The 57671-nt window shown below is 47.5% G+C and carries 58 protein-coding genes, 1 rRNA gene, 1 pseudogene and 1 riboswitch (1 of these 61 running past the window's edge); of the genes and pseudogenes, 3 read left to right on the top strand and 57 right to left on the bottom strand.

Annotation, left to right across the window (positions count from 1 at the left end):
- From AC58QC_RS28925 to AC58QC_RS29165, 49 genes and pseudogenes are all read right to left on the bottom strand, one after another.
- Positions 1–63 (bottom strand): 16S ribosomal RNA (locus AC58QC_RS28925); the annotation flags it as partial.
- A gap of 330 nt (positions 64–393) precedes the next feature.
- On the bottom strand, positions 394–1890 hold the full coding sequence (gene lysS / locus AC58QC_RS28930; protein ID WP_497418486.1) for a lysine--tRNA ligase: 1497 nt from the start codon (positions 1888–1890) through the stop codon (positions 394–396).
- Positions 1891–1976: 86 nt separating this feature from the next.
- Entirely contained in the window at positions 1977–2453 is a 477-nt protein-coding gene (gene greA / locus AC58QC_RS28935; RefSeq protein ID WP_310502557.1) for a transcription elongation factor GreA, read from the bottom strand.
- Positions 2454–2674: 221 nt separating this feature from the next.
- Positions 2675–3691, bottom strand: a complete 1017-nt coding sequence (dusB, locus tag AC58QC_RS28940) for a tRNA dihydrouridine synthase DusB (protein WP_497418487.1) — start codon at positions 3689–3691, stop codon at positions 2675–2677.
- Between the two features lie 17 nt (positions 3692–3708).
- A complete protein-coding gene (locus tag AC58QC_RS28945) occupies positions 3709–3921 on the bottom strand; it encodes a helix-turn-helix domain-containing protein (RefSeq protein ID WP_497418488.1) in 213 nt (70 codons plus the stop codon).
- Entirely contained in the window at positions 3903–4418 is a 516-nt protein-coding gene (folK, locus tag AC58QC_RS28950) for a 2-amino-4-hydroxy-6-hydroxymethyldihydropteridine diphosphokinase (RefSeq protein ID WP_497418489.1), read from the bottom strand. The genes AC58QC_RS28945 and folK overlap by 19 nt, the downstream gene beginning before the upstream one ends.
- Positions 4415–4783, bottom strand: a complete 369-nt coding sequence (gene folB, locus AC58QC_RS28955) for a dihydroneopterin aldolase (protein WP_497247025.1) — start codon at positions 4781–4783, stop codon at positions 4415–4417. The genes folK and folB overlap by 4 nt, the downstream gene beginning before the upstream one ends.
- Before the next feature lie 114 nt (positions 4784–4897).
- The gene (gene folP, locus AC58QC_RS28960; protein ID WP_497418490.1) at positions 4898–5719 is read right to left on the bottom strand and encodes a dihydropteroate synthase; all 822 of its coding nucleotides are present in this window, start codon (positions 5717–5719) and stop codon (positions 4898–4900) included.
- A 56-nt stretch (positions 5720–5775) separates the two neighbouring features.
- Positions 5776–6633, bottom strand: a complete 858-nt coding sequence (gene pabC, locus AC58QC_RS28965) for an aminodeoxychorismate lyase (protein ID WP_497418491.1) — start codon at positions 6631–6633, stop codon at positions 5776–5778.
- 3 nt (positions 6634–6636) lie between these two features.
- Positions 6637–7218, bottom strand: a complete 582-nt coding sequence (gene pabA / locus AC58QC_RS28970; RefSeq protein ID WP_497418492.1) for an aminodeoxychorismate/anthranilate synthase component II — start codon at positions 7216–7218, stop codon at positions 6637–6639.
- Between the two features lie 33 nt (positions 7219–7251).
- Complete coding sequence (locus AC58QC_RS28975; protein ID WP_497418531.1) at positions 7252–8784, bottom strand: anthranilate synthase component I family protein; 1533 nt, start codon at positions 8782–8784, stop codon at positions 7252–7254.
- 122 nt (positions 8785–8906) lie between these two features.
- Complete coding sequence (gene cysK / locus AC58QC_RS28980; protein ID WP_497272828.1) at positions 8907–9848, bottom strand: cysteine synthase A; 942 nt, start codon at positions 9846–9848, stop codon at positions 8907–8909.
- Between the two features lie 114 nt (positions 9849–9962).
- A complete protein-coding gene (locus AC58QC_RS28985) occupies positions 9963–10913 on the bottom strand; it encodes a peptidylprolyl isomerase (RefSeq protein WP_497418493.1) in 951 nt (316 codons plus the stop codon).
- 75 nt (positions 10914–10988) lie between these two features.
- A complete protein-coding gene (gene hslO / locus AC58QC_RS28990) occupies positions 10989–11855 on the bottom strand; it encodes an Hsp33 family molecular chaperone HslO (protein WP_497418494.1) in 867 nt (288 codons plus the stop codon).
- Between the two features lie 23 nt (positions 11856–11878).
- Positions 11879–12643 carry a type III pantothenate kinase gene (locus AC58QC_RS28995; protein WP_497418495.1) on the bottom strand — a complete coding sequence of 255 codons (765 nt, stop codon included), beginning with the start codon at positions 12641–12643 and terminating at the stop codon, positions 11879–11881.
- The gene (gene nadC, locus AC58QC_RS29000) at positions 12640–13509 is read right to left on the bottom strand and encodes a carboxylating nicotinate-nucleotide diphosphorylase (protein ID WP_497418496.1); all 870 of its coding nucleotides are present in this window, start codon (positions 13507–13509) and stop codon (positions 12640–12642) included. Before nadC ends, AC58QC_RS28995 begins: the two co-directional genes overlap by 4 nt.
- Before the next feature lies 1 nt (position 13510).
- Positions 13511–15121 carry an L-aspartate oxidase gene (gene nadB / locus AC58QC_RS29005; protein ID WP_497418497.1) on the bottom strand — a complete coding sequence of 537 codons (1611 nt, stop codon included), beginning with the start codon at positions 15119–15121 and terminating at the stop codon, positions 13511–13513.
- A 145-nt stretch (positions 15122–15266) separates the two neighbouring features.
- Positions 15267–16205, bottom strand: a complete 939-nt coding sequence (gene nadA / locus AC58QC_RS29010; protein ID WP_056617922.1) for a quinolinate synthase NadA — start codon at positions 16203–16205, stop codon at positions 15267–15269.
- Positions 16206–16405: 200 nt separating this feature from the next.
- Entirely contained in the window at positions 16406–18367 is a 1962-nt protein-coding gene (gene ftsH, locus AC58QC_RS29015; protein ID WP_497418498.1) for an ATP-dependent zinc metalloprotease FtsH, read from the bottom strand.
- A gap of 97 nt (positions 18368–18464) precedes the next feature.
- The gene (gene hpt / locus AC58QC_RS29020; protein WP_497418499.1) at positions 18465–19004 is read right to left on the bottom strand and encodes a hypoxanthine phosphoribosyltransferase; all 540 of its coding nucleotides are present in this window, start codon (positions 19002–19004) and stop codon (positions 18465–18467) included.
- A 61-nt stretch (positions 19005–19065) separates the two neighbouring features.
- Complete coding sequence (gene tilS / locus AC58QC_RS29025; protein ID WP_497418500.1) at positions 19066–20493, bottom strand: tRNA lysidine(34) synthetase TilS; 1428 nt, start codon at positions 20491–20493, stop codon at positions 19066–19068.
- A gap of 33 nt (positions 20494–20526) precedes the next feature.
- The gene (locus AC58QC_RS29030; RefSeq protein WP_497418501.1) at positions 20527–21432 is read right to left on the bottom strand and encodes a protein kinase domain-containing protein; all 906 of its coding nucleotides are present in this window, start codon (positions 21430–21432) and stop codon (positions 20527–20529) included.
- Entirely contained in the window at positions 21416–22138 is a 723-nt protein-coding gene (locus tag AC58QC_RS29035) for a vWA domain-containing protein (protein ID WP_497418532.1), read from the bottom strand. The genes AC58QC_RS29030 and AC58QC_RS29035 overlap by 17 nt, the downstream gene beginning before the upstream one ends.
- Before the next feature lie 173 nt (positions 22139–22311).
- Entirely contained in the window at positions 22312–24804 is a 2493-nt protein-coding gene (gene spoIIE, locus AC58QC_RS29040) for a stage II sporulation protein E (protein ID WP_497418502.1), read from the bottom strand.
- Between the two features lie 330 nt (positions 24805–25134).
- Positions 25135–25734 carry a S1 domain-containing RNA-binding protein gene (locus AC58QC_RS29045; protein WP_497348957.1) on the bottom strand — a complete coding sequence of 200 codons (600 nt, stop codon included), beginning with the start codon at positions 25732–25734 and terminating at the stop codon, positions 25135–25137.
- A 108-nt stretch (positions 25735–25842) separates the two neighbouring features.
- Positions 25843–26166, bottom strand: coding sequence for an FtsB family cell division protein (locus AC58QC_RS29050; RefSeq protein ID WP_497418503.1), 324 nt, complete (start codon positions 26164–26166; stop codon positions 25843–25845).
- Between the two features lie 15 nt (positions 26167–26181).
- Entirely contained in the window at positions 26182–26757 is a 576-nt protein-coding gene (gene yabQ / locus AC58QC_RS29055; protein ID WP_497418504.1) for a spore cortex biosynthesis protein YabQ, read from the bottom strand.
- Positions 26754–27041 carry a sporulation protein YabP gene (gene yabP, locus AC58QC_RS29060; protein WP_028557380.1) on the bottom strand — a complete coding sequence of 96 codons (288 nt, stop codon included), beginning with the start codon at positions 27039–27041 and terminating at the stop codon, positions 26754–26756. Before yabP ends, yabQ begins: the two co-directional genes overlap by 4 nt.
- A 140-nt stretch (positions 27042–27181) precedes the next feature.
- Positions 27182–27445: an RNA-binding S4 domain-containing protein gene (locus tag AC58QC_RS29065; protein ID WP_057313307.1), complete on the bottom strand. Its 264-nt coding sequence runs from the start codon at positions 27443–27445 to the stop codon at positions 27182–27184.
- A complete protein-coding gene (locus AC58QC_RS29070) occupies positions 27445–27717 on the bottom strand; it encodes an HU family DNA-binding protein (protein WP_028557378.1) in 273 nt (90 codons plus the stop codon). Before AC58QC_RS29070 ends, AC58QC_RS29065 begins: the two co-directional genes overlap by 1 nt.
- Positions 27718–27854: 137 nt before the next feature.
- The gene (yabN, locus tag AC58QC_RS29075; RefSeq protein WP_497418505.1) at positions 27855–29363 is read right to left on the bottom strand and encodes a bifunctional methyltransferase/pyrophosphohydrolase YabN; all 1509 of its coding nucleotides are present in this window, start codon (positions 29361–29363) and stop codon (positions 27855–27857) included.
- A 293-nt stretch (positions 29364–29656) separates the two neighbouring features.
- The gene (locus tag AC58QC_RS29080) at positions 29657–31432 is read right to left on the bottom strand and encodes a putative polysaccharide biosynthesis protein (protein ID WP_497418506.1); all 1776 of its coding nucleotides are present in this window, start codon (positions 31430–31432) and stop codon (positions 29657–29659) included.
- Between the two features lie 137 nt (positions 31433–31569).
- The gene (gene spoVT, locus AC58QC_RS29085) at positions 31570–32112 is read right to left on the bottom strand and encodes a stage V sporulation protein T (protein WP_056617966.1); all 543 of its coding nucleotides are present in this window, start codon (positions 32110–32112) and stop codon (positions 31570–31572) included.
- Positions 32113–32356: 244 nt separating this feature from the next.
- Positions 32357–33451, bottom strand: a complete 1095-nt coding sequence (locus AC58QC_RS29090) for a peptidylprolyl isomerase (protein WP_497418507.1) — start codon at positions 33449–33451, stop codon at positions 32357–32359.
- The gene (gene mfd / locus AC58QC_RS29095; RefSeq protein WP_497418508.1) at positions 33438–36959 is read right to left on the bottom strand and encodes a transcription-repair coupling factor; all 3522 of its coding nucleotides are present in this window, start codon (positions 36957–36959) and stop codon (positions 33438–33440) included. Before mfd ends, AC58QC_RS29090 begins: the two co-directional genes overlap by 14 nt.
- Positions 36960–37033: 74 nt before the next feature.
- On the bottom strand, positions 37034–37261 hold the full coding sequence (gene fin, locus AC58QC_RS29100; RefSeq protein WP_310502535.1) for an anti-sigma-F factor Fin: 228 nt from the start codon (positions 37259–37261) through the stop codon (positions 37034–37036).
- 134 nt (positions 37262–37395) lie between these two features.
- A complete protein-coding gene (gene pth, locus AC58QC_RS29105; RefSeq protein WP_497418509.1) occupies positions 37396–37956 on the bottom strand; it encodes an aminoacyl-tRNA hydrolase in 561 nt (186 codons plus the stop codon).
- A gap of 81 nt (positions 37957–38037) precedes the next feature.
- Positions 38038–38259: a hypothetical protein gene (locus AC58QC_RS29110; protein ID WP_497418510.1), complete on the bottom strand. Its 222-nt coding sequence runs from the start codon at positions 38257–38259 to the stop codon at positions 38038–38040.
- A gap of 264 nt (positions 38260–38523) precedes the next feature.
- Positions 38524–39921, bottom strand: coding sequence for a bifunctional UDP-N-acetylglucosamine diphosphorylase/glucosamine-1-phosphate N-acetyltransferase GlmU (gene glmU, locus AC58QC_RS29115; RefSeq protein ID WP_497418511.1), 1398 nt, complete (start codon positions 39919–39921; stop codon positions 38524–38526).
- 133 nt (positions 39922–40054) lie between these two features.
- The gene (gene spoVG / locus AC58QC_RS29120) at positions 40055–40339 is read right to left on the bottom strand and encodes a septation regulator SpoVG (protein ID WP_028557369.1); all 285 of its coding nucleotides are present in this window, start codon (positions 40337–40339) and stop codon (positions 40055–40057) included.
- 118 nt (positions 40340–40457) lie between these two features.
- On the bottom strand, positions 40458–40841 hold the full coding sequence (locus AC58QC_RS29125) for a RidA family protein (RefSeq protein ID WP_497418512.1): 384 nt from the start codon (positions 40839–40841) through the stop codon (positions 40458–40460).
- 3 nt (positions 40842–40844) lie between these two features.
- Positions 40845–41681, bottom strand: a complete 837-nt coding sequence (gene purR / locus AC58QC_RS29130; protein WP_497418513.1) for a pur operon repressor — start codon at positions 41679–41681, stop codon at positions 40845–40847.
- Positions 41682–41876: 195 nt separating this feature from the next.
- On the bottom strand, positions 41877–42731 hold the full coding sequence (gene ispE / locus AC58QC_RS29135) for a 4-(cytidine 5'-diphospho)-2-C-methyl-D-erythritol kinase (protein WP_497418514.1): 855 nt from the start codon (positions 42729–42731) through the stop codon (positions 41877–41879).
- Positions 42732–43001: 270 nt separating this feature from the next.
- Positions 43002–43172: pseudogene (locus AC58QC_RS29140) on the bottom strand (small, acid-soluble spore protein, alpha/beta type); the annotation flags it as partial.
- Between the two features lie 202 nt (positions 43173–43374).
- The gene (gene veg, locus AC58QC_RS29145; RefSeq protein WP_028557365.1) at positions 43375–43650 is read right to left on the bottom strand and encodes a biofilm formation stimulator Veg; all 276 of its coding nucleotides are present in this window, start codon (positions 43648–43650) and stop codon (positions 43375–43377) included.
- 417 nt (positions 43651–44067) lie between these two features.
- Positions 44068–44952 (bottom strand): sporulation peptidase YabG, encoded by an 885-nt coding sequence (gene yabG / locus AC58QC_RS29150; RefSeq protein WP_497418515.1) that lies wholly within the window; start codon positions 44950–44952, stop codon positions 44068–44070.
- A 55-nt stretch (positions 44953–45007) separates the two neighbouring features.
- Complete coding sequence (rsmA, locus tag AC58QC_RS29155; RefSeq protein WP_497418516.1) at positions 45008–45916, bottom strand: 16S rRNA (adenine(1518)-N(6)/adenine(1519)-N(6))-dimethyltransferase RsmA; 909 nt, start codon at positions 45914–45916, stop codon at positions 45008–45010.
- 53 nt (positions 45917–45969) lie between these two features.
- Positions 45970–46503, bottom strand: coding sequence for a ribonuclease M5 (rnmV, locus tag AC58QC_RS29160; protein WP_497418517.1), 534 nt, complete (start codon positions 46501–46503; stop codon positions 45970–45972).
- A gap of 117 nt (positions 46504–46620) precedes the next feature.
- Complete coding sequence (locus AC58QC_RS29165) at positions 46621–47760, bottom strand: resuscitation-promoting factor (RefSeq protein ID WP_497418518.1); 1140 nt, start codon at positions 47758–47760, stop codon at positions 46621–46623.
- 284 nt (positions 47761–48044) lie between these two features.
- Positions 48045–48238: riboswitch (cyclic di-AMP (ydaO/yuaA leader) on the bottom strand.
- A 283-nt stretch (positions 48239–48521) separates the two neighbouring features.
- Between AC58QC_RS29165 and AC58QC_RS29170 the strand changes: the two genes are divergently transcribed.
- Both AC58QC_RS29170 and AC58QC_RS29175 read left to right on the top strand, forming a co-directional pair.
- Complete coding sequence (locus AC58QC_RS29170; protein WP_497418519.1) at positions 48522–49265, top strand: ABC transporter ATP-binding protein; 744 nt, start codon at positions 48522–48524, stop codon at positions 49263–49265.
- Positions 49262–50512, top strand: a complete 1251-nt coding sequence (locus AC58QC_RS29175; protein WP_497418520.1) for an ABC transporter permease — start codon at positions 49262–49264, stop codon at positions 50510–50512. The genes AC58QC_RS29170 and AC58QC_RS29175 overlap by 4 nt, the downstream gene beginning before the upstream one ends.
- On the opposite strand, the gene AC58QC_RS29180 is transcribed toward AC58QC_RS29175, so the two are convergent.
- Together AC58QC_RS29180 and AC58QC_RS29185 are read right to left on the bottom strand one after the other, a co-directional pair.
- Positions 50495–51262, bottom strand: coding sequence for a TatD family hydrolase (locus AC58QC_RS29180; RefSeq protein ID WP_497418521.1), 768 nt, complete (start codon positions 51260–51262; stop codon positions 50495–50497). The two genes, AC58QC_RS29175 and AC58QC_RS29180, sit on opposite strands and share 18 nt — an antisense overlap.
- Positions 51263–51321: 59 nt before the next feature.
- Positions 51322–52599, bottom strand: coding sequence for an HD domain-containing protein (locus tag AC58QC_RS29185; protein ID WP_497418522.1), 1278 nt, complete (start codon positions 52597–52599; stop codon positions 51322–51324).
- Between the two features lie 368 nt (positions 52600–52967).
- Between AC58QC_RS29185 and AC58QC_RS29190 the strand changes: the two genes are divergently transcribed.
- On the top strand, positions 52968–53222 hold the full coding sequence (locus tag AC58QC_RS29190; protein WP_028557356.1) for an AbrB/MazE/SpoVT family DNA-binding domain-containing protein: 255 nt from the start codon (positions 52968–52970) through the stop codon (positions 53220–53222).
- Between the two features lie 201 nt (positions 53223–53423).
- Here the strand turns inward: AC58QC_RS29190 and rsmI are convergent, their stop codons facing one another.
- The 6 genes from rsmI to AC58QC_RS29220 all read right to left on the bottom strand — a co-directional run.
- Positions 53424–54311, bottom strand: coding sequence for a 16S rRNA (cytidine(1402)-2'-O)-methyltransferase (gene rsmI / locus AC58QC_RS29195; protein WP_497418523.1), 888 nt, complete (start codon positions 54309–54311; stop codon positions 53424–53426).
- A 45-nt stretch (positions 54312–54356) separates the two neighbouring features.
- A complete protein-coding gene (locus tag AC58QC_RS29200) occupies positions 54357–55118 on the bottom strand; it encodes a tRNA1(Val) (adenine(37)-N6)-methyltransferase (protein ID WP_497418524.1) in 762 nt (253 codons plus the stop codon).
- Between the two features lie 72 nt (positions 55119–55190).
- Complete coding sequence (gene yabA, locus AC58QC_RS29205) at positions 55191–55535, bottom strand: DNA replication initiation control protein YabA (RefSeq protein ID WP_497349003.1); 345 nt, start codon at positions 55533–55535, stop codon at positions 55191–55193.
- A gap of 60 nt (positions 55536–55595) precedes the next feature.
- Positions 55596–56399 carry a PSP1 domain-containing protein gene (locus AC58QC_RS29210; protein WP_497272761.1) on the bottom strand — a complete coding sequence of 268 codons (804 nt, stop codon included), beginning with the start codon at positions 56397–56399 and terminating at the stop codon, positions 55596–55598.
- A gap of 1 nt (position 56400) precedes the next feature.
- Complete coding sequence (holB, locus tag AC58QC_RS29215) at positions 56401–57378, bottom strand: DNA polymerase III subunit delta' (protein ID WP_497418525.1); 978 nt, start codon at positions 57376–57378, stop codon at positions 56401–56403.
- 28 nt (positions 57379–57406) lie between these two features.
- Positions 57407–57671, bottom strand: partial view of a YaaR family protein gene (locus AC58QC_RS29220; protein WP_497418526.1) — the 3' portion only. 182 nt of this gene lie beyond the right edge of the window; the window shows 265 of its 447 coding nt (coding positions 183–447); the start codon falls outside the window, past its right edge; the stop codon is at positions 57407–57409.

Raw genomic sequence — 57671 nt, forward strand, 5'->3', positions numbered from 1 at the left:
GACTTGCATGTATTAGGCACGCCGCCAGCGTTCGTCCTGAGCCAGGATCAAACTCTCCATAATAGAAAAGATGACTTGCTCATTTGAAGCTAGCGAGATTTTGCAATCTCATTTATAGTCGATTACTCGACTGTGCTTACTCACTCGTTGTTCAGTTTTCAAAGATCAATGACTCTTGTCCAACCCGCTCTCTTTCGAAAGCCGGAAGACCAATATACCACACTGAGTTTTTATTTGCAACTCTTAATTTCGAGTTGTTTTTTGTTGTGCTTCTTGTATTTCTCGTGTTGTCCTCAGCGGCAACTTTTATAAGATACCACAGACGATACACACTTTGCAAGTCCTAATTTCAAAAAAATTAGAGGCACCGAATGGCGCCTCTAAACGAAGAAATTACTCGCCTTGGCGTTCACGCATCAACGGGAATAATAAGACATCACGGATCGATGGTGCATTCGTCAATAGCATGACCAATCGGTCAATTCCTATACCTAAGCCACCAGTAGGCGGCATACCATACTCAAGGGCACGGATGAAATCTTCATCCATTTCATGCGCTTCATCGTTGCCTTGTTCTTTCTCACGCAACTGCGCTTCAAAGCGTTCCCTTTGATCAATTGGATCATTAAGTTCGGTAAAGGCATTAGCATGCTCACGCGCTACAATAAAGAGCTCGAAGCGATCCGTGAAGCGCGGATCCTCAGGGTTCTTTTTGGCAAGTGGAGAAATCTCTAATGGATGTCCATAGATGAACGTAGGCTGAATCAACGTCTCTTCAACAAACGTCTCGAAGAACTGGTTCACAATGTGACCAAATGTCATATGCGGCTCAACAGAAACCTTGTGCTCCTTGGCCAAGCCATGAGCTTGCTCATTGGTCATATGGACGCTAAAGTCTACACCCGTGACTTCTTTAATCGCATCCACCATGGATACACGTCTCCAACCTACAGCTAAATCAACTTCATGGTCTCCATAAGGAATAGTCGTCTGTCCAAGCACCTCTTGCGCGATATGAGCAACAAGCTCTTCTGTCAGCTTCATGATATCTTTGTAGTCGGCATACGCCTCGTACAGCTCTATCATCGTGAACTCTGGGTTATGACGCGTAGAGATCCCCTCATTGCGGTATACGCGACCGATCTCGTACACTTTCTCCAGTCCGCCAACAATGAGTCGTTTCAAGTGAAGCTCGATAGCAATACGCATATGAAGCTGCATGTCCAGCGCATTGTGATGCGTGTTAAAAGGACGTGCAGAAGCGCCGCCTGCGATAGAATGCAGCGTTGGTGTCTCGACTTCCAAATAACCTAGGGAATCCAAATAACGGCGCATCGATTGAATGATTTTGGAACGAAGAATAAACGTCTTTTGGACATCTTGGTTCATAATCAGATCGACATACCGTTGACGATAGCGCAGTTCAACATCGCTAAGTCCATGGAATTTATCCGGCAGCGGAAGCAAAGACTTCGTCAATACCTCAAGTGATTTCACTTTAATAGAGGTTTCGCCTGTTTTGGTTTTAAAAACGACACCTTCTACCCCTACCATATCGCCTAGATCAAGAATATCAAAAGCTTTATATATATTCGCATCCAGCGCATCTTCACGCACGTAGATTTGAATTTTACCTGTAATGTCTTGCAGATGCGCGAAGCTAGCTTTACCCATACTTCTTTTCTGCATAATACGCCCAGCAATACGAACCACTACGTTCGCTTCGTCTAAATCCTCTTTGCTAATCTCTTGATAAGCAGCAAGAATATCCCCCGCTGAATGCGTTCTTACATATTTGCCGCCGAATGGATCGACACCGAGACCGCGAAGCTCGTCCAATTTGTTGCGCCTGATAACGAGCAATTCATTTAATTCTAGTTCCTGGCTCATGCTTTCATCTCCTACGAATTAGTTTAGGGCTGTGAACGGAAAAAAGCTTCCTGAGGGAAGCTTTCCAAAAGGCTTGCGGCTGCACGCTACTTTTTAATATCAACAATTTGATACTGAATGACGCCAGCAGGAACGACAACGTCGACGTTGGTGCCCTTTTGCTTGCCAAGAATAGCTTTACCCACAGGGCTTTCATTGGAAATCTTATTCTGCAATGGATCAGACTCAGCTGAACCAACAATGTTGTACTCTACCAAGTCACCATATTCCAAGTCTTTCAGCGTAACAATCGAACCAACACTAACTGTGTTAATATCGACATCATCGTTATTAATAATCCGCGCATTGCGCAGCATTTTTTCTAAAGTAATGATTCTTCCTTCAATAAAAGCTTGCTCGTTCTTCGCATCTTCGTACTCGGAATTCTCACTAATATCGCCATAACCGATGGCAACCTTAATTCTTTCCGCGACTTCCCGGCGTTTCACGGATTTCAGATGTTCAAGCTCATCCTCTAATTTCCGTAGCCCTACTGGTGTAAGAATGACCTCTTTTTCAGCCATTGCCAACTGATCTCCCGTCATGTGAAAGATTTTCATATCGTTGAATCGATGCTTCCTGCTAGGAGTTGGGTCTTTATAGAGCTGATTCAAGTAGTATGAATTCACGTTTCATAATAAGTTGCTTACTCGTTAGTCTTTCAATATATGCAGGAACACATTAATATTGACTGATTATATTGCAACCGTTTCAAAATGTCAATGTCAACCATTGCAGCATGTTATTAATGCAGCACAGCCGATTCTTCCGTTGTCCCAGACGCGGAACTCGTCGCAAGATGCTCGACATATTCGTCTAACGTACGAACCATTTCATCCCGCTTCAAGGTTTCCATAATGACATCCTTCACGCGAGCCGCACCGGTCATGCCTTTGAGGTACCACGCCATGTGTTTGCGCATTTCCTTCACCGCTACATGCTCACCCTTGAGGGCAATGAGACGATCCATATGCAAAATCGCGATACGGATTTTCTCTTCCGCTGATGGTTCCGGTGGAAGCTCGCCATTGGCCAGATATTGTACAGTACGATACAGCATCCAAGGATTGCCTAACGCTCCGCGCCCGATCATAACACCATCTACACCCGTCTCATCCAGCATGCGTTTTGCATCCTCAGGCGTCACAACATCACCGTTGCCGATAACTGGAATAGAAAGAGCTTGTTTGACATCGCGAATGATGTTCCAATCCGCTTTCCCTGTATATAGCTGCTCACGAGTACGTCCGTGTACACTGACCGCGCTTCCGCCGCCTCTTTCGACAGCTTTCGCATTTTCGACGGCATAAATGTGATCGGAATCCCAGCCAATACGCATCTTCACCGTAACGGGTTTACTAACAGCTGCAACAACAGTAGCGATCATTGCTTCGATCTTATCCGGTTGGAGCAACCATCTCGCACCCGCATCACACTTCGTGATTTTGGGAACAGGACACCCCATGTTGATATCAATAATGTCTGCATTCGTTTGTTGGTCAACAATCCTAGCCGCCTGTACCAACGTCTCCGTGTCGCCTCCAAAAATCTGTAGACTGAGCGGCTTCTCACGATCATCCACATACAGCATCTCCATGGAACGTGAGTTGCCGTGAACAATCGCTTTATCACTAACCATTTCCGCACAGACTAAGCCCGTACCAAACTCTTTGGCAATTAATCGAAACGCTGGATTACATACGCCCGCCATTGGGGCTAACACTACTTTATTGGGAGCTTCGACATTTCCTATTTTCAGCACCGAAGATTCCACTCCTCTCATTTCACAACTACTGCAACTAATTCATCCGGTTCTATGTCAAGAACTTGCGAAATATTATGAATCATTTTGTTATCCGGCTTGCGTGTTCCTCGTTCAATCGCCCCTAAGATGGCAATGGATACGCCTAATAAGTCCGCCAGTTCACTCTGGGTATAACCTTTTAGTTTACGAAAAGCGCGAATGCGCTGTGCTATTGAGCTTTTTTCCATAGGATGACGCCTTCCTTTCCTTCCAGTTTCTCCAAGTGTGCAGAGATAGATTCAAATAGAGCGTCCTGCCGCGCGTAGAGAACCTCAGAGAGGGGGACTAATACAAAAGCCCGCTCATGCATCCGCGGATGCGGAATGATCAAGTCGGGGGTCGTTAGCCGATGGTCACCATATAGGAGCAGATCCAAATCAATCGTTCGAGGTCCCCAACGCAAGTCACGCGTCCGACCCAGACGGTTCTCGATGGCTAGCAAGGTAACTAATAACGCTTCAGGCGATAAGTCAGTATGAATTTGAACAACCATATTTAGAAAAGCAGATTGATCCACATAGCCTACAGGCTCGGTTTCGTAGATGGAGGAATGCCCCGTCACCGTGATGCCCGATTCCTCATTCAGCGCTGCAATTGCACCCTGCAAATAATGTTCACGATTATCAATATTGGAGCCTAATGCGACGTAAGCAATGATCGTGCGTTCTCGTTCTTCGGCTGTCATTCCAGTGCCCGCTTTCGATTGATCTCTATAGTAACGCCGTCAAAAATAACGGCAAAGGGCGGATGCGGCTTGATAACGCGAACCGTCACTTCATTGATACTAGTATAAGTATGCAGGAGCTCGGATGCAATATTTTCTGCTAATGCTTCGATTAATTTGTACGTACGCCCTTCCACAATCCCTTTAATTAGGAAAAATGCCTCCCCGTAATGGACGGTTTGGGTCAAATCATCGGTCTTTCCAGCTTTATCTAAAGGGAGCATTAGCTCTACATCAACATAGAAACGTTGCCCCAGCGTGTTTTCTTCAGGGAATACACCATGATTACCAAAGAACTGCATTCGTGATAGCGTGATTTTATCCATATTAGAAGCCTCCAGGGTTAAAACAAACGTCTGCCACGTCTATGAATGACGCGTGCGTTTATTATCGAGTGACACATTGAGTGAAACATTGAGTGAAACATATAAACCTTTTTGTTAAAGGTTGCTGCGGATAATAGCATCGGTCATAACGGCTAACCGTTTGATCGGTTGGATATCGTGAACTCTAACGATCCCGCACCCTTGCGCGATTCCAAGTGCGACGGTTGATGCCGTTCCTTCAAGGCGCTCCTCGGGAGGTAATCCTAGGGTGAGTCCGATGACACTTTTACGCGATGTGCCCAAGAGGACCGGATATCCGAGATCTACGAGCGATCGCAGGTTGTTCATGAGGTAGAGATTTTGTTGATAGGACTTGGCGAAGCCAATGCCCGGATCGAGAATGATGCGTTCTGGCTTAACACCCGCTTGCAGAGCCTGACTCGTATAGTGACAAAGATCTGAGATCACGTCTGGGAGAAATTCGACATATTCTGAGCTTGTCCGATTATGAGTGATGATAAATGGACAATCATATTGTGCTGCCACTGCTGCCATGTCGACATCTGCTTGGCCGCCCCATACATCATTGATGATATGCGCTCCTGCCTCTAAGGCTTGCTTAGCTACTTCCGCTTTGTAGGTATCAATTGATATAGGGACGTTGATTTCACGGCGGATTGCTTCGATTACTGGGATAACACGTTGCAGCTCTTCTTCTTCGGTAACTGTCGCAGCACCCGGTCGCGTTGATTCACCGCCAATGTCGATGATATCTGCTCCTTCCGCCACCATTTGATGAGCTTTGCGAAGCGCATCCTCGACATGCTTATAGCTGCCGCCATCCGAAAAGGAGTCTGGCGTTACGTTTAATATGCCCATAATGATCGTCCGATCACCGATGGGCAGCTCGTGTCCTCTGCAGGATAACACTTTCATCTTAGATTCACTTCCTGTTCGTTGCTGTTCGTTCATTAGCTGCACCTAAAGCAGGTCTACACGTAGCGTTGAATTAGTTTACGGGTTATAGGACCCGGAGATCCAGTGCCTACGGTGTGGGCTTGTCCACTCGGTGTATACAAAGTGGTGACGGGTACGATTTCTTGGATGGAATTTACGAGAAACACTTCATCCGCATCGACGAGATCTTCCCAACGGTATAACCCGTCTTGGGTAGGAAGCTGTAGCTGCTGCGCGAGATCCATGACATGCGCTCTCGTGATGCCCGGCAAGATGCCCGTATCGAGTGATGGTGTGTACAAGGCGTCATTTTTGACGAAGAAAAGGTTGCTGACGATCCCTTCCGCCACATAGCCATCTTCAGATAACATAAGGCCCTCCGCCCCAGTCGCCCATGTATATTGCTGAAGCTCTCTTTTGGCCAAAATGTTATTCATATAATGAAAGGACTTAAATCGATATAAGCCTTCTGGCGTATTGCGTGGCAGCTTGAGCAGTTGTAAGGCTTTGCCTTGCAGGTAGGTTCGTTCATCCCTTGAAGGCAGCGGCTTGATGTAGATGATTTCTGTCGGCTGCGCGTAGTTTTCGGATGGCAACCCAAGTGCTTCCACGCCTGCGGAAAGGGAATACCGAAAATAAGCATCCTCCAGATTGTTGGCTTGGAGTAATTGTTCGATTTGGGATGTTAGCTTGTCCAGATTTGGCTCAAACGTGATGCCAAGCTCACGACAACCATCGGTTAGCCGAAGCAGATGCTCGGCGAGCAGGAAAGGTTTGCGGTTATACGTGCGAAAGGTCTCAAATAAGCCGATCCCGTAAAGAAAACCGTGATCGTATACAGAGACCACGGCTTGTGTTTCTGAGGTTAAGGTTCCATTGATGGAGATGATCATACGTTAGACTCCTGTTTTCGCTGTGCGACGAAGAAAGTTGCGCAGCATTTGATGCCCATGCTGGGTGATGATTGATTCCGGGTGAAATTGCACCCCTTCGATCGGATACTCTTTATGACGCAAAGCCATGATTTCGCCTTCAGCCGTTTGTGCGCTGATTTCCAGGCAATCTGGTAAGGTTTCTGTTTTGACAATCAAAGAATGATAACGTGTCGCGATGAAAGGTGACGGAAGTCCTTCGAATAAGGTTTTCCCATCGTGGAAAATCTCCGAGGTTTTGCCATGCATCAAGCGCTCTGCGCGAATCACATCGCCGCCGAAGGCTTGGCCAATGGACTGATGTCCAAGGCAAACGCCGAAAATCGGAATAACCCCTTTAAAATGGTCAATCAGTGATAAGCTAATTCCCGCTTCATTCGGCGTGCAAGGACCGGGGGATACTAAGATGTGGTCCGGCGCTAACGCCTCGACACCTGCCAGGTCAATCTCGTCATTGCGACGAACGATGACTTCCTCGCCAATCTCTCCTAAATACTGAACAAGGTTGTACGTAAACGAATCATAATTATCAATCACTAAAATCATTCTAAGCTCCCCTTTCGTCAGCCCCACTCGGGCTTAAGCTCGGCTCATGCTCCGCTCGCTATACTCAATTGCTTTCCACATCGCTTTGGCTTTGTTCAAGGATTCGATGTACTCACGCTCTGGAATGGAATCAATGACGATGCCAGCCCCCGCTTGAATGTGACCCATACCCTCCACCGCTACTAGCGTGCGTATAATAATATTAAATTCCATATTGCCATTATAGTCAATCCATCCCATCGATCCTGTGTAAGGACCGCGACGTACGGGCTCTAGTTCTTCAATGATTTCCATACAGCGAATCTTCGGCGCACCTGTAATCGTACCACCAGGAAAAGTCGCCGCAATGACATCATAGGCGTCCTTCCCTTCCGCCAACTCACCGACGACTTCGGAGACGATGTGCATCACATGGGAATAGTACTCGATGACCATGAAGTCCTTCACATGGACGGAGCCATATCGCGAGATGCGGCCTAGGTCGTTCCGCTCGAGGTCGACCAGCATGACGTGCTCGGCGCGCTCTTTGTCATTGTGGATGAGCTCGCCGGCTAGGCGCAGATCATCCTGCTCGTCCTTGCCGCGCGGGCGCGTGCCAGCAATAGGACGCGTCCGCAGGATGCCGTCCTCGAGCTGAACGAGCAGCTCCGGCGAGCCGGAGACAAGGGCGAAGCCTGCGAAGCGCAGCAAGCCCATGTAGGGCGAGGGATTGACGACGCGCAGCGCCTCGTAGATCTCCTCCGGCGTCGTGCGCAGCTGCCGGCTCTGTCTGACCGACAAGTTGACTTGGAACACGTCACCTTGGGAGATGTAGGCCTGGATGCGCTCCACCGCAGCCATGTACGCGGCCTTGTCAAACGCAGGCTGGATGCCTGCGATGCTCTCGACGTCGATGTGCAGCTGCTCGCGCGCCATCACTGGTTGGTCGGCACCGCTCAGCGGTGTGCCGGACCAGTTGCCGGCGCGGATCGCGTGCCAGCGGACGAGCATTGCTTCAGCTCGAGCGTGCGCCTGCGCGTAGAGCTCGCTGAGGTCTGCGCCTGGCGTGAATGGCATATGCACCGCGATGTACAGTGTCTTCTCTATATGATCGAGCGTCCACACCTGATCATACATCGCAAAGCTGTAATCAGGGATCGGCAGATCATCTTGCGATTGCTCTGGCAGCTTCTCGATGGTGCGAATCACATCGTAGCTCCAATAGCCTACGCAGCCTCCGACAAACTTAGGAGCTCCTTGGACTTTCGGACTATGGTAAGCTGACATCCACTGCTTGACGACGTCTAGCGGCTTGCCTTGAACGCGAGACATTGTCGAGTTCGTGTGAGTTGTGATGTCTGCTTCCAAGCCTGTACCACGAACAGTCGAGAAGGGATGCAACCCAAAGTGCGTATACCGACCGCCCTTTCCGCTCTCGAGTACGAAGGAATCTGGCGAAGCATCTTTCCACGCGTCTTCCCATGAGGCAATCCGATCATCCGCGAGTCCTAATTTAATCACATACGGCAGCATGGTGTAAACTGATGACGACCACGCCTGCCATTGTTCTACTTTTGTTAAAATCATACTTGCGCTCCTTAATGAAAAATCCGTTAATTCGTTGTCCATTAGTATACTCCAACCCTATACAGAAAAAAAGCCCCAGCTGTAATAGCTGAAGCTTAATCTCTTTTGTATGCGATTCGACCTTATTGCTCTTCGAATTGGTACAAAGGCGTGGAAAGGTAACGCTCACCGTTACTTGGAACAACCGCAACAACACGTTTGCCAGCGCCTAGCTCTTTTGCAACCTTCAATGCCGCGAAAATAGCTGCACCGGAGGAAATACCGCCAAGAATACCTTCTTCTTTGGCAACACGGCGTGAAGTTTCGAACGCATCTTCGTTCTCAACTGTAATAATTTCATCGTACACATTCGTGTTCAAAATATCCGGAACAAAGCCTGCGCCGATACCTTGAATTTTATGAGGACCTGGCTTACCACCAGAAAGAACTGGAGATGCCGCAGGTTCAATTGCGTATATTTTGATGTTCGGGAAATTTTCTTTCAGAACGCCACCCGCACCAGTGATTGTACCACCTGTACCGATACCGGAGATGAAAGCATCCAGTTTACCATCATGAGCGTTGATCGCTTCCACGATTTCCGGTCCTGTTGTTTCGCGGTGAACTTTCACGTTCGCTTGGTTCTTAAATTGTTGTGGAATGAAGTAGGAAGGATTCTCTGCTTGAAGCTCTTCCGCACGTTTGATCGCACCCTTCATACCTTCTGCCCCTGGTGTCAGAACAAGCTGTGCACCATAAGCCCGAAGCAGGTTACGTCTTTCTAAAGACATCGTTTCAGGCATAACAAGAATAGCTTTGTATCCTTTAGCAGCTGCGACTAGAGCAATCCCGATTCCTGTGTTACCGCTCGTCGGTTCTACAATCGTGTCGCCCGGCTTCAATTTACCTTCTTGCTCAGCTACTTCGATCATGGAGATGGCAATACGATCTTTAACACTAGCACCTGGATTTTGGTACTCTAATTTCACATAAACCTCTGCACTGCCCTCTGGAACAACACGGTTCAGACGAACAAGCGGTGTATCGCCAATCAAATCCGTAATGCTCTGTACTAATCTTGCCATAATATTTCCCCTCCAGATTGAGTATTATAATGATTTCCGAGTTAAATAGTAGGTATTAATAAATCTAATCTTATCAACGCACTTAAAGGTTGTCAACCAAATTTTCACATTCTCTTACCGGAGCGTCGGATCCACCACACTTACCTTCCATTTACCGCGCAGCTGCGCGACAAAGTCTTTCAATGGAGGCGCTTGTTGCAAAGCAAGCTCCCTGCGCACATTCTCCCTTATGAACACGAGATCCGGGTTCATTTTGTCCCGTCGATTCTTAAGTAGAACGACCGCAAATCCATGTGAAACAGGAAAAGGCTTACTCACTTCCCCAATCTTCAACAATTTCGCATTTTCTAAGATGGGCGTTTCTACAAAAGGATCGTCGCCTTCTATCCAACCCAAATCACCACCGGTGTTATTGGTTGCATCATCAATCGATCGATCTCTGGCAAGGGTCGCAAAGCTCTCTCCTTTGGCCAGCTCCGCAATAACTTTCGTCGCTTGCTCCTTCGTGGATACTATGATCTGTTGAATGTTGTATTCTGTTTCTTGTTTAAACTCATCCGCATGTGTCTGTATGTAGGTATCAACCTGAGCATCTGTGATGTGAATAGCGGCCGTTGCCAGCTTCTCAAGTAACAACTTATTCGATACATCTTCTTTGATTTCCAGCTCTGACATGCCAAGCTGACTTTGCATGGAATCATAAAATTGTTGTTCACTTTCGTACCCTTGCTGCATCCTTTTCAACTCACGGTTGATTTCCGCACTCTCTACCTTTGTTCCCGACTCATTTCCCTCTAGGCGAATAACTTCACGATCCAGCATTTGACCTAGCTGCTCTGCTCCATAATGGCGCGCGAGCGCTGATTCAAGCTCATCCATGGTAATTTCCCGATTCCCAATTTTGGCGACAACTCGTGTATGCTTATTCTCACCCTGCTGTTCTGGCTCTGGTGATTGTCTTGGTTCTGATTGGTTGATGGCATGACTGATCAGCAAGGATGCGAGCACGAGAATACATATCGCCATCGCGATGATGACTCCCCACAATCGCTTTACATTGCGCATCCTATTTCCCTCTTTTACTTCCATATTGCTGCTTGCACCCGAATTCACTAGCTATTTCAAGCAGATCCCCTACGCTTACAGATCAATCATCCGTTGTAAATCTTCTCCTTCATACCGATAAGCTTCATTGCAGAAATGACAGACGACTTCCGCAACTCCTTCTTCCTCCAGTATTTCTTGAAGTTCGTGTTTGCCCAACGAAATCAAAGTAGACTCGACTTTCTTCCGACTGCATTTGCATCGGAACATGACGTCCATCTCATCGAGCTTACGGAAGGATGGGAGTACCGTTTGTAAAATTTCTTCTAAATTCAATCCATCACCTAACATGTTCGTGAAGGTTGGGATTTGACCTAGCATGGTTTCGATTTCATCAATCTCACTATTCGTCAACCCTGGGAGCAGTTGAATTACAAATCCACCTGAAGCAAGAATTGTATGGTCTGTATTCACCAATACGCCTAACGCGACAGCCGAAGGTGTTTGTTCCGACTTAGCAAAATAATAAGTGAAATCTTCTGCCAATTCGCCCGAAATTAAAGGTACACTTCCTTTATAAGGCTCTTTCATGCCTAAATCTTTCGTTATGTATAAAAAACCGTCTGTCCCCACCGCAGCAGCAACATCTAATTTGCCATTCTCTTTGAGCGGCGGATCTACCAAGGGATTATCTACGTATCCACGCACTTCACCCTTCGCATTCGCATCAACAACGATTTGCCCGATAGGGCCATCCCCTTTAATTTGTACAATGAGATGTTCTTCTCCCTTGAGCATAGCAGCTATGAGAAGAGCCGCGGCAGCTGTTCTCCCTAACGCGGCTGTCGCTGTCGGTGTCGTTAGATGTCGTTGACTAAGCTCTTCGGTTAGGAGAGTCGTCTGAACAGCGAACGCACGTACACGTCCATCTAATGCTGTTCCTCGAATTAAATAATCACTCATGTCAATTTCCTTCCTTATACTGCTTAGACATTTTTCTCATAAATCATTTGTAAACCTTGTAAGGTAAGTAATGGGTTGACGACTTGAATCGTTCGTGACTCACTGGAGATGAGCTCTGCTAATCCACCCGTTGCAATGACCGTTGGATTCACATTAAACTCCTGAATGACCCGCCCGACGATCCCGTCAACCTGGCCAACATAACCATAAATAATTCCCGCTTGCATCGCAGCAACGGTATTTCGGCCGACAACACTTTTCGGCTTAACGAGCTCGATACGAGGCAGCTTCGCCGCCTTCTGATACAACGCCTCGGTTGAGATCCCAATGCCAGGCGCAATGGCGCATCCCACTAGTTGACCAGAAGAATCAATGTAATCGTAGGTTGTAGCTGTACCGAAATCTACAATGATACAAGGAGCTCCATAAAGCTCCAGCGCCGCCACCGCGTTTACGATGCGATCCGCGCCAACTTCCTTCGGATTGTCCACACGGATATTCAGGCCCGTTTTGATCCCTGGTCCTACGATGAATGGTGCTCTTTTCAAGTAGTGTAAGCAAAGGTTTTCCATGGCATTCATCAACGGAGGCACGACAGATGAAATAATGACACCTTCTACTTGTGCAAAGGTAATGCCTGAGTGCTGGAATAAGCTGTGCAGCTGCATGCCGTACTCATCAACGGTAGCTGAACGGTTCGTGCTTACACGCCAATGATGCAAGAGCGTACGGTCTTGGTAGAGGCCAAGCACAATGTTCGTATTCCCGACATCGATAACGAGAATCATAGTGCCGTCCCCTTCCGCTCATTCAGATCTAATGAAATATCCAGCGCAGCCACTGAGTACGTCAATCTTCCAACGGAAATCACGTCCACACCCGTCTCCGCCATTGCTTTAATCGTTTGCGGGGTGACCGAACCTGACCCTTCTACTACAATATGCGGCGCTTTGCTTTTAATTATCGAAACTGCTTCTTTCATTTTCACCGGTACCATGTTATCCAGCATGATGATATCAGCACCTGCTTGAAGCGCCTCATGTAGCTGTTCAAAGTTCTCAACTTCCACTTCGATCTTCATCGTGTGCGGAATGTTCTGACGAGCCGCATGAACCGCTTGTGTAATGCCGCCCGAGCCTTTGATATGGTTATCTTTGATCATAACCGCATCATAGAGGCCAAATCGATGATTATATCCGCCGCCAACGCGCACGGCATACTTCTCAAGCAATCTGTGTCCAGGCGTTGTTTTACGCGTGTCAACAAGTCGAGTTGGCAACCCTTCTAACGCCACCACAAATTCATGCGTCTTCGTGGCGATCCCCGACATTCGCTGCATCAAATTCAGACTTAATCGCTCACCCAATAAGATGCTCCGTGTATTGCCTTCCACTTCAGCTAGTATGGTCCCTTTATGAACAGACGATCCTTCGACCACTTTAGTTTCAAAACGAAGAGAATCATCGACCACAGCAAAAACCTCCTGCGCGATGCGAAGTCCACAAACGATTCCATCTTCTTTGACGTGGATAATCCCTTTGGATACTTGTTCCAAAGGGATTGTTGTCAGAGTCGTGACATCGCCAGTTCCGATATCTTCTTCAAGCCAAAGGCGAATTTGCTTCCGTACTAATTCCATATTTATTTCTAACATGCTAAATCCACTCCTCAATCCTATCTTCCCCGCGCCGGAAAACAATATGCTTCTTCCACACCAAGTCATTCCGTTCCGGGAAATCTTCTCGATAATGGCCGCCGCGGCTTTCCTCACGGGTTAATGCAGCTGTCGTTGTTAAAAGAGCAACGTTCAGTAAATTTGCAAACTCATATTCTTCGCGTTTCGTCATCAAGGAATCAAAAATCGACAGTTGTCTCGCTAGCTCCTCATGCCCCTTTTGCAACCCTTTGGCAGTGCGCTTAAGACCTGCATAGCGAAGCATGACTTTCTGAAGCTTAAGCTTCTTCTCAACAACCGCTTGATTCGGGATTTCGGTCCGCGGGGCATCGGATGCCGTTCGGATCTGAATATCCCCTTCAAGTGCTGGCAGTTCTTGAATCCGTTCAATAATTCTGCGACCAAATACAATCGCTTCGGATAAAGAGTTGCTCGCTAAGCGGTTAGCGCCATGTACGCCTGTAGACGAAACTTCACCACATGCAAACAGGCGACGCACTTGAGTTTCTCCGTGCAAATCCGTCTTCACTCCACCCATCATATAATGCGCCGCTGGTGCAACTGGAATCCAATCCGTGCTCATATCGAGTCCGTAATTTAAACAATATTCATATATCGTTGGAAAACGATGTTTAATTAATTCTTCCGATTCGTGTGTAATGTCGATATAGACGAAGGTTGATTTGCAGTTCTCCATCTCATCCACGATGGCACGTGCAACCACATCTCTCGGTGCTAGCTCCAGCTGCGGATGATAACGCTCCATGAAGCGCTCTCCTTTGATGTTGCGCAAATAGGCACCTTCGCCCCGGACCGCTTCGGAAATCAGAAACCGCGGTGCGCCTGGGTAACATAGTGCTGTTGGGTGGAATTGAATGAATTCCACATCCTGAATTTGCGCCCCAGCTCGGTGAGCTATCGCAATCCCATCGCCTGTGGCGATATCGGGATTCGTTGTGTAACGGAACAGCTGTCCCGCGCCACCGGAGCAGAGGATCGTGGCGTTGCCGCGCACAAACACGCGCTGCCCGCTTGGCTTCTGAACGAGCGCGCCATAGCATTCGCCGTCTTGAGTTATCAGGTCGATCACGAAGTGATCGTCCCAGATTTCGATATTCGGATCTTGCTTCGTACGCTCCGAAAGTGCTCTCACAATCTCTGCGCCTGTCGCATCGCCATTGGAGTGCAAAATACGACGTTGACTGTGAGCCCCTTCCTTGGTTAAAGCAAACTCCCCGTTCTCTAGATCGAACTGAGTTCCCATACGAATCAAATCCTGCACGCCATCAGGCCCTTCATGCACTAGAACATCAACAGCATCTGATGAGCAGAGACCCGCTCCTGCGATTATGGTATCCTGACGGTGGTACTCTGGTGAATCCTCGTCCGAAATGACGGCCGCAATCCCACCTTGCGCATAGCGTGTGTTGCTATCAAGGAGGGACTTCTTCGTAATCATAAGGACTTTTTTATTCTCGCTCGCTCGCAGCGCCGTGAAGAGACCAGCAATGCCTGCACCAATGACAATTACATCTGTATGTATATGAGGAATCTTATCTAAATCAACATCAACGAGATATCTAGGAATCATGCCGTATCACCTGTTCTCCACCATTAATACCTCGTAAAGCAACGTTAGCTCTTCCGTGATTAGCTCATCAATAGCATGTCATCGGATCAGATACTAGCCTTGCTTCACGAGGGAACCTATTTACCAGACAAGAGAGTAGCGCATGCTACTTAACTTGTAACATGCGCTCTAAGGACAATCTTGCTTTATCTGCTACATCTTCTGGTACATATATCTCTGGTTGCATCGTCTCAAGACATTTCACGATTTTCTTCAAATTGTTCACTTTCATATTCGGACACACCAAGTATTTGGTTGCAAAATGGAATTTCTTATTAGGACTGTCTAAACGCAACTGGTAACCAGTTCCATCTTCGGTTCCTACGATAAACTCTTGGCAGTCAGACTCTTTACAATATTTAATAATGGCGGTCGTGCTCCCAACAAAATCCCCTAGCTTCACTACTTCTGGGCGACATTCTGGGTGAACAACAAACTGGGCATTCGGATACTGCGCTCTCATTTCTTCAACATCTTTAACGGTCAGCATATCATGCGTATTGCAGTAGCCTTCCCAGATGATCACTTTTTTGCTTGTGAATTTTGATACATAGTCACCCAAATTTTTATCCGGAACCCAGATAATTTCATCTGAATCGACGGAATTGATGACATTGATGGCATTCGCAGATGTACAACAAATATCGGTTTCAGACTTCACATCAGCCGACGTATTAATATAAGCAACGACTTTGGCATTCGGATGTTGACGTTTAAGGGCACGCAGACCTTCAACATTCACCATATCTGCCATCGGGCAGCCAGCCCGTTCGTCTGGAATAATCACGGTTTTGTTCGGTGCAAGAATCTTCGCGCTTTCCCCCATGAAATGAACACCACAGAATACGATGACATCCGCATCGGTTTGTGCGGCCTTCTGAGCAAGCAAAAAGGAGTCCCCTCGAAAATCCGCTACCTCTTGAACTTCGTCACGCTGATAATAATGAGCAAGAATAATAGCATTCCGTTCTTTCTTCAATTGCAACAGTCGTTCTTTGAGCTCGCGGTTTTGTTCCGCTTTGCGTTCTAATGCTAAGGCTTCCATGGTGCTTCCTCCCCTATCTGGGACGTAAGATGGTCTCATCGTCTATCTAAAAGTAGTATGATCTAAAAGCAATAAAATTAGAGATTTACAACTAATTTACACATTCTCACATCGCCTGTCAATGCGCAAATACATTGAAAAAACTCGGAATTCCGCGCACACTTGATGTGTACAACGGATTTCCGAGTTCGTTTTGCAACTTACTCTTCTGTTTGATCCGGTTTGATCTCTTTAACTTCTTTCTCTTTGTCAAACTCCAGCTTATTGCTTTCGCTAGCTTGGCTTTGACCTTGAATATTGACTTTCACGTCTTCCTCGTCGGAGCTAGCATTCAGCTTGCCCTTTTCCAAAAGTTCGATGATTTCGTCTTTATCCAATGTTTCTTTCTCAAGCAATGTTTTGGCAACGAGGTGAATCTGATCCGCATGCTCCGTAAGAATCGCGCGTGCACGTTCATAGCACGTACGAATAAAGCTTTGCATCTCTTGATCGATCTCGTAAGCAATCGCATCACTATAATTTTGCTCATGTCCGATGTCGCGGCCCAAGAATACTTGACCTTGGGAGCTTCCGAACTGCATCGGTCCAAGCTTATCGCTCATCCCGTATTCCATAATCATGCGACGAACGATTCCCGTTGCTTTCTGGAAGTCACTGTATGCGCCTGTGCCGATTTCTCCGATGAATAATTCTTCGGAAACACGACCACCCAGGAGTCCAGTTACTTTATCCAGAAGCTCGTTCTTCGTTTGCATCATACGATCTTCGCCTTCTTTAGGCAGCATCATCACATAACCGCCGGCGCGTCCGCGAGGTACGATCGTAACCTTGTGAACCATGTCTGCATTCTCTGCATGATAACCGATAATCGCGTGTCCCGCTTCGTGGTACGCTACGATACGCTTCTCAGTTTCAGAGATGATACGACTTTTCTTCTGTGTACCCACGATAATACGGTCAAAAGCTTCTTCCACTTCAGCCATCGAAATATCTTTGCGATTACGACGAGCTGCAATCAAAGCGGCTTCATTTAATAAGTTCTCAAGATCCGCACCCGTAAAACCAGTTGTGTAACGTGAAAGTGAATCTAGCTTCACATCTTTGGCAAGCGGTTTGTTACGTGCGTGAACTTTCAATACAGCTTCACGGCCTTTGATATCCGGACGATCTACCGTGATTTGACGGTCGAAACGGCCTGGACGCAATAAGGCAGGGTCTAGAATATCAGGGCGGTTAGTTGCAGCTACGATGATAATACCTTCGTTCGCGCCAAATCCGTCCATTTCAACAAGCAATTGGTTGAGCGTTTGCTCACGCTCGTCATGTCCGCCGCCTAAACCAGCACCACGTTGACGACCAACCGCATCGATCTCATCGATAAAGATGATACAAGGCGAGTTCTTCTTCGCGTTCTCGAACAAGTCACGAACACGGGATGCGCCGACACCGACGAACATCTCAACGAAATCGGAACCAGAGATACTGAAGAAAGGAACACCAGCTTCACCAGCAACTGCCCGTGCAAGCAACGTTTTACCTGTTCCCGGAGGACCATTCAAAAGAACACCCTTAGGAATTCTAGCGCCAACTGCCGCGAATTTGCGAGGATCCTTAAGGAACTCAACAACCTCGATCAATTCTTGCTTCTCTTCATCTGCACCTGCCACATCTTCGAATGTGACACGCTTCTTCTCCTCGTTATATAGGCGCGCACGGCTCTTGCCGAAGTTCATAACTTTACCGCCGCCGCCTTGCGCTTGATTCAATAAGAAGAAGAACAAAATGAAGATAATGACAAATGGAATAATAGACGTAAGAAAGCTAATCCAAACGCTATCGCGTTCCATCGGCCCGTACTCTTCCGTTGGTACGCCGTTCGCTTCAATCATTTGTACAACTAACGGCTCGTAAGGAGCATGTGTTTCGAAGCTCTTCTTATCCGCGCCATTAGGCGGGTTAATATACTTACCCTTAATCGAATAGGTATACCCATCGAACTTTAATACTACGGACTCTACATTTTTGTTTACAACTGCTTGTCGGAATTTATCGTAAGTGATTAACTCCTTCTGTTCATTCTGAGTACTGATGAAATGAACAATCCCCACGGTAACCAAAAATATAAGCAAATAAAAGCCGGTATTCCGGATAATTCGATTCATAACGAGCCTCCTCTCAAACGGCACACAATTATTATTTTACCACACTCCGGTAAAGCGCTACAACATTACTGCTCTAGTGCGCCTTCGGAACGTGACACTAGCTCGAATAGATCTCTGGTTTCAATATGCCGATAAATGGAAGGTTACGATACTTCTCTGCATAATCCAGACCATATCCGACAACGAACTCATCAGGTAGCACATAACCCGCATAGTCAGGCTCAAGCTCTACCGTTCTTCGTGCCGGTTTATTAAACAGCGCAACAACCGCGATCGTCTTGGCATTGCGACGTTCTAGCACATCTATCAGATAACTTAGCGTTAAACCACTATCGATAATATCTTCCACGATAAGGATATGACGCCCTTCCACCGGTACATCAAGATCTTTGATAATCTTAACAACACCCGAGGATTTCGTAGATTGACCGTAGCTGGATACCGCCATAAAATCAATTTCCAAAGGTACTTTAATTTGCTTTACAAGGTCCGCCATGAAAATAAAAGCGCCCTTCAGTACACAAATAACCAATGGATTCTTGCCTTCGTAATCAGCGGAAAGCAATTCCCCTAATTCTTTAATCTTGCCTTGAATTTGTTCTTCACTGTAAAGTACTTCTTGAATGTCGCTGTACAAGGATGAACCCCCTAGATTATATTATGAATCCTTATAAATTTACATTCTATAAGAACGTAATTTACGTATGTTCCTGCAGCACTAGCTTCATATGAAGCACACGTTCTGTGTCTGGTCCGACCAAAGCGTGTTTGGACCTACGAAATCCAGCAATCCAGAGAATTCGTCCGGAAGCATCGACCAGTAGTGGGATGGCCTCACGCCTAGATGGCGGTATTTTGGCATCAATGAACATATCCTTTACTTTTTTGGATCCGTTTAAACCAAGTGGTTCCAATCGGTCACCCGATCTACGGCTTCTAATAAAGAGCGGCAACTCTACCTGGTCTAAATCCAAAAAAACGTCGTCTTCCGTATCTGAAGAAGAAGCAGCTTTCTCATACGAGCTTAAGGATGTCCATGAGTAGATCAACTTGGCGTCCATATCTGGCAGGTCAACTTCACTAGACGCTAACCCGATCTCATAAGCGTATGGCTTCGGATCTGGCGCGAAGGTCTGAAATTGAATAGATCCATATTCTCTCACAATATAAACCTGTTCATCCACCTGCAGGACTTGATTCGACATCTGATCTTTCACGATTAACTCACGCACACGCTCAATTCGCGTAAATACCAGCCGTTCCCTTTCCAAACAAAGACAGTTTAATATTAATTTAATCAAACGCCTTTGTAAAGCAACGTGAAGCTCGGCGAAATCACTCCGATCCAAGCGGCAGAAGTTCGACTGAAATGTCACGATTCGGCGAAAAACCTTCTCGGTTTCTGCGGCCAAATAATCATCCTCAGCTTGCATCACATCCGTCAATCGATTGAGTGACTCTGGAAGTTGTTCATTATACTGTTTCAGCATTGGCATAAGATCTAGCCGTATCCGATTGCGGAAATACTTCCGCAGCTCATTGCTGCTGTCCTTACAATAGGCAATTTCATGCTGAGCGCAATAATTCACAATATCTGATTTGTATATACGTAAAAAAGGACGAATCAGTTCCACTTTTTTTTCGCGTCTGCGTTCCGGCATGCCAACTAGCCCCGTTGGGCCTGTTCCACGTAGAATTCTCATCAGCATCGTTTCCGCTTGATCGTCGGCATGATGCGCCAATGCGATCCGATGAGCGCTGTATTTATCAGCGACCTGATGGAGAAATTCATACCTTTTCTCACGGGCCGCCGCTTGCCCATTTAAGGATGCTTCCTCTATATAGGCAGGAACATCGATGACACCAATTTCACATGGAAGCTCCAGCCCTGCCGCAAGCTCCGCAACAAAATCTGCCTCCGCATCAGATTCCGTCCCCCTGAATTGATGATTCACATGGGCAACAATAATCGTCCACCGATAGGTATCTGCAAGACGAAAAAGGACATGCAATAGCGCCACAGAATCAGGCCCCCCTGAAACCGCGACGATAATCACATCCCCTGCATCTGCGAGCTTTGCTTCCACAATTCGTCGTTCCACTCTAGCGACAAGATCCGTTTCCATCTCACATTCCTTTCTACCCTTCCATACCGAAACCTACCAATACATATAAATCGTTGCTCCAAAAATAAAGATAGAAGCAGCAAAGCATATTTTGAGCCACGGCATTTTCAGTGTCGACGGTGCGGCCTTCTTACCTGCAATCAGCTTCTTCCAATACATACTTGCCTCTTCCGAAGTATTGAACTCGCCGCGCAATGCTTTATTAAGAAAAGGAGCCAACTGAGCAGCAACTGGGTTTTCGCCCATAATTACCGTTAATTGATCTAACTCTCGGTTCTGAGGAAGTGTTTTGACAAAGCCAGCGAAGCGCTTGCGGTGATCTAGTGTTTTTAAAAGTAAAATGGCAAATGAAAATAGATCATAGCTTTCCTCCGCAATCCGCTCCCCCATATTCCAAAACCCACGATCGTAGACTTCTGTTAGTTGTTTAATCGCTCGTCCCTTGGACGTTACCCCTCCAAAATCAATGAGGTCCACATCGCCATAGTTAGACACGATCATGTTCTCAGCTTTCAAATCCCCAAATACATACCCGCTCTTATGGATTTCTGTCAGCTTCCGCAGCAAGTTGGTTCCCATTACATAAACCCAATCCTGACCACGTTTATGTATAAACTCCGAAAGGGACACGCCCTCAATATATCGCATGACATAAAAGGAAATACCCTTCCCTTGAACGATCATATCATCGGCATCAATCAAAAAGTTCTTAAATGAATTCTCTTTCAATGATATCGCAAGCAAGGAATTGATCTCTGACTGATGGTCTACTGTTTCATAGCCTGCTTTAAGCGCAAATCTAGCGTTTCCTCTTCGTACAAGAGCTACAATCCCATTGGAACCTGCACCTAATAAGCGTTCGACCACGTACAAATGGCCATTCCACTTCCCTTTAATTTCTGACCCTGGGCGAAAGGCCTCATCATACCACGTAGTCACTCAGCATCCCTTCCTCAGTCGTCTTTGGTGAGAAAGGCTTTTCTGTCACGAACTGCAACGTTTGCAGCAGCGCCGGACCGGTTGGCGTCGTACCCTTCATGTTTATTTTATAGAACATCTTGTCGACATTTGCAAGCTGATTCGTCCAGCCATGATCCATTTCTAGCTCCTGATCATTCGATTTGGTTGATGGAAAATGGAAAACAGCCAACTCACTCACGCCACTGCGGGCTCTTAGACTAAGCAAAAGATCATGAATAGCTTCGCGTACCGCGGCAAGCTTTGGCTTCATACTTGCACTTGCATCTATTAAAAGGGCAACACGTAGAGACGTGGTTTCACTCATATTATCAATCACTTGGACGACTTCAGCACGTTTCTCAGGCGGCAATTGCTCAATTTGAGAAATCCCCAATATACTTTGCAGTTCCTTGCCTACGGCATGCTGGATAGTCGCGTTAACGGTTTTTCGGGTCATCATTTGCACCGTTTGGGAAAGCTGCTCAGAATTAACGATCCGACTCATCCCGCCACCCGCCGCAGCAATCTCTCGAATCTCTTCAGAGCCTAGCACCCCTAGTTCTCCATGATCAATCACACCGATGACATTCACAGCTACACCTTCTGCATGTGCTTGCGCTGCCGCAATAACTGGACTTACGCCAACATTGGAGCAACCGTCTGTAATTAACAAAATTTGTTTCATCATGATCCTCTGCCTCCCTGGCCGATTAGATTAGCTCTCTAGTAGTTTCTTATCCTAGTTTTTCCATTTGTGAGAGTGTCTAATCATAGGCTGGTGCAGAATTGTTGCCCAGATACACCAACAAGCTTCAAAAGCCGCGCCAGCAAATGAGCCGGCACGGCTTCTATAAATCGTCAACTAACCGTCTTCGGACGCTCCATCCTCGTAATGCCCGGCCAACGGAATGTCGCCCACTCGGGCTGACGCTTCTCTATGCGCGCTACAACCACCGTCATATCGTCCTGAATCTCCCCATGATGATGGCGGAAAATACGCTCCAATAAGCAATCCGCAAAATCCTGCGGCAAAGTGGTATCAATCTCTTGGATCATCCGCTTCATCCACATCTCCTTATTCACAGCATGACCCGGGGCGTCATAGATGCCATCGGTCATCATCACCAGGATATCGCCAGATTGCAGCGGTATCGAAACCAGATCGACATCAATCTCACTAAGTATGCCGACAGGCAAATTATTTGCCGAGATCGCAATCACCTCCGTGCCGCGCTTGATAAAGCTTGGTGTAGAGCCAATTTTCATAAACGTCGTATTGGCGTTGTACATGTCAATCAAGGCCATATCCACCGTCGCGTACATCTCATCCGATGAGCGCAGCATCAACACCGAGTTCAGCGACTTGATCGCCAGCTTCTCGTCCATGCCCGACTGCAGCAGCTGCTGCAGGATGTTCAGAGCCGTCTCGCTCTCAGCGCGCGCGCGTTCGCCATTACCCATGCCGTCGCTCAGCGCAACGGCATACTTCCCATTGCCCAGCTCCACCGTGGAGTAGCTGTCGCCCGAGAAGAGGTCGCCCCCCTTGGCTGCGCCAGCGACCCCGGTTTCCACCTCGTATTCCTTGGCGGAGCCGAATACGACCGTGCTGTAGCCCTCGCCGCGCGTGTGCATCTCCTCACGCATCACGGCGACGTTCTCGCCGATGATCTCGCTCAGGAGCGGCGCGATTATTTTACGACATTCATCAAATCCCTTCGTATATTGATGGATGATCTCGATTTCAATATTTCCTTCGTCCAAAGAAATCACGTCAATGGTATGAATGGATAAGCCCAACTCCTCAAGGGCATTACGGATTTGCTCTTCTTGAAGGAAAAGCTCCTGTCCTTCCCGTTTAATCTCCTTCGCTAAGTCTTCCATGACCTGCGAAACACCTGACAATTGGTCGGCAACGAGATGCCGGCTATCCATGATCTGCTTTTTCCAATGCATATCATTCTTATACAAGCTATACTGCTGCTTCATCACATCTAGCACTTGTTCGGTACGGATGCACACCTTCTTCCACTCCGGCGGAATCTGTTTCTTCGTCATGCTCTCCTTCGACTCAATTTGGGTCATCATATCGGTCATATACGTGTAGGTTTGGTAGAATTTCTGATCCCAGCACTGAGATTTCTTATAACAAGACTCACACGCCTTCTGGGTGACTGCATTCATAAAGTGTCCGACATCCTCCTCCTTACGGCTCACCTCATCTTCTGTCGTCAACTGCTTAAAGCTGCGGGCCAACTGGCGAAACACCTCCGAGAACTGTTCTACGCGTCCCGCAGTCACATCTCGGACACGCTTCGCATAATCCTGCTGCGACTTCAGATTCTCTTGGGTGCCAGGTACATACTTAGCAAGCATGAGAATCACACTGCGCGGTGTAAGGAGGAAGAGAGCAACAGCTGCTAGTGATTCCCAAGCGGAATTGATGACATCCACACTAGAGCCCATATAGAAAGAGAGAATAGATGATCCCAGCAGCATCCCGAAGGCAACCATTAAGCGATTCCCCTCTTTAAGGAGACCTGCGAGCATACCAGAGAAAGCAAGTAGACTCATCTGATAGATCGCATTGCTGTTCGCCAGACTGAGAATAAGACCTGTCACAACACCGACAGATGCTCCGAACGGTGCTCCCCCTACCAAGGCGAACAATAGAATCAAATATCGAGACAGCACATGCTCTATAGTGACAGGACCTACGAGCCAGCCAACCGTACCTGTCATCACGGAAGCCAGCAAGATGATTAGGCAAATAATCTCCTCATGTTTCAGATGATAGTTTTTACGCGTCAGCGTAAAGACCGGAATCGCTTGAATGAAAATGAGCGTCAGTACCAAACTTAGCAACGCTTCAACCGTGAGCATCATCAGCGAGTACCACGTTAAGTTGGAAACCACTAGCTCTGCAAAGAGCTGCACCAGGAAGGTTGAGCTGAAAACGAGCAGCGGTGCTAACGAAACATCGGATCGTTCATATTTCTCAAGTGCCTTCTGGATCAGTATGAAGATCACGATTTCTGTCACCAAATATCCGGTGTTCCCATTCACCGCCAGTAAGCTTCCCGCAAAAGCGGCAATGCCCACCCAATGCAAGATATCCTTTCGTGTAAAATAGATGACTGCGATAAACGCCAACGCAAATGGTGATAACTGTTCTAGAATCATCGCTCGACCTAGCAAGAAGCCCATAACGATAAGTAGTAACGACCACTTCTTAGCAACAAAAGCTTGAACCCATCGATTCTCCACAGCTGCACTGTGAACGCCTACTTTTGCTTTCTGCCAAATTCCCGACCATCCGCTACCCATCACCGCGCCTAAGCTTCGTCTTTGCATATTCTCGAACACCATCCATTTCTTCCCTTATTTGTTTCTCTAGTATAGAGACAATCTAGCAGAAAGTTTGTCAGAATGAGTTGATAGATTAAAAGAAATTTCCGACATGTCCCGAACTCCTTGTCAACAGGTCCCAGCCCTTGCCTACTCTAGGTTTACCATATTGAAAACGTTTCCAAAAGTCTGATTACCTCGAACTTTCGCCCCGCGTATGGGGGAGATACCCGTAACTCCATGTCGATTGTTTTGTATGGTTTTGCGCGACTTGTCACGCAAGGCAAAGAAAAAACCACATCCGCCTCAGCGAATGTGGTCCATCATCTGCATCTATTAGTCTCTTCTTCCGCCTCGGCCACCGCGTTTGGACTCGGTGTTCTTCTTCAAGGACGAAATCCGCTCTTCACTATCTTTTAGGAAACGAGATACTTTATCTTCGAACGAAAACGGTCTAGCACCGCCTTGCTGCTTGTTAAAGCCGCCGCGACCACCACCGCCGCCACCACGATTGAAGCCACCGCCGCCACCTGGACGACCGCCACCACCACCTGTGCCACCGCTTGGAGGACCACTACGATCGCCGCCACCGCTTGGGCGACCACCTTGGTAACCGCCACTTGGACGATCTCCACTAGGGCGACCTTGATAGCTGCTGCCACCTGTACGTTCAGGACGAGCTGGTCTTTCCTCAACTGGCTTGTCAATCGTTTGCTTGATCGACAGTCCGATCTTGCCATCCTTGTCCACGTTAATTACTTTGACCGTTACCTTGTCTTCTAGCTTCAAGTGGTCATTAACGTCCTTCACATAATTGTCCGCGATCTCCGAAATGTGAACAAGACCGGTAACTCCTTCAGCAAGCTCGACGAATGCTCCAAAGTGAGTAATCCCCGTCACTCTTCCCTCTAACTTGGTGCCAACTTCAATTGCCATAAAGTAAAATGTTCCTCCCTTAAAATGTTGAAAACACTGGCTACGCCGATTATAACCGATGCAGAAACCACGGTCAACAAGGCATTCGCCACTTCTTCGTAACGTTTTTTATTGCGACTTCGAGACACTTAGTGTCGTCTCTCCCGTTTTACTGTAATGAAAGTCCCGACGAATGATCTGATCCAAATATTCGTCGTTATGCAGCCGTGCGATTTCCTTCGTCGTTTGGGCATTTACCTTCTGCGCCTCGACGAGTTGTTGCTCCATATTCGCTACGACACTTTTCTTCTCGTGCAGCTTGGCGAACTGCCCCCAGATGTTAACAGCAGCCCAGCTCAGAAAACATAAGACGATGATCAAAAGGATACGCAGTCTTCGCTTCGAGCCTTCCCGACTGATGCGCTTGGTTGAAACGGTTGCTTGAGCATGCATGAATAGGAATTCCTCCTACTTCGAGAATATCCTGCGATAAAGCGCTATGATACGGCCCTTCAGTTTCTTCAACCAGTCAGGGATTACCAAGTACTTGTGCACAGGCTTAGTCATCCAGAGGAATAATCTCCACACAGGATATAGCAATTGTAGCACAATTCTGTAAAGGAATATAGCTACGGCCAGCAAAAAGCCTAAAATTATCACCGTTAGACGATATAAGCCAATAATCGGTTTAATGATTAGAATTTCGACAGTCTTCGTAAGGAAGCGGTAAATCGCTACAATAATTCGAATGAGAACGAGTGTAAGGCGGATAACAAGCGGGCTAAGGAGAGCGAAATAGAAGCTAATACCGATCCCCATGCCGAGGAATATGAAAATCCGAACTTGTCCTTCGTTACTGTAAATGAGCATCTTGAACACCAGGATTGTCGCCACAATCCAATAGATACTATCCACAATCGGAATGGTCCATCGCGGCAATCGCAGCTTGCCCGAGAGTACATGGAATACATCGAACATAGCCCCTATGCAAATTCCACTCAGGAACATCATAAAAATCGTATGAAATTGAACGTGAAGCGTCACTTAAATAGCTTACCAAGAAACCCTTTGGATTTCTCCTGGGTATTCCCGTCCACATAGGCTAATTCATGAATAATACCTTCAATGGCGACTAATCCTTGCTCCAAGCTCAAGTTCTTGATGTGCAAATTCTGCCCCTTAATCATCAAGTAGCCCATTTCCGTTTCTAGGAGGAATTCTTCGCTATCAAAGCTTTCTACGTTCAAAACTCCCGATATTTCCAAGAGCTTGCGATTCAGCATCTTAATTTCTTGCCTTTTATTATTGTTTTTCACGGGTTCGATCATGGCCTGTACCCCTCCTTCACCTAATCTTACGATATGGGGGGATGTCCTTTTTTAGAACCAAGCCTCGCATCTTATGCAGACAAAAAAAGTAGCCAGAAATCCCCTCTGCAGGAATCCCAGGCTACTTCATCGTTGATGCGTTATTCGGATTGGAAGGCTTCTTCCTTCAGCAACGTGTACATCTGCGCGGCGTCTTCCTTACGGGTAGACTCCGTGAGAAGCTCCACGCGGATCGTTACTTTCTTTTGACCGAACTGAATAGACAGCTCATCTCCAACTTTCACATGCGTACTCGCTTTAGCGTCTCTACCGTTAATCCACACGCGCCCTTGATCGGACACATCCTTCGCAACCGTACGGCGTTTGATCAGACGAGATACTTTGAGAAATTTATCGATCCGCATTATTTTACAGCGTCTTTTAGCTTATTGCCCGCTTTGAAAGCAGGAACATTGGATTCTGCGATTTCGATTGGGTTACCCGTTTGCGGGTTGCGACCTGTACGGCCGGAACGTTTGCGAGTTTCAAATGTACCGAAACCGATCAATTGAACTTTATCTCCGGATGAAAGAGCGTCTGTCACTTCACCAAGGAATCCGTTAAGGACAACTTCTACGTCTTTCTTAGTAAGTCCGCTTTTTTCTGCAATGTTGTTGATCAAATCTGTTTTGTTCATGTGTTTTCTTTACCTCCCAAAATGTTTGAAGATCAGGTCTTCTATGTACCAACTGTGGTTACATTTCATGATTTTACCTTGCAACAAGTCTAGTATTCTGCTTTTTTCGGCAAAATCCTTCTAGCGTTGATCAAGTTTTATAACTTTTTTGCTTCCTGCCAGTATTTTTCCATCTCTGATAACCCAGTTTGTTCAAAAGATAACCCCTTTAAACGTAGCTGTTCCTCAATATATGAAAATCTTTGCATAAATTTTCGATTCGTTTGGGCTAGCGCTTCTTCTGGATCTACCTTGAGGAATCTAGCAACATTGACGATAGAAAAGAGGACATCCCCCAGCTCGTCACGACGCTCCTGAGCCCCGTCTTCCTCCCCTAACGCAATCGCTTCGCGCAGTTCAGCCAGCTCCTCTTCCACCTTGGCAAGCACATCATCTAGCTCTGTCCAGTCAAAACCGACCGTTGCCGCCTTCTTCTGCAGTTTCATCGCCTTCATCAAGCCTGGCAGCTCACGCGGAATACCGTCCAGCACAGATTGCTTCGTGACATCGATGCCTTTCTTCCGCTTCTCTTCTACCTTGATCGCATTCCAGTTAACCAACGCCTCATCGGCATCCTCTGCCTTTGACTCCCCAAACACATGTGGATGACGGCGAATCAACTTCTCGTTCAAGGTGGAAATCACATCGTACACCGTGAAAGTCCCGATTTCCTCTTCCATTTGCGCATGCAGCATCACTTGTAAAAGCAGATCGCCAAGCTCCTCGCACATATGATCCGGATCATCTTCATCAATGGTTTCGAGCACTTCGTAGGCTTCTTCAATCAGATTCTTGCGTAGACTCTCATGTGTCTGTTCACGATCCCATGGGCAGCCTTCTGGACTGCGCAGGGTTTGCACAATTTCATGCAGCTTGCCAAATGTCCGATAGTATGGCTCCTGCTGCTCACTGCGAGGCACCCAAACAAGTGACAGATTGCCATAGCCTTTGACATGATCCAGCTCGTGGAGAGGCACCTCTATGATCTGCTCCTGACCTGTAACCCCCAAGGAGTGACCAACAACAACCTTGTATTCGTCTGGATAGGCATCCATAAGGCTAATTTTCAGATCAGATGCCGTATACGTATCGTACACTTGACCAATCACGGTATGCAGCTGTGGATTCAACGCATAGCGGCTAAGGCTTGTCGCATCGAGCAATTGAAAGCCATCAATCGGGTCAAAGCCGAAGCGCAGGAATGCTTGGTCTAAGAAGCTCTCGCCACCTGTGATCTGGAGATTGATACCTTCCACAGGGCAATTTTGTTTCAAAAGCTGAACCGTGTATTCCGCCACCATAGGATGACCAGGGACAGCGTACAGTACTTCGACGGACTCTCTCTTCGCTGATTGTTTGAGTTCCTCTGCAATAGAGGCGTATACGCCTTCAAACGACTCATTCGACATGTAGTTCGCGTCAAACGTCTCGTAGGGGATATCGTTGGCATCCAGCAGTTGCACCATAGGGTGATCTTTCGTCCGTAGGAATAGTTTCGCTTGCGACTTTGCCGCTAGTTGGAGCTTTTTCCATACGCCTAAGGTTAATTGATCTTCGTCTCCGGTCCCGAGTCCAAGGACGGTAATTCGCGGGTTATTGGTTGACATAGGGTGACACCTCCTGATTACTGGTTATAGGAATTAATGCGGCGAAATACGCCAGTTATCTTCATCGAGTTGTACTTTGTACAACATGAAATCGTGATTCACATGCTTTTGGGCAGAGATGTTGTACTTTGTACAACATCTCTGCCCGAACTGAACACTATCGGCTGATTCTGAGCTAAAATTGTTGTACAGAATACAACATAAGCGAGACATACGCCAATTCAACTCAATAATGTTGTATGAAATACAGCATTATCAAGCTTCTCCATAGTTTGAACAACAGATCCCCGCTGCTACTGATCATTCTTCCGCGGCCGCAGCTTCGCCAGGACCGGCGCCAGCTTCCGGTCCAGCTCCGGCATCAGCCGCAGCTCCTCGCGGCTGACGCTGCCGCTGCGCAGCAGCGCAAGCGCGTAGACGGCCGCGCCGCCGGCTACGCCAACCAAAGCGATGGCGCTAGCGCTCCATCGCTCAGGCACATGCCATGCCGCGCTAGCTAGCATGGCCAGCCCTTGCAGCGCTGCGAGGCCGCCGCCCATCAGTCCCACGCCCAGCGCGGGACTGACGGCGTACGGCCGCAGCGCGAAGCGCACCCCGGTGCTGCGGCGCAGCTGCACCAGGTTCAGCCCCGCGGCAGCGGCGTAGGCGATCACCGCGCTGAGCGCGGCGCCGTCGATGCCCCAGCGGGGCATCAACACGACGTTGCCGAGTGCTTTCAGCACGATGGCAACGAGCAGGGCCTTGGCCGGCGTGCGAATTGCGCCGGCGCCTTGGAGAACGCTGGCGCTGACAGCGTTCAGGGTACTAAACAAGGCCGTGAAGGCCAATACGGCCATCGTCCAGCTCGCCTCATCGCTCGTATAGAGCATCATGTTGATCGGCACCGCCAAGAACGCGAGTCCAAACGAGGCGCCGAGCCCGATCAGCCACGCGAGCCTAACAGACATTTCGGCTCGAAAGCGGATCAGATCCATATGCCCTCTTACCTTAGCTTCCGCTATGGCCGGCACTAAGACGGCTGACATCGAGGACGCCACCATGACGACCAGCTGCACGAGTGGAAGCCCACGGTTGTAGAGACCGAACTGGCGCATAGCCTCCAGCTCGCTGCCGATCGAAGCTTCCAACAAACGAGGTATGGTGAACGTATCCACAAGCGTGAGTAACGGCACGACAATAGCTCCTAGGCATACGGGGATCGCATACAACGTAATCCGTTTCGCCCATTGCCAAGATGAGATCACTTGCTCGGCCTCTAAGCCGGCTGCTATCGCTTTCCTCGCCTCCTGCTCTGACCCTTGTCCCGTTCCAGCCTCTAGCTCCCTATACGTCGGCAAGTCTGCCTTCACACGCTTCTCTCGTTCCACCCGCCGCTCTTTCCGCCAATACACGGCCATCACCACTAGACCAGCTCCAGCACCCGTCACAGAGCCAAACGTGGCTCCAGCTGCGATCCATGCCTCATCATAGGCAAGAGCGACCATATACAGCAGTAACGCGACCATCGTTATTACACGAATAAGCTGTTCAATGACTTGCGACAACGCGGTTGGCACCATGTTTTGATACCCTTGAAAATATCCCCGCAGGACAGCAAGAACTGGGGAAAGGAGCAGTGCAAATGATACACTGCGGATCGCTGTTGCGGTTTGAGAAATACCAATCCAACCCGCAATCGTCTCCGCGCCCAAATACAACAGAAGAAAAAAGAGAAGCCCTGCACTCATTAGCAGCGCAGATGAGACAACCACAATCCGCTTCGCGCCAGCATGATCCTCATCCATGACGCGTTCAGCTACAAATTTAGACACAGCGACTGGAAACCCAGCGGTTGCTGCAAATAAGATCAAAATATAGAGCGGATAGACCGCATTATAAATACCAAAAGCTACATCCCCGGCGACGTTTTGCAAAGGAATCTTCTGCAGCGTCCCTAATAACTTGGAGAGCACCGCAGCAGCCCCAAGCAAGGCAGCACCTTTTAACAGCTTGCTTCCCTGTTTACCGTTACCATGCCTCTGGAGCCGGTCGACCTGATGACGATCTCGATCCTTGTCACCCACTCCCATTCGAGTTACCCCTCTACACTATCGGATTCCTTACCTATGTACGTATTATAGCGAAATTTGCCAGTTCAGACAAAAAAAGCTTCGCTTACAGATGGGTCACCATCTCCGTAAGGAAGCCTTCGTTTTGGATTATGTGTTCATTGCTCCATCTGCTTCGCTAGAAATCCAGCTGCAGTCTCGACCATTTTAACTTCCATGTTCCCCATTTTCACATTCTCGTCCTTCGAAATCAGGATAACCGAACCAATGGGATCGCCTCCCGCCACAATCGGTGCAGCTACGAAGGAAGTGAAGGTTTCATTGGTATCTTTAATGATCTCAAATTGCCCCGAGCTGCTTTCAATGACAGCCTTACGGTTTTCCATACAAGACTCAATGATCGCCCCTACGGATTTCTCTAAATAATCTTTTTTAGATCCGCCAGCCATGGCAATAATATGATCTCTATCCGAAATCAAGGCTACATGATTGGTACTTTCAAATAACGACTCGGCATATTCCTTCGCAAAATCACCAAGCTCACCAATCGGTGAATATTTCTTCAGAATGACTTCTCCATCACGATCCACGAAAATTTCCAAAGGGTCACCTTCACGAATGCGTAGGGTGCGCCGTATTTCCTTGGGGATTACAACTCTCCCTAAATCATCTATCCGACGGACAATTCCAGTTGCTTTCATACCTCTAGATGCCTCACTTTCCGCTTTCGAATTAGATACGACACGAGCATGAAACCTTGTATGCTAGATCGGGATTTGGTGGGAACTTGAAATCTATCCATAGTATTCTTCACTTCCCATTCTTCTATGCAGACGCCTCGACTAAGCAATTTACTTTATTTAGCTCTGCATCCTGCTGCGCTTATCATGTCCAAAAATAACAAATAAAAACAGGATGCCCATAATCGGACATCCTGGTAAGTTCTTACTTTGCAGCTGGGCTTGCCGCAGGGCTAGCTGCTGGACTTGCCGCTGGTGCAGGGGTTGCTGCTTCTGGTTTCGGAAGGTTATTCGTTTCGATCAATTTCGGGTATTCTGTTTCTGCAAACTCAGACAAGGATTTCTCAGCAAGCTGAGATTTGATTTGTGTTTTAAGCGTATCATCCAATTGCTTTGTGCTTCTGGATTCAACTTTCATCACGTGGTATCCGAAAGTGGATTCTACTGGATCACTGATTTTATTCAATGGAAGCGTGCTAGCCGCATCCTTGAACTCAGTTACCCATTGATTAATGTCAGCATCTTTGTAGGTGCCGCCAACATCTTTGGAACCTGGATCATCGGAATACTCTTTCGCAAGCGCTGCGAAATCGCCGCCTGCATCCAGCTTCGCTTTCACTTCTTTCGCTCTTTTCAGCGCTTCATCCTTCGTACGAAGATCTGCTTGTGTTGCGGAATCTTTCAAGGAGATCAATATGTGGCTAACGGTTGCAACGTCAAACGCATGTGCTGCCGCTTGTTCTTTATAAGCATCTTGAACCGCTTGGTCCGTGATTTTACTTTCCATACTGCCCATTGTGTAGAAGCTTAATTTCATCAGGGACTCGATATCTTTCAATTCGATACCGTTGTCTTTCAACTGCTTGTCCATTCCGCCTTCTTGCTTGCCGAAGTAGTCTGTGATAGCTTTCATTTGCTCCGTTACTTGTTTGTCAGCATCCGCTTTCACTTTATCATCCGCTTTAGCGGCAAGAACACGGAAAGTAACCATTTGCTTCAACATATCTTGTTGAAAAGCTGGGTCTGCCAAGTATTGAGCTAACTGCGGGGAGAACATTTTATTTACGTTGATGAATGAATCGAATTCACCGCGTGTAATTTTCCCGCCTTCTTTGTACGTAGCAATAATATCACTTGGATTACCTTTAGCAGCCGCTGAAGCGGAAGGCGAAGCTGTTGCAGCGCCTTCCTTTTTGCTTCCGCACGCGCTGAGGACAGAAAATGCAAGGACTACTGTCACCAAACCTAATATCCATTTTTTCGAAGTAAGTCGTTGTCTGCTAGTTTCATTTGGCAACATCCTGTAATTCCCCTTTCGTTTTCAGAACATCCTTATATTGTACCAAGAATTTCTCCAACAATTCGATGGAGGCTTCCGGCTTCATACCTTTAAAGCGGATAACAATAAGTAGCTGCGGATCTGCGTTCAATTTGATACGACCATCAAAGCCTTTGGACAAAGCAAGCAGCTTCTGGCCATCCAGCCTGCCATTCTGGTCGATATGCACCTTGATTAGGTAATCCTCCCCTTTTTGGCTAATCGTTTCAATCCGGTAATCCGAACCGTATGCTTTCAAACGAGCCACTGTCAGTAGGTTGAACACGGCCTGCGGCAGATCACCGAAGCGATCAACAAGCTCATCATGCAGGTCCGCGGCTTCTTCCAGCGTACGAATGGCGGCCACTTTTTTGTAAATTTCGATTTTCTGCATGCTGTCATAGATGTAATCAGATGGCAAATACGCGTCCAATTGAATATCGATCGAAGTATGCCATTCCGGTTCTGGAATGACCGCTTCTCCATCTATTTCCAGCTTCAGCTTAGCAATTTCCTCGGCAAGCATTTGCGAATACAAATCAAAGCCGACGGATGCAATGAAGCCGTGCTGCTCAGCACCCAATAAGTTTCCTGCGCCACGAATGGATAAGTCCCTCATCGCAATTTTAAAGCCTGAACCTAGTTCTGTAAACTCTTTAATCGCTTGAAGTCGTTTCTCGGCTACTTCTGTCAGCACTTTATCACGCTGATACGTGAAATAAGCATAAGCAACGCGATTCGACCGACCTACACGTCCGCGCAGCTGATAGAGCTGGGAAAGCCCCATTTTATCAGCATCATGAACAATAAGGGTATTCACATTCGGGATATCTACGCCGGTCTCAATAATGCTCGTGCTGACGAGAACATCATACTCCCCGTCCAAGAAATCGAGAATCGTCTTCTCGAGCTCCTGCTCGCCCATTTGACCATGTGCTACGGTTACCCGTGCATCCGGAATCATCATCGAGATTTGATCGGCTATTTGTGTAATGCCTTGTACTCGATTGTAAAGGTAGTACACTTGCCCTTCACGCGCCAATTCACGTTCGATGGCTTCTCTAACCAGCGTCGGTCCATATTCCACCACATAGGTCTGAACCGGGAAACGGTTCTCTGGCGGCGTTTCAATAACGGATAAGTCACGGACGCCCAGCATGGACATATGCAAGGTTCTTGGAATTGGTGTCGCGGTTAGCGTGAGCACGTCCACGTTCGTCTTAAGTCGCTTGAGCTTCTCCTTGTGGGACACGCCAAAACGCTGCTCCTCATCGACGATAAGCAAGCCCAGATCCTTGAACTGAATATCTTGTGACAAGAGGCGATGGGTCCCAATCACGACATCCACGACGCCCTTCTTGACCCCTTTCATAACCTCCGTCTGTTCCTTCTTGGAACGGAAACGACTTAATACCTTCACATTGAACGGATAGCCGGAGAAGCGCTCACGGAATGTTTCATAATGCTGCTGCGCCAAAATCGTCGTTGGCACGAGAACAGCAACCTGCTTCCCGTCAATCGCCGCCTTGAAAGCTGCACGGACAGCAACCTCCGTTTTACCATAGCCAACGTCGCCGCATAGCAACCGATCCATGGGACGTGCTTTTTCCATATCAGTTTTGATTTCCTCAATGGCGCGAAGCTGATCCCGCGTTTCATCGTAAGGGAACATGGCTTCGAACTCATTCTGGTAGGAGCTGTCTTTGCTAAATCCGTATCCGGTCGCGGCTTGGCGCTCGGCATACAGCTTAATCAGCTCATCTGCAATATCTTTGACAGATGCGCGAGCTTTGCTCTTCACGCGTGCCCAATCTGCGCCGCCGAGCTTATATACCTTCGGTTCTTTCTCTTCGGAACCGACATACTTTTGAATCAAATCAATCTGATCAATCGGAACAGACAGCTTATCGCCGCCGGCGTACATAATATGCAGATAATCCTTATGAATCCCGCCGACCTCTAAGGTGCCGATGCCTACATATTTCCCAATCCCGTGGTTCACGTGAACGACATAGTCACCGACCTTCAGCTCTTGATAGCTCTTGATCCGCTCCGCGTTCTCGAGTTTCTTCTCCACTTTACGTGCCTTACGCTGCTTCTGAGTGAAAATTTCACCTTCGGTAATTACAACGAGATGGATGGAAGGCATTTCAAAGCCTGTTTGCAGATTGCCATCGACAATCTCAGGAACTTCGATCTGGTAGTCACCTAGTACGCGACGCACTCGCTCTGCACGGTCATCCCCATTTGCAAGCAGAATGACCTTGCTGCCATTTTTCTTCCAGCGCTCCATTTCTGCCTTGAGCAGATTCATCTGTCCATGGAAGTTTTGCATCACACGGCAGACAAAGTTCACGATATTTTGCGGCTGAATACCCGCTACCTGACGAAGGAAAAGGGATACATACAACGTCGGGTACGGTCTGCGGTGCAGTAAAGTTTCGTAAGATTTGGACAGCACAAAAGCCGGCAAGCTCTTCCCCTCAGTTAATGCATGCATCATCCACTCGGCTTCATCACGCTCGAGCTGCTTCGCGGTTTCCAGAAGGCGGGCAGGCTCGTCGATAATGAGAATCGAATCTTTGGGCATGTAGTCCATGAGCGTCTGTCTTTCCGTATATAGGAGAGAAATATATTTATAAATGCCTGGGAACGTCTGGCCCTCGCGCATCAGCTCAATATCGCGGCCTATGACCTCTAACAGCTTGTCTTTGGCTGAACGTTCAGTCATCTTCGCCAGCTGCGCCTGCAGCAGCTCGTACGCGTGCTGTGCCGCTGATTGTAACCGCTTTCTATCCGCTTGAATCTCGCGGCATGGAGGGATCGTCACCGTTGTTAATTTATCAATTGACCGCTGGTCACTTACATCGAAAGTCCGAATAGAGTCGACTTCGATATCAAAAAGCTCAATCCGAATCGCATTCTCCGACGTTAATGGAAATAAATCGAGAATGCCGCCTCGCACACTCATTTCGCCTTTGGTTTCAACGCGTTCCACTCGTTCGTAGCCTAGGCTGGATAAGCTGGCTAGCAGCTCGTCTAATTGAACCGTATCCCCGACACTAATCGTTACACGGGATTCCTCGAACACTTGTTTGAGTGGCAGCAATCTTCTCACGCCAGCAAATGGCGCAATGACTACGCCGCGGTATCCGCCGGCAAGTTTGGTGAGAACGTCAATACGCTGCGCTAGCATCTCCGGGCTTGAAGCTGCTTCTTCCGTAGTCAGAAGCTCTTGAGATGGATAGAGCAGCACTTCTTCAGGGGATAGACACTCTAAGAGGTCTTCCGCTATTTTTTGCGCAGCGAACATATTGTGCGTAACAACGAACAACGGTCGCTCAAGTTCTCGCGCGAGTGAGGCCAGCATCACTTGCCTGGAGGAGCCAGTTAAACCGGCAATGAGCTGCTCTTTCATTTCGGACTTGAGGCCTGTCACGATCGTTTGAAAGTCGGTATCCGCAGAAAAAGCTTGAATTAAAGCTTGCAAACAAGTACACTCCCCTCACAAAAAGAAGCCTCGGCACACTTGCCTCGGCTATTAACTCTTCATCTTCATCATGATTATTGCAACGGACTGGCTAGCAGGGATAATTCCGGGTTAGCTTCTAGTGCCTCGTGACAATAGTCGCAAACGACCCTAACCGTAACATCTCCGTTCGTATTATACGATATTATATCTCTACGCTCATCAGGGGTCAAGAAATGGAAGCCTAACTGCTGCTCCGTAATCGCATGCTGATTAATTTCCCCGACAAATGTATGACAATGCCTGCAAATATACTTGATCATATGTATGCCTCCTTCGACAATTCGATTACATCCTAGTATGACCATTCTTCGGAGAAATTAGCCGAATCTGCCATTGTCATTTCGGATAGGCCGCGTACATATCATCATTTATACAACAGAATGGCTGAATGTGTTTATTTATTAAACTTAGCCATCGTTTTCTCGAAGGACTCCCCTAAGCTAAACTCCATCGCGTCGCACGTTAAGTCCAGCACTTCGTTGATGGATTTCATCTCTTCTTTGGAGAAGTTGGACAGCACGTAATCCGCAATATTATAGCCAGGCGCCGGGCGATTTACACCAATCCGAATGCGATTGAAAATTTGTGTGCCCCCGTGCTGAATAATCGACTTAATACCGTTATGTCCACCAGGACTCCCTTGATACCGAAGTCGAATTTGTCCAAAGGTTGTGTCCATATCATCATAGACAATAACGACGTCTTCGATTTTCGCTTTATAGAAATCGAGGAATGCTCGCATGGATTCACCCGAAAGGTTCATGTAGGTCATCGGTTTGAGTAAATACACCTTTGTTCCGTTTACATTTCCTTCTGCCAGCAGCCCCTTCCCTTTATTCTGAAAAGAGGTGATCCCCCATTTGGCAGCAAAGCGATCAATCGCCATGAACCCGACATTGTGCCGATTCAGCTCATACTGCTTTCCCGGATTTCCCAGTCCGATAAAACATTTCATAATTTTCAAAATCCCCCTAGCGATAAACTAAAAAACCTTTGCGGAACCCGCTTCTAAAGGTTATTGTTTACAATATACCTGTTACCCAATGCTATCCATCCCATAAAAGCTGTAGGTGATAAAAGAACGATGTATCTTCATGGACAACAGCTTACAGAAGATGATCATTTCCAAGATCATGTCGATGCGGACGTACCCGTCCAAGTATACTATCAAAATCTGCACAAGGATATAGGCTTCATTGAAATGTACAACCGTCATTTCGTTAAGATTAATCGTATCTTTTATAGCAGAAAGAAGCATACTTTTGTCTCGCGCCCCGGATATTAAGCGCTTACATTGCTGGGACGATGAACCTCAGTCATCGGGTTACCCCATCCCCATTGTCTTACAACGCTAACATGCGTATTAGCGTAAGACAAAGAACCTCTTTCGGTCTCGCTCAGCCTGGTCGCTTTCACCTCAACCAATCTGAGTGGGTAGCACCATATTTCTAGCGTACCCTACCTCAAGAGGTTCCATTCCTATCGCTCAAGCACTCCAATGCACATAGTCACTCGGAGTCTATCAACGACCTTTATTTTCTTTCTTCGCCTTCATCCGTGCTTTGATTTTATCTGCATAGCCCGCTTTATTCTCTTGACGCTCACGCGCGATAGCCAGATCACCCTCGTTTACGTTATGTGTAATCGTGGAACCTGCAACCACATATGCCCCGTTCCCAATTTTCACTGGCGCGATCAAATTGACATTGCTGCCCACGAACGCATTATCGCCAATTTCAGTCAGGTTTTTATTAAAGCCATCATAGTTCACCGTTATCGCACCGCAACCGATGTTGACATTCGTACCAACAACCGCATCGCCCACGTAACTCAAATGAGAAACCTTCGTTCCTTCACCCAGCGTCGCGTTTTTAATCTCTACGAAGTCGCCTACCTTCACTTGCTTGCCAAGCTTAGCGCCAGGTCGTAAATAAGCAAATGGCCCTACCGATGTTTCGCTATCTACAAATGCACCTTGAAGGACCGATTGTTTAATCGTCACTTCATCCTGAATCGTGGAATCGATGATTTCCGTTTGCGGTCCAATCGTACAAAGCTCACCGATATGTGTGTTTCCGCGCAAAATCGTGCCTGGCAGCAGAACCGTATCTGCGCCAATCGTAACATCCTTCTCGATATACGTATTCAGCGGATCGATAATGGTAACCCCGTTCAACATATGCTCGCGGTTAATCCGCGCTTTGAACAGCTGCTCGGCTTCGGACAACGCCACACGATCATTCACACCAATCGATTCAGCTGGATCTGCCATACAATAGCCTTGGACGACTTCACCTGCACTCGTCATAATGCCGATCACATCGGTTAGGTAGTATTCGTTTTGTACATTCTGGTTCGTAACCGACGCCAGCGCTTTGAACATTTTACGATTATCAAAAATGTACGTACCCGTGTTAATCTCCTGAACCGCCGCTTCCTCTGGCGTGCAATCCTTCTGCTCTACGATCCGCGCTACGCGTCCATCTTCTCCGCGAATAATGCGTCCGTAGCCTTGCGGCTCACCCAGCTTCGCTGTCAAAATCGTAGCTGCCGCACCCGATTGTCGGTGCAGCTCAATCGTCTCTTGCAGCGTAGCTGCTGTAATAAGAGGGGTATCCCCGCAAATGACGACCGTCATCCCTTCTTCTTCACCAAGCAGATCCTTGGCCTGAAGCACCGCGTGACCTGTTCCAAGTTGCTGCTCTTGCAGCGCATACTGCGCACGATCGCCTAGGTAGCCTTTCACTGCCTCCGCACCAAATCCAACAACCACGACCGTTTGCGTTACTTCTATATGTTGCAGCGTATCCACAACGTGACCCACCATCGGTTTACCAACAACCGGATGAAGCACCTTGTATAGCTTTGATTTCATTCGTTTCCCTTGTCCTGCAGCCAATACAATTGCCATGAGCTTCAACGAATATCCAACTCCTTTATTTTAATATCATAATTTCTCTCTTTATCTCTAAATCGATGAGTTCTTCCCCCAATATAGCATCATTACCTGCGAAAAGAAAAGAGAGCCCCAGGGGCTCTCTCAATAATCTGAATTATGCGCCTTCTTCAATAACTTCCTCTTCTACAGCTGCGCGGTCATATTCAGCGAGTACTGCTGCTTGAATTTTCTCACGAGTTGTGGACGAAATCGGATGAGCGATATCGCGGAATTCACCGTCTGGTGTTCGCTTGCTCGGCATAGCAACGAACATTCCGTTATTGCCATCGATGACACGAATGTCGTGTACGACGAATTCGTTATCAATGGTAATAGAAGCAATCGCCTTCATCCTCCCCTCGGAGTTTACCCGGCGGAGTCTTACATCTGTAATTTGCACTTGTGTTCACCACCTTTTTCCATCTCTGAGACTTGGGTGATATATTCAACATCTCTATGCAAATTCCTTCTTATTTTTTTGAAATTTTTGATAATTTAATGTGTTCTTAATGTTTCTGTTAAATTTCGACAGGAATCACAGCAATTAGTTCAATTTCGACATAAACATCACGGGGTAATCTCGCAACTTCAACGGTAGATCTAGCAGGTTTGTGGTCACCGAAGTAGGTTGCATAGATCTCATTAAGCTCTCCAAATTGGTTCATGTCCTTCAAGAAGACAGTTGCCTTCACAACATGTCCGAAAGATGAACCCGCTGCTTCAAGCACGCCTTTCAAGTTTGCAAAAACTTGGATAGCCTGTTCCTTGATGCCGCCCTGGACGATTTGGCCATCCAAACCTAACGGGATCTGTCCGGAAGTAAACAAAAGGTTACCCAACTTAACCGCTTGTGAGTAAGGTCCAATAGCAGCTGGTGCTGCTGATGTTGAAATGAATTCCATGCTTTACGAATCTCCTTTTTTCACGTCAAAATAGTTGCCTGGCTCTACAGTAATTTGCTTCGTCTTGGAGTCCACACCATATAACCGAGCTAATGACACATAGTTATCCACCAACTGCTCCTCGGCCTCGCAGGATTCCATGAAAACGCCTACGCCTTGAACTGTCGCTTTAAACTCCGCTAACAGATCCATCATGCCATGAATCGTACCGCCAACATGCATGAAGTCATCGATGATCAGCACTTTGGATTCTTCCTTCAGTGCGCGCCTTGCAAGCGACATCGTCTGAATCCGCTTGTTGGAGCCCGACACATAGTTAATACTAACGGCTGAACCTTCTGTCACCCGGCTGTCTCTACGTACAATTACAACAGGCAAATTCATATAGGTAGCCGTCGCATAAGCGAGCGGTATCCCTTTCGTTTCAACAGTCATAATCACGTCCACTTCGCGACCAGCGAAAGCGGATGCAAAGGTTTTGCCAATTTCGTTCAAATACTGGGGCTGCCCCATGATATCCGACATATACAAATAGCCGCCCGGAAGAATCCGTTCTGGTTGTTGTAGTTGCAAGCATAGGTTCTGGATAAACTTCAGGGATATTTCTTTTGGCACCTTCGGTGAAAACTTCACGCCTCCAGCTGCTCCGGCTAGTGTATTCAGTTCACCCAATCCTTCTTCTTCAAACACTTCTTTAATGATGGCAAGATCTTCGCTAATGGAAGATTTCGCGGAGTTGTAACGCTCGGCAAAAGTCGTTAAAGGGATTAACGAGTGGGGGCGAAACAACAAATATTGTGTCATTTCTACCAGCCTAGCGCTCCTTTTCAACTTTTTCATCGCACTACCCCCAAAAATCCGAATATTATAATGAAAATATACCACTTTTATACGTATTTATTCAAGCTAACCATGAAAATTATGTTAACACGAACCTCACACAAATGTAACGCGCAAAAAAAATTATATACCACCATTACCATTATGCCCCATTAGATGAAAAAGAGCCCCATAGCGGGGCTCAAATAAGGCTCTTTATGTCAGCATGCGCACAGCGTAAACATCCTTACAAAAGCCTCGCAGTCCGTTATAGATGCGCGGCACCTTGGCCTCCTTGGAAACAAGGCCAAATACGGTCGGCCCGCTGCCTGACATCAACACACCGTCTGCACCCAAACGCTGCATGCACTCCTTGAGGTGTCTGACTTCTGGATAGAGATCCAGTGTCACTTCTTCCAACACATTGCCTAGGTTATTGCACAGACGATCAAACTGCTTGTCCCGTATAGCACTTAGCACACCTTCCGTTGAAGGATGATGCTTAATTTCCCGCGCGTTCAACTTACCGTAGATCTCTGAAGTCGACACATTGATCGGCGGCTTCGCCAGCACCACCCAGCACTGAGGCGGAGCCGAGATATGCTCCAGCTTCTCGCCGCGACCTGTCGCAAGGGCAGTCCCGCCAGTCACACAGAAAGGCACGTCAGAGCCAAGCTCTGCGCCAAGCACCTGAAGCTCCTCATTCGGGATGTTGAGGTTCCAGAGACGGTTGAGACCTCTCAGCGTTGCTGCCGCATCGCTGCTTCCACCAGCCAAGCCTGCAGCCACAGGAATGCGCTTGTCCAAGTGAATGTAGACACCCTGCTTCACGTCGTAGCGGCCCTTAATGAGACGCGCGGCCTGAAAGGCCAGGTTCTTCTCATCAAGCGGAATATAGCCCGCCTGACTCGATATGATAATCGTATCCCGCGCCAACTCCTGCATTTCGATCCGATCCGCCAGGTCCACCATCGTCATCACCATCTCGACTTCGTGGTAGCCGTCGGGTCTTTTATGTAAAACATCAAGAGACAAATTAATTTTAGCCGGTGCTTTCTCAAAAATCTTCATCCGATCACCTTCTTTTGCTCGATTGCCATTGAGATATTATAACAAAAGCGCAAAAAAAAAGCTAAAGCAATTGCTTTAGCTGTAATATGGACGTTGCGCCCCTTGCCCTGTCTGTTGGTAGCCAGCGGGCGGATGATTCATCGTGGCTGATTGTTGCTGATACGTGTTATATGATGGTGCATAGCCCTGCCCGTTAAATGCCGGTTGACTAGCCGTCGGCTGACTGTAGTTATACGGCGCAGCCTGAGCGTTAGTCGGCGTTGAAACATACTCCTTCGCCAGATGCTCCTGGGCAATTTGTATCGCCCGCTTCACCATATTCCCCGCATCCTTTGTGCGAATGCCTGACCAACCTTCACGCTGCACGACATCGTAGAAACCAAGATCTTTTGCCAATTCGTATTTAAAGCTTTCGGACATCACACTTCTTCTTCGACTCATACCGAATCCCCCTTATCATTTTCGCAAAATGAACTTGCAACCATCATAAGCAGTGATTGATGACGATTTCGATTAGTATGTCCCAACATTGTAAGTCCATGCACCTTAGTGAATTCCACAGTGCGTTTCACTATGATCAATCACATAAATAGAAAGCAAAAACAGACCACGAGGGTCTGTTCAATATCGAAACGCTATTAAGCTAATGCTGTATGTAAGTGATGCGAACCTGACCATCATCGTTGCATACCGTAACTTCGACGGACTCGGTGAGGATATCGGCGTAGCTGTATGACACTCGTTTGAAGGCGTGGGATTCTTGATCTAATTTCACAATAAACACAGAAGGGTAGGTTTCTTCTAAAACACCAGAACGCTCGACAGTCTTACGACGGCCACCATTCGCTCTCAACATGATCTTCTGCCCAACGTGGGGCTCCAAACTGCGTTTGATTTCCAATAGCGCATTTTTTGCCATTGTCAACTACCACCTCTTTCCTTGTCAATTATAACCCATTCAACCATTCATGTCAAATGAGGGCAAATATTATATCAGCACCCCAATCCCGTTGTCAACGGCATTTTTGTTCAGTTTCCGATTTCCCCTCCCTTCAGGTTGTCACCAATGTTCGCAAATTATTCACACTTTTCCAGTTAAGGAGAAACTTCTTCATCACACTCCACGAACGCGCACATTCTTCTAAGTGTTCCGAAGCAAACATAGACAATTAAAGTTTTCTAAGCATAAAAAAAAAGAACACCTCTCGGCCACCCTCCTTCATGGAGTTGATGACAAGCAAGTGTTTCTTTCATGCGCTTTATTTCCATATGCGTCCATCGACACAACATCACTGCCGGCCACATTTTGTCCCTCATCCAGGAGCGCCTTGAACAGCTATACAGACTCTTCCGTGTGTTGAATACCAGGAACCCCCATTCGATAGCTACCACGCGTCTCCACCCCACCTAGACCTTCTAAGCCCGTTACCGTTAAGTCCATGATGTCCAGCATCGAGATCGTTTCTCTTGTCGGGGTATAGGACAACTTGGCAGCGATACACAGGGGATCTAAGGCGTGAATTAGAATACGAGCAGGTGAGCTCGCGAAATTAGCCCCAGCACGTAATAACGCTTCAAAATGCGACTGACAAGCACCCGCCACAATAATTAAAGCATCACGATTCCTCTCATATTGTCTGGCCACTCGAACCGCATTCACAAAGTTCTGTGAATTCTTATAGCTCGACAGGTTGCTCGGGCTAATGCTTTGCCGATTTTTCAAAATGCCATCATGTCCTGTGATGACGACAATGTCCGGCTTATATTGAGGAAGCAATCGTTGCAGCGCTTCCGCCATCTGCACCTCAGGAATGAAAAAACCTTCTGCCGGCACGCGTAATTCACCGTAGAGCTGCATACTTTTACGCAGATAGCTTGGATCGCCATCCAGATGAAGCACCCTTCCCGGCACCTCAAAATAGCTATTATTATTGGTTTGAGGCTTTTGTTTGTGGTTGATGGCTTGCTGATTCTTCTCTTGCAACTGCACTTGGGACACTGCTAGCCGACGCAGCGACTCACGAAACTCAGGCGAACTTGATCGTGGATGATCCACGGTCTCCTCCTTAAGATTCGTTTTTGTCAGATCTGAGAGCGGCGCATCTGCTAGCAGCCGAAAATCGACACCTCGCAGAATGGCCTTGAGATGCTCAATTCGTTCAATTTTAAACACGACGTCTCCGCCGTAGGAAATACGGGTTACATAATCTCCTTGCCTCATCGCACAAATCCCCTCCTAGGGGTATCCTATGGCGAGACTAGGCATTTGGTGCGGGTTATTTGCAGCCGTGCGCACGAAGAGCCGTTGACAAGCGAGCGAACTCCTCCATGCTGAGCGTTTCTCCACGACGCGAAGGCTCGATCTGAATGCTGTGCAGCAACGCTTCCAGCTCCGGCTTGTTCTCTTTAGTAAAGAACCTCGCCGCGAGGTTGTTATAAAGGGTTTTGCGACGCTGAACGAAGGACGCCTGGACGACAGCGAAGAAGAAGTCCACATCCGCTACTTCAACTGGCGGCGCTTGACGCACGCGCAGCCGGATGACGGCGGAATCGACGTTCGGCTGCGGTACGAAGACGGTGCGAGGCACGATCGTGACGAGCTCCGGCTCGCAGTAGAACTGCACGGCAATGCTAAGGCTGCCGTAGTCCTTGGTACCCGGACGAGCCGCCATGCGGTCGGCCACTTCTTTTTGAATCATCACGACGATATTCTCCAGCGGAAGCTTCTCTTCGAGAAGCTTCATGATGATCGGCGTCGTGATGTAGTAAGGCAGGTTGGCGACAACACTGACGCCCTCCATGCCTTCGAAATGCTGCCGGAACAGCTCCGGCAGGTTGGTCTTCAAAATATCCCCATGAACGACAGTCGCATGAGGGTAAGGCGCCAGCGTCTCGTCCAGAATGGGCAGCAGACGCTGATCGATCTCAACGGCCAGCACGCGGCCAGCGAGCTTGGCTAGCTGCTGTGTGAGCGCGCCGATGCCGGGGCCGATCTCCAGCGCAGCCTTCGTAGGCCCGAGCTCAGCGGCCATAACGATCTTGCTCAATATATTTTGATCAATCAAGAAGTTCTGGCCTAAGCTTTTCTTCAGCACGAGACCATTTCTCTTAATAATTTGCTTCGTTTTACTCGGTGTAGCTACATCTTCTGCGGTTACAATCACTTCTTGCCCGGATATCGTCATAGGATAGACCTCGTTATCTATAGGTTCTCGTACTCGTGATTCAATGTGATGATTCAATTCAAATGCTCAAGCGCCGCCTCGAATTCCTCTCGCGAAATCTGAAACATCGCACAGCGCTTATAAAATTGCTTGCCATTGCAATAACCAATGCCTAACGCGTTGCCTACGGCCAAACGGCGAGCCGCCGCATCTGGATGGACGATGAGGCCAGCCGCGATCAAATCCTCCATCGTCAGCTGCGAGATCGCCGCGTCATACTCTGTCCGCAGGCTCTGAAGCGCCTGACGGATCGTCTCCGGCGTCGCATTCTCGACGCCAATATCACCCTTATACGCAGCTTGCTCCTGCGTAATGAAGGCATGCTTACAGCCAGGTACCTTGGCTGCCACGATTTTACGGATCCGCTCACCTGCGTGATCAGGATCCGTGAATATAATGACGCCTCTGCGCTGCTGAGCCAGCGCAATTCGCTTGAGTACGGCTTGTCCGATGGCGGACCCGCCTGTTTCAATCGTATCCGCCTCCACAGCCCGCCTGATGGCAGCCGTGTCGTCCTTACCTTCCACAACGATCATTTCTTTTATCATTTACGTTTTCCTTCCCCAGTACGCAGAAAAAGAAGAGGGGTCTCCTCTTCTTTCGCGCAGGCATATGCCAAGCTACGTGTATAGCCTAGTGTTCCCGGCCTAACTACCGTTTACACGTTAGTTTTGGGACGGTTTTGTGGGGCCTACCACATACACCGTGTACCCTTGTTTCGTTCCGAATTTATTCGCATAAGCATGATCTTCATAGTACACATCGATCATTTGACCTTTCACACCGCTGCCAATATCCTCAGCACGACGGAAACCAATGCCTTCAATGTATACCCACCAACCCAGTGGAATCACCTTCGGGTCAACGGCAATCGTACGCCCTTCAGTTACAGTAGTTCCTGTGTAGGTTTTACCATAACCAGAGGAGCCCTCGGTTTTGCCTGTCGACTCCGCGTCCGCTGAATAGGCAGTAAGTTTCACGTTTTTGAGGATTTGTTTGTAGCCGAAGGTCACACCATTCTTGGAAACCTCATCCACGCTCGGTGAAGAGGCGGAGAGAACGACCACAGGATTTTTCGTTCCTACGGAAACTACTTTCTTAACGCTTTCTGTTTGTACTTCTTCACCCACAACTGCTTCCGCGACTAATACACCGTCCTCGAAAGTCTTTTCTTTCTTCTTCACCAGAACGCCTGCTTTACCTTCTTGGACCACTTGCTCTTTCCCTTTAAGTAAAGACGCGTCATTCTTTTTCTCTGTCTCGAATGCGATCGGTTCAGAGACTTCCTCCGTCTCTTTTTTCACACGGACGATCTTGATTTCATCGCCTGTGCTAAGAGCGGCCGTCGGTTCGGGAGAAATACGATCGTTCTCCCCAAGTGCAATATTTAAACGTTGCAATGCACTTTCTACCGTTCTTGCAGTTGTGTAAACAGTGGTGGTCTTTCCATCAGCAGTCAATTGAACTGGTGAAGCATGCTCGATTACAATTTTGTCTCCACCCTTGAGCTTGGTCGTGAGTGCAGCTGAAATTTCATCGTGTTCACCAATCGTTATGGCTTGTTCATCCAGTAGGCGTTGCAGGACCCATTGCTTCGTGTGCACAATAGTTTCTTGTCCATTCACAACCACGGATACGCTCTTGGTAGCCGTTCCGTACAACAACACCAAAAACATGAAAGTCATTGCGATTGAGATTATAGCTAGGCTTAAAATCAAACGCAAGTTTTCATGCTTCCATCGCAATGCGAAGGACATGCTGGATGATCGTTTTACATGGGTCTCGCTAATTGAGATACTGCCCACTTCTTCGGTCCTCCTTCAAAGCCTCGCCGCCAGGTTACAGCATGATTAAATTTGACGCGACTAAGGTTTTTAGTTTAACTTAACATGCTCGCCATCATCAGCCTGCTTAACTCGCTGAATCTGGTCGTCCCCCCCTTTTACCTATTCATCATCCTATGAATTCCGGGTTATTTTATGTCTTCCGATCTGTGTAAAACCCTGTATGAGGACAAAAAGCCAGCAAGAAGAGGACTCTTCTCGCTGGCTTAGTTTGCATAGTGAAATACAAATAGCACGCACGACAATCGTTACCTCTCTTACGCTTACGAGGTTAGCTGACGGATTCGGACGTGAGAGTCGCCCTACGTAGACGCAAACTGCTTGTTTGACGTCTATGATTCACCCCTGTTACTCTCTGCTTACTTAACCGCATTTGAATGCTCATTAAGCTTGCAGTGGTTCCCCCGTTTCCACATTTGGAACTCAGCGAATGGAAAATTGGCAAATTGGATATTAAGTTATTATGAAAAGTATATTACGCTGTTAATCTCAACCTGTAAAGGGATTAACACCCTTTAAAAAGGGCTAAATCGCTTAAATTTCGATTATTTTTCAAATATAACCCACTTATATCTACATGTGTCTAACTTTAACGTACGTATACTCGTTTTTTTAATGCATAATGACCAAAACTAGGCTAAAAATGCAAATTTGTTTATAATGATTCTGGAAGTATTTGATCAAAAAATACCAATAATTTGCTATTTAGGGAGGCAATTGAGATGGTTCCCATCTTACAGGTAAACGCTTTATTCGGTGGCTATTTACCCAACAAGCCCGTTCTCCATGACCTCACTTTTTCGATTCGCCAAGGTGAAATGATGGGGCTAATCGGACTCAATGGTGCAGGTAAAAGTACGACCATCAAAAACATCCTCGGGCTGCTTCAACCGCAAAAAGGGACCATTCGCATTAACGGTTTAACCCTAGCCGAAAATCCAATACCTTACCGAGCGACATATGCCTACGTGCCTGAAAGTCCGGAGCTATACGAAGAGCTTACGATTCGCGAACATCTTGAGCTTACAGCCATGGCTTATGGCATTTCCAAAGAGGACTACGAAGCACGATCCCAGTCCCTATTAGAGCAGTTTCAAATGAAGGACAAGCTGAACAGCTTCGCCAGTCATTTATCCAAAGGGATGAAACAAAAGGTCATGATCATGAATGCGTTCCTAATCGAGCCCTCTCTGTATATTATCGATGAGCCGTTTCTCGGACTCGACCCTTTAGCGATTCGTTCCTTACTAGAACTAATGGTTAAAATGAAACAAAAAGGCGCATCATTCCTCATTTCCTCACACATTTTGTCTACAATTGAAAAATATTGCGATACCTATGTCGTTCTCCACAAAGGTCACATGGTTGCGCAGGGAGATTTAGTCGAATTACGCGCACAAACCGAGCTGCCTCAGGCGTCATTAGACGACATCTTCTACAAGCTTGTTCAAGGAGACCTGGCATGAGTCACTTAACCGATACTACACATGCATTTAACACACACGCATTATGGAAACAGCGTTTCCAACATTATATGAAGGAATCCATGGGGTATTGGCAGTATGCCGCACGCAGTAACTTTATCGGCTTTTTGTTGTTTCTTGTCATCGTTTCTTCCTATTATTATGCAAAAACATTACAGCGTCTTCCGACAGATTATCCGTACCTATGGATCGTGCTGCTCGTGCTCGTTCCACTCGTCACTTCAAGCCCTATTCGAACACTGACCCGCAGTGCCGATCGAATGTTTCTATTGCGGATAGAGCATGAAATGGGTGTCTATTTTCGAAGCAGCTTCCTGTATAGCTTTTCACTTCAGGGTGCGTGGTTATTTCTCGCTTGGGTCACATTACGGCCGCTTTATAGCCACTGTTTAGGTGCCGATTCACAGCCATTTCTGCTCATGCTAGCTCTATTACTTCTATTAAAAGTAGCTAACCTATTAGCCAGTTGGCAGGAAGGAAGATTTGCCGCTGAACGAACAAGATTCGTGTCTGTCAGTTTTCGCTGGGCGGCATCTATTGCCCTCATTACGATCCAATTTCACTATAGCAGCTTATGGGCCAGCCTAGCAGCGATTCTGCTTGTATTCATTTGGCTGCTTGCCTTTCGATACGCAGCTAAATATGTGATCGGATGGGACTATCTGATTGCCAAAGAAAAGCAGCAGCAAGCTAGACTCTACGCCTTCTTTAATTGGTTTGTAGATGTACCGCAATTACCAACGCGAATAGCCCGCCGAGGTTGGATCAGCGGGCTTACCCGAATGATTCCCTTTCGACAGGATTCGGCGTTTCTCTACTTATATATGAAGACATTGCTGCGCACCGAATTGTTCGCGATTGTTCTTCGGCTGACTGTGATTGGCATATTAGCCATAGCCGTTTCAGATTCCACGATGGCAAGAAGCGTCATTCTATTCATCGCACTTGTCATTACGATGGTTCAGCTTACGTCTCTGGAGCGTGCGCATCGGTATACGTTCTGGCTCGATATGTATCCTTTGGAGTCTCGAGCCAAAGCAGGTTCCCTAGCCTATATCATCTGGTTAACCCTAACACTCGAGCTTATCATCCTGACGATTCCGTTTATGATGGGAACACCCATCCTACATTTCCTAGTTCCACTGCTCGGCTTTGCATTCGTTTCCTTCGCGTGCGGCGTGGTTCTGCGCCAGAAGTTCAAGAAAAATGCTTTACTTGAGGCCGAGTAACCGAATCGCATTGTTCGTTGTAATTTCAGCTAGCTCTTCCAGCGTCATCCCCCGAATTTCCGCGGCAGTCTCCGCCACTAAGCGAACATAACCGGTTTCGTTGCGTTTACCGCGGAAAGGATGGGGTGTCAAGTAAGGAGCATCCGTTTCGATCAAGAGACGATCAAGCGGAACCTGCGCCAGCACTTCTTTCGGCTGCACCGCATTTTTAAACGTAACTGGCCCTCCGAAGGAAATATGGAAATTCATATCCAGACACTGTTTGGCCGTTTCCCAGCTCCCTGAGAAGCAATGCATGATGCCTCCGACCTCTGACGCCTTCTCTTCTTTGAGAATCGTTAAAATATCTTGATGTGCATCTCGATTATGAATCACAATCGGCATTCCCAGCTTACGCGCAAGACGAATTTGCTCTCGAAATACCCGCTGCTGAACATCCTTCGGTGACTTGTCCCAGTAATAGTCCAAACCGATCTCCCCAATTGCAACCACCTTCTCATGTTGGCATAAGGACTCAATCCATTCCAAATCGCCAGGCATCATATCAATAGCATCGACAGGATGCCAACCTACCGTTGAGTAGATGAAATCATATTTCTCCGCAAGTTCAATCGAACTCGGAATCGTTTCACGATTAAAGCCGACATTCACGATTCTCGTAACGCCGGCCTCTAGCGCCCGCTGAATGACTTCCTCTTGGTCCTCCTTAAACTGTTCGGCATTTAAATGTGTATGTGAATCTGTTAGCATGTCTGTTCTCCTCTATGTCAATGACAATGATGGTGTTCCAAATTCTACGGTACTCTCCCTTATTCTTGCTCGCCCAACATCCCCCAAACATCAGGATAATCTTCGGCACTCAACCTCTCAAGCAGCTCCTCTGGATAATACACATGATGCTTCCCCATTTGAAAACCGCTAATTGACTGTACAATTTCCGACCGATGTGTAATTTCAGTTAAGTTTTCCTTATGATCCAGCAGCAGGATCGGCAAATTATCATCATTTTCACCAGCTCTGTACACGTCATAGGATTGATTCGATGGGAAATCGATCTCCATATAGTACGTTGGGTCGAAGCCAACCTCTCTCATCACCTTTTCCAAGCGCTGAATCAACTGTTCCTGATCTCCATCGAAGGTGCTGTACTTGTACAATTTACGGTCCAAGAAACGCTTGCACATATCCCCCAGCATTTCATCCTTCTCTTGACTCCAAAAGGTCAGCATCGTTTGCATGACTGACTCATCCAGCAGCAAATAATCTTCCAAGGAGATTTGATTCTGAATCAGATGCAGGATCGGCTCCACCATGAACCCGAATGTATAGCCTTCATCGTATAAATGCTTAGCGCGTGCAAATATTTTATGCAAAAGAATTTCTGCGCTTCGCGTAACCGGATGGAAATAAACCTGCCAGTACATCTGATAGCGTGACATCAAATAGTCCTCGACCGCGTGCATGCCGCTTTCTTTCACAACGATATGCCCTTTGTAGGGTCTAATCACACGAAGAATTCGCTCCAGATCAAATGTGCCATAATTAACGCCTGTAAAATAGGCATCACGCAGCAAATAATCCATACGGTCCGCGTCTAGTTGACTGGATACCAGGCTGACCACAATTTCTTCACTATACGATTTGCAGATGACACCTGCCACCTTCTTAGGAAAATCAGGTGAGACCCGGCTCAGCACTTCGTTCACCTCGGTATCCCCAAGCACAATGCGGCAGGACCAGTCCTCGTGTCTTGTACCGAATGCCTTCTCGATGGAATGTGAAAACGGACCATGCCCCAAATCATGCAGTAGAGCCGCACACAGACAGAGCAGACGCTCCTCCTTCGGCCAATCCTCATAGTGATTGCGTTCGAATTGCGAAATAATTTTCCGAGTAATCTCGTAAACGCCAAGCGAGTGGGAGAAACGACTATGCTCGGCACCATGAAAAGTTAAATAAGATGTGCCTAGTTGACGAATACGGCGCAATCGTTGAAACTCCCGGGTATTAATCAAATCCCATATCGTTTCATCTTGCACATAAATGTATTTATGAACGGGATCTTTGAACACCTTTTCTTCATTCATACGCTTTCGACCTCCCTTAATAATTGTAAATGTTTCGACATTTTCGACACAGAACCCTTTATAATGTCGTTTAATGTCGAATTTAAAATTCCAATTCCTTCGCTTTTCAGCCTCTGATTTTCCAGTATTTCTCGACAAATATGAATTTGAAACCTGCGTAATATACCCCTTACAAGCCCTTATTCCTAGCGTCATTATCGAGATTAAGCCTGTCACAAAAATAATTAATTTAGGGATTTATCGACTCTTTTTCAGTGAAAATATGGTTGACTATTTTGGGAATCGTTGGTATCATTAGTCATAAGCAAAATGTCGAAACATGACGATCTTGATTAAAATTTGATAAAATCGAAAGGGGTTTTATATATATGATGAAATCTACCGGAATTGTTAGAAAAGTGGACGAACTAGGACGCGTTGTTATTCCAATCGAGCTGCGCCGCACATTGGGTATTGGCGAGAAAGACGCTTTGGAAATATATGTAGACGGCGAGCGCATCATGTTGAAGAAATATGAGCCTGCTTGTATCTTCTGTGGCAATGCGGAGAACGTATCTTACTTCAAGGGAAAAATTGTTTGCCATATTTGTTTAGCAGAAATGCCAACACCTGTGACAAAATAAGAAAAGTAGTATATAATAGAAGTAGCACTTATCCTATTGGTAATTCTAACCTTTTTCATATCTCCTTTCATCTCTAACTTTGTTGGCTTCGGCCACGGGTTAGAGATCTTTTTTTGTCTGCACCCAAGAATGTACATGGATCCGGCCCCGTAAGGGGCCTTTTCCTATTCTATGTCATACTGCTTTATCTTGTTACGCCCCTTAACGCTCCAACAGCGCATTATAGACATCACGCTTCGATAATCCACGATCTGTCGCAACCAGCTTCAACGCATCCTTGCGATCGATCCCACGCTCCTCGTAGTGGGCGACATGCTCGCCGAGCGTCTTCGACTCCCACCAACCATCGGCCGCTTCCTGAACGGCCGCGTCGGATGCGCCTTCGGCGATCACGCAGTACTCGCCCTGCGGCGGGTACTGCTCCAAGTGCGCGAGGCACTCTGCGATCGTACCCCGCAGGAACTCCTCGTACCGCTTCGTCAGCTCGCGGGCGAGGCAAACCCTGCGCTCCGCCCCCCACACCTCCGCCATGCGGAGAAGTGTTTTCTCCACGCGGTGCGGCGATTCATAGAACAGCAATGTGTCTTGCACATGCTGCAGCCCTTCAAGCAACTTCGTCTGGTCTTTTTTCTCCCTCGGGAGAAAACCGACGAAGGAGAAACGCTCTGTCGGCAAGCCTGATGCAATCAGCGCCGACAGGGCCGCATTCGCGCCGGGGATGGGCACCACCGGCACGCCCTCCTCTACGGCCATCCTCACCAGGTCATAACCTGGGTCGGAAATGGCCGGCAGTCCCGCATCGCTGACTAGCGCGATGCTCTGCCCTTCAAGCAGCAAGCGGACCAGCTCCGGGCCGCTTGCTTGCTTGTTGTGTTCGTGATAGCTGACCAGTCGCGTAGCGACTTCGAAGTGGGTCAGCAGCTTGCGCGTTTGCCGCGTGTCCTCAGCGGCAATCATGCTCACTTCCTTCAGCGTGCGGATCGCGCGGAAGGTCATATCTTCGAGGTTGCCGATCGGCGTGGCAACCAGGTAAAGCGTGCCTACACCGCTAGGATCCTCGCGGTAGCTTTTTTGTATAGTCAAACTCACAGTTAAATCCCTCATCACTTTATATTAATCCTACAGTTAACCCACTTACGAGAATTCAAGCGAGCTCCGGCCTCCATAATAGATGTCTTTCAGTTCTTGGCAGTATTCCTCGTTCTCCGTGTATACGATTAGAGGCGGCAGCGTACGAATCTCCGGCTTGCCATCCTTCATCCCTTCAATTAGCACCATCATCGCTTCTTCTCCCGCACGCGCATGCACATAACGGATTCGCTTCGGTTCGATGCGGTACTGCCTCATCAGGCAGCAGATGTCGATAAGCCGCGTAGCACGGTGTACCATGGCTACTTTGCCCCCTGCTTTCACTAGCTTAGCGCTTGCCGCAATAACGTCCTCCAGCGTGCAATGAATCTCATGACGAGCCGCCGCAAAATGCGCATTGCTATTCTGCTCCCCATTCGGCACAGGCAGATAGGGTGGGTTCACGGTGACAGCATCAAATTGTCCGTGTCCCAAGGTTTTGTGAATCGTTTTCAAATCACCCTGCACCATATGCAGCCGTTCCGAGAGATCGTTAATCTCCGCATTGCGCACGGCCATATCCGCCAAACGTTCCTGGATTTCAACGCCCCAGATCTCTGCGCGGGTTCGTGTGGACAGCAACAGGGGAACGACACCATTACCTGTACATAGATCTACTACTCGCCCCTTAGGCGGAACACTGCTGAACCTCCCCAATAGGACAGCATCCATCGAGAAGCTGAACACTTCATCACTTTGGATAATTTTCAAATCATATGTCAGTAAATCATCAATTCGTTCAGTCGGTAGTAAAGGAACTTGCTTCATACGTCTTTCCTTTCTCTATGTATCCTATTATGGAAAAAAACCGTAAGGGATACACCCCTACGGCCAAGCGTCTTATTTATTTAAAAAGGATAAGCAAAACAAACAATCTCCCTCGGTCCGAAGGTGTCCATAGTATACGTTGCAAATATGAAATCCTTCATTGTATAAGCGGGTTAAATTATCATATCCGGCTCCTGGTAGCTGTACCGGCTCGTCAACAGTATCTCTCGTCGGCTCCTCGACCACCGTTTCCTCTTGGCGAATGAGCTTACGCAGCTGTTGATTCTCTATGCTTAATCTCTTATTTTCTTCGATGAGGGTAATAATCCGTTTCTTCAAGGCACCTAATTCAGCATACGTGGTACCCATTCGTTCTTCGATCCCATCTATTTGTCCAAAAATATCCTGTTTATCCACGCTCTCACCTCTAGTGCCATGCATGCTTACTGGCCAGCGCCTCCTTGGATCCTCGATCTTCTACTCTTGTTCAACAACATCATCGAATGGTAGATCTAGTGCTTTCCCAAGATCAAACAATTGAACCTTTGCCGTACGTTCTTTAATATTCAGACCCAGTACTTTCCCACTGCCAAATGAGGTGATCACTAGACGACCAACCGTCGGCAGCGAATCTTTGGCACTTTCATAGTTATCATGTTCATATTTCAAGCAGCACATTAATCTTCCGCATAATCCCGATATTTTGGTCGGATTCAGAGACAGATTCTGATCTTTGGCCATCTTAATGGACACCGGCTCGAAATCACCTAAGAATGAGGAACAACATAGAATTCGCCCACACGGACCTATGCCACCCAGCATCTTCGCTTCATCACGCACACCAATTTGACGCAGTTCAATTCTTGTCCGAAAAATACTCGCCAAGTCCTTCACAAGCTCACGGAAATCGACGCGTCCTTCTGCCGTAAAATAAAAAATAATTTTATTCCGGTCAAAGGTATACTCTACGTCCACTAGCTTCATCTTAAGACTGTGGTCTTTAATTTTATCGTGACACGTTTGGAAAGCGTCCTTGGCTGCTTTTTTATTCTCTTCAACCAAATCAGCATCCGTATCATCCGCAATGCGAATGACCTTTTTAAGCGGCAGAACTACATCATTCTCTTTAACAGTCTTTTTGCCCACCACGACCTTGCCGTATTCTACACCGCGTGCGGTCTCAACAATAACGGCACTTTCTTTCTCGATCGGTAAATCAATGGGGTCAAAATAATATATTTTACCCGCTTTCTTGAAGCGGACGCCAACCACTGAGTACATCTTACACCCCCTGCATCTCCACGAGCATTTTCTCTATAACCAGCTGAGAATTGGCATTGGAACGCAGTCGCTTTTGTAAATCTACGGCTTGCTCCATCATACGCACCCAGACTGAGACATCTCGACTTAACGCGAGTGAGCTCATCCAGTCTAGCTGGTCATTATATACAAGCTTGTCTCTGCGCTCAAGGCGCAACTGCACCATATCTTTAAACCAGAGGATCAGTAAGTCGAACAACGTCGAAACATGATCCGCAAGTTCTGTTTTCACAATCCGCTGTTGTACGGTAATCATGGAAGTAGGGAAACGTGTGAGCGTCTCCTTCGCTAATTGTAACATTACGGTTCTCATTTCTGCAAACCAATTTGCTGCAATTAAATCTCTAGCCGCTTGCAAGCCTGCTGTTACATGCGCTGCAGGTTGCACTAATGCTGCTGGAAGGCCTTCTTCCAGCAGTGTGAGCACCATCTGTTCACGTGCCATTGGCGTAAATTGGATCCACTGTGCCCTCGATTGAATCGTAGGTAACAGCGCATTTCCGTTCTCGGTGATAAGAATCGCTACTACACGAGAGTTCGGTTCCTCTAGAAATTTCAGCAAACTATTCGCAGCCTGTACGGTCATTTTCTCTGCATGGTACAGGACATATATTTTCGTACCAGACGCCGTTGCACGGTAGGCAAACTCCTTTTGCAACTCCCGAATCTGCTCAATCTTAATTGAAGCGCCTTCAGGAGCGACCATATGAAGATCCGGATGGTTGCCATGCTCGACCTTTCGGCATTCTAAGCATTCGCCGCATGCGTCATCCGTCCCGTTCTGACAATAGATCGCTTGTGCGAGTGCTATGGCCATTTCGGAACGGCCCGTCCCTACAGGACCGCTAAAAATATACGCATGCGAAAGTCTATCTTGACGCAGTCCGTTCTGCAGAAGCCGTTTTGCCGCTGCTTGTCCCGGTATCGCTTGAAAGGACATTTTTTTCGCCCCATTACACGCTTATATTTTAAAATAACAAGTTGATCAGCATACCTCGGATTTCTCCGATTTTATGCAAAATTTCGATCCGCCCCTGCTCATTCTCCAATAATTCATCGGCTAATGAGAGGAGCTCTTGATCGATTTCTTCTAAAAGCTTATATCGCTTCGAACGGCCGCGACGATCCCAGCCCTTCGTATCTCTTAAGTTAACCCCGCGACGAGCTGTTTCTTCAAGAAATTGACGAATCAGCAGCTTGTATTGCAGCAACTCCCTAACCGTCATACCTCTC

The sequence above is a fragment of the Paenibacillus sp. J22P51 genome (assembly GCF_059692215.1).

What these genes read in the sequence shown, in the direction of transcription:
- lysS (WP_497418486.1), bottom strand. Translation starts at nt 1,890, where the DNA reads ATGAGCCAGGAACTAGAATTAAATGAATTGCTCGTTATCAGGCGCAAC.
- greA (WP_310502557.1), bottom strand. Translation starts at nt 2,453, where the DNA reads ATGGCTGAAAAAGAGGTCATTCTTACACCAGTAGGGCTACGGAAATTA.
- AC58QC_RS28945 (WP_497418488.1), bottom strand. Translation starts at nt 3,921, where the DNA reads ATGGAAAAAAGCTCAATAGCACAGCGCATTCGCGCTTTTCGTAAACTA.
- folK (WP_497418489.1), bottom strand. Translation starts at nt 4,418, where the DNA reads ATGACAGCCGAAGAACGAGAACGCACGATCATTGCTTACGTCGCATTA.
- folB (WP_497247025.1), bottom strand. Translation starts at nt 4,783, where the DNA reads ATGGATAAAATCACGCTATCACGAATGCAGTTCTTTGGTAATCATGGT.
- folP (WP_497418490.1), bottom strand. Translation starts at nt 5,719, where the DNA reads ATGAAAGTGTTATCCTGCAGAGGACACGAGCTGCCCATCGGTGATCGG.
- pabC (WP_497418491.1), bottom strand. Translation starts at nt 6,633, where the DNA reads ATGATCATCTCCATCAATGGAACCTTAACCTCAGAAACACAAGCCGTG.
- pabA (WP_497418492.1), bottom strand. Translation starts at nt 7,218, where the DNA reads ATGATTTTAGTGATTGATAATTATGATTCGTTTACGTACAACCTTGTT.
- AC58QC_RS28975 (WP_497418531.1), bottom strand. Translation starts at nt 8,784, where the DNA reads ATGATTTTAACAAAAGTAGAACAATGGCAGGCGTGGTCGTCATCAGTT.
- cysK (WP_497272828.1), bottom strand. Translation starts at nt 9,848, where the DNA reads ATGGCAAGATTAGTACAGAGCATTACGGATTTGATTGGCGATACACCG.
- AC58QC_RS28985 (WP_497418493.1), bottom strand. Translation starts at nt 10,913, where the DNA reads ATGCGCAATGTAAAGCGATTGTGGGGAGTCATCATCGCGATGGCGATA.
- hslO (WP_497418494.1), bottom strand. Translation starts at nt 11,855, where the DNA reads ATGAGTGATTATTTAATTCGAGGAACAGCATTAGATGGACGTGTACGT.
- AC58QC_RS28995 (WP_497418495.1), bottom strand. Translation starts at nt 12,643, where the DNA reads ATGATTCTCGTTATCGATGTCGGGAATACGAACATTGTGCTTGGCCTC.
- nadC (WP_497418496.1), bottom strand. Translation starts at nt 13,509, where the DNA reads ATGTTAGAAATAAATATGGAATTAGTACGGAAGCAAATTCGCCTTTGG.
- nadB (WP_497418497.1), bottom strand. Translation starts at nt 15,121, where the DNA reads ATGATTCCTAGATATCTCGTTGATGTTGATTTAGATAAGATTCCTCAT.
- nadA (WP_056617922.1), bottom strand. Translation starts at nt 16,205, where the DNA reads ATGGAAGCCTTAGCATTAGAACGCAAAGCGGAACAAAACCGCGAGCTC.
- ftsH (WP_497418498.1), bottom strand. Translation starts at nt 18,367, where the DNA reads ATGAATCGAATTATCCGGAATACCGGCTTTTATTTGCTTATATTTTTG.
- tilS (WP_497418500.1), bottom strand. Translation starts at nt 20,493, where the DNA reads ATGGAAACGGATCTTGTCGCTAGAGTGGAACGACGAATTGTGGAAGCA.
- AC58QC_RS29035 (WP_497418532.1), bottom strand. Translation starts at nt 22,138, where the DNA reads ATGAAACAAATTTTGTTAATTACAGACGGTTGCTCCAATGTTGGCGTA.
- spoIIE (WP_497418502.1), bottom strand. Translation starts at nt 24,804, where the DNA reads ATGCAAAGACGAAGCTTAGGCGCGGTGATGGGTAGCGGATGGTCGGGA.
- AC58QC_RS29045 (WP_497348957.1), bottom strand. Translation starts at nt 25,734, where the DNA reads ATGGCAATTGAAGTTGGCACCAAGTTAGAGGGAAGAGTGACGGGGATT.
- AC58QC_RS29050 (WP_497418503.1), bottom strand. Translation starts at nt 26,166, where the DNA reads ATGCATGCTCAAGCAACCGTTTCAACCAAGCGCATCAGTCGGGAAGGC.
- yabP (WP_028557380.1), bottom strand. Translation starts at nt 27,041, where the DNA reads ATGATCGAACCCGTGAAAAACAATAATAAAAGGCAAGAAATTAAGATG.
- AC58QC_RS29065 (WP_057313307.1), bottom strand. Translation starts at nt 27,445, where the DNA reads ATGCGGATCGATAAATTTCTCAAAGTATCTCGTCTGATCAAACGCCGT.
- AC58QC_RS29070 (WP_028557378.1), bottom strand. Translation starts at nt 27,717, where the DNA reads ATGAACAAAACAGATTTGATCAACAACATTGCAGAAAAAAGCGGACTT.
- yabN (WP_497418505.1), bottom strand. Translation starts at nt 29,363, where the DNA reads ATGTCAACCAATAACCCGCGAATTACCGTCCTTGGACTCGGGACCGGA.
- AC58QC_RS29080 (WP_497418506.1), bottom strand. Translation starts at nt 31,432, where the DNA reads ATGGGAGTGGGTGACAAGGATCGAGATCGTCATCAGGTCGACCGGCTC.
- spoVT (WP_056617966.1), bottom strand. Translation starts at nt 32,112, where the DNA reads ATGAAAGCAACTGGAATTGTCCGTCGGATAGATGATTTAGGGAGAGTT.
- AC58QC_RS29090 (WP_497418507.1), bottom strand. Translation starts at nt 33,451, where the DNA reads ATGTTGCCAAATGAAACTAGCAGACAACGACTTACTTCGAAAAAATGG.
- fin (WP_310502535.1), bottom strand. Translation starts at nt 37,261, where the DNA reads ATGATCAAGTATATTTGCAGGCATTGTCATACATTTGTCGGGGAAATT.
- pth (WP_497418509.1), bottom strand. Translation starts at nt 37,956, where the DNA reads ATGAAATGTTTTATCGGACTGGGAAATCCGGGAAAGCAGTATGAGCTG.
- AC58QC_RS29110 (WP_497418510.1), bottom strand. Translation starts at nt 38,259, where the DNA reads ATGCTTCTTTCTGCTATAAAAGATACGATTAATCTTAACGAAATGACG.
- AC58QC_RS29125 (WP_497418512.1), bottom strand. Translation starts at nt 40,841, where the DNA reads ATGGAATTCATTTCAACATCAGCAGCACCAGCTGCTATTGGACCTTAC.
- purR (WP_497418513.1), bottom strand. Translation starts at nt 41,681, where the DNA reads ATGAAAAAGTTGAAAAGGAGCGCTAGGCTGGTAGAAATGACACAATAT.
- ispE (WP_497418514.1), bottom strand. Translation starts at nt 42,731, where the DNA reads ATGAAGATTTTTGAGAAAGCACCGGCTAAAATTAATTTGTCTCTTGAT.
- veg (WP_028557365.1), bottom strand. Translation starts at nt 43,650, where the DNA reads ATGGCAAAAAATGCGCTATTGGAAATCAAACGCAGTTTGGAGCCCCAC.
- yabG (WP_497418515.1), bottom strand. Translation starts at nt 44,952, where the DNA reads ATGAGGCAAGGAGATTATGTAACCCGTATTTCCTACGGCGGAGACGTC.
- rsmA (WP_497418516.1), bottom strand. Translation starts at nt 45,916, where the DNA reads ATGACGATATCCGGGCAAGAAGTGATTGTAACCGCAGAAGATGTAGCT.
- rnmV (WP_497418517.1), bottom strand. Translation starts at nt 46,503, where the DNA reads ATGATAAAAGAAATGATCGTTGTGGAAGGTAAGGACGACACGGCTGCC.
- AC58QC_RS29170 (WP_497418519.1), top strand. Translation starts at nt 48,522, where the DNA reads ATGGTTCCCATCTTACAGGTAAACGCTTTATTCGGTGGCTATTTACCC.
- AC58QC_RS29175 (WP_497418520.1), top strand. Translation starts at nt 49,262, where the DNA reads ATGAGTCACTTAACCGATACTACACATGCATTTAACACACACGCATTA.
- AC58QC_RS29180 (WP_497418521.1), bottom strand. Translation starts at nt 51,262, where the DNA reads ATGCTAACAGATTCACATACACATTTAAATGCCGAACAGTTTAAGGAG.
- AC58QC_RS29185 (WP_497418522.1), bottom strand. Translation starts at nt 52,599, where the DNA reads ATGAATGAAGAAAAGGTGTTCAAAGATCCCGTTCATAAATACATTTAT.
- AC58QC_RS29190 (WP_028557356.1), top strand. Translation starts at nt 52,968, where the DNA reads ATGATGAAATCTACCGGAATTGTTAGAAAAGTGGACGAACTAGGACGC.
- AC58QC_RS29200 (WP_497418524.1), bottom strand. Translation starts at nt 55,118, where the DNA reads ATGAAGCAAGTTCCTTTACTACCGACTGAACGAATTGATGATTTACTG.
- AC58QC_RS29210 (WP_497272761.1), bottom strand. Translation starts at nt 56,399, where the DNA reads ATGTACTCAGTGGTTGGCGTCCGCTTCAAGAAAGCGGGTAAAATATAT.
- holB (WP_497418525.1), bottom strand. Translation starts at nt 57,378, where the DNA reads ATGTCCTTTCAAGCGATACCGGGACAAGCAGCGGCAAAACGGCTTCTG.